Annotated in this window: 61 protein-coding genes, 1 other RNA gene and 1 pseudogene (2 of these 63 running past the window's edge); 35 read left to right on the top strand and 28 right to left on the bottom strand. The window is 62.9% G+C overall.

Going from position 1 to position 53,552, the window contains the following annotated elements; genetic code table 11:
• From NKJ80_RS12635 to NKJ80_RS12590, 10 genes are all read left to right on the top strand, one after another.
• A protein-coding gene (locus NKJ80_RS12635) for a branched-chain amino acid ABC transporter permease (RefSeq protein WP_023668715.1) crosses the window boundary here: on the top strand, positions 1–694 show its 3' portion. It extends 209 nt beyond the left edge of the window; 694 of the gene's 903 nt are visible here — the last part of the coding sequence; the start codon falls outside the window, past its left edge; it ends in the stop codon at positions 692–694.
• Positions 695–698: 4 nt separating this feature from the next.
• The gene (livM, locus tag NKJ80_RS12630) at positions 699–2,294 is read left to right on the top strand and encodes a high-affinity branched-chain amino acid ABC transporter permease LivM (RefSeq protein WP_023668716.1); all 1,596 of its coding nucleotides are present in this window, start codon (positions 699–701) and stop codon (positions 2,292–2,294) included.
• The gene (locus tag NKJ80_RS12625; protein ID WP_502902200.1) at positions 2,294–3,421 is read left to right on the top strand and encodes an ABC transporter ATP-binding protein; all 1,128 of its coding nucleotides are present in this window, start codon (positions 2,294–2,296) and stop codon (positions 3,419–3,421) included. Before livM ends, NKJ80_RS12625 begins: the two co-directional genes overlap by 1 nt.
• On the top strand, positions 3,421–4,149 hold the full coding sequence (locus tag NKJ80_RS12620; protein WP_023668718.1) for an ABC transporter ATP-binding protein: 729 nt from the start codon (positions 3,421–3,423) through the stop codon (positions 4,147–4,149). Before NKJ80_RS12625 ends, NKJ80_RS12620 begins: the two co-directional genes overlap by 1 nt.
• A gap of 112 nt (positions 4,150–4,261) precedes the next feature.
• Positions 4,262–4,609 (top strand): DUF6867 family protein, encoded by a 348-nt coding sequence (locus NKJ80_RS12615; protein WP_023668719.1) that lies wholly within the window; start codon positions 4,262–4,264, stop codon positions 4,607–4,609.
• A 137-nt stretch (positions 4,610–4,746) separates the two neighbouring features.
• Complete coding sequence (locus NKJ80_RS12610; RefSeq protein ID WP_023668720.1) at positions 4,747–5,868, top strand: branched-chain amino acid ABC transporter substrate-binding protein; 1,122 nt, start codon at positions 4,747–4,749, stop codon at positions 5,866–5,868.
• A 282-nt stretch (positions 5,869–6,150) separates the two neighbouring features.
• Positions 6,151–9,609, top strand: a complete 3,459-nt coding sequence (pyc, locus tag NKJ80_RS12605; protein WP_352497645.1) for a pyruvate carboxylase — start codon at positions 6,151–6,153, stop codon at positions 9,607–9,609.
• Between the two features lie 150 nt (positions 9,610–9,759).
• A complete protein-coding gene (locus NKJ80_RS12600; protein WP_023668722.1) occupies positions 9,760–10,020 on the top strand; it encodes a DUF2312 domain-containing protein in 261 nt (86 codons plus the stop codon).
• 93 nt (positions 10,021–10,113) lie between these two features.
• Entirely contained in the window at positions 10,114–10,554 is a 441-nt protein-coding gene (locus tag NKJ80_RS12595; protein WP_023688925.1) for a hypothetical protein, read from the top strand.
• A gap of 7 nt (positions 10,555–10,561) precedes the next feature.
• Positions 10,562–10,873 (top strand): hypothetical protein, encoded by a 312-nt coding sequence (locus NKJ80_RS12590; RefSeq protein WP_023688926.1) that lies wholly within the window; start codon positions 10,562–10,564, stop codon positions 10,871–10,873.
• A 62-nt stretch (positions 10,874–10,935) separates the two neighbouring features.
• On the opposite strand, the gene msrB is transcribed toward NKJ80_RS12590, so the two are convergent.
• The 6 genes from msrB to NKJ80_RS12560 all read right to left on the bottom strand — a co-directional run bounded on the left by msrB (position 10,936) and on the right by NKJ80_RS12560 (position 15,119).
• Entirely contained in the window at positions 10,936–11,340 is a 405-nt protein-coding gene (gene msrB / locus NKJ80_RS12585; protein WP_023688927.1) for a peptide-methionine (R)-S-oxide reductase MsrB, read from the bottom strand.
• 100 nt (positions 11,341–11,440) lie between these two features.
• Positions 11,441–12,238, bottom strand: coding sequence for an MBL fold metallo-hydrolase (locus tag NKJ80_RS12580; protein WP_023668726.1), 798 nt, complete (start codon positions 12,236–12,238; stop codon positions 11,441–11,443).
• Positions 12,239–12,254: 16 nt separating this feature from the next.
• A complete protein-coding gene (locus tag NKJ80_RS12575) occupies positions 12,255–13,445 on the bottom strand; it encodes a vWA domain-containing protein (protein WP_352444851.1) in 1,191 nt (396 codons plus the stop codon).
• A gap of 9 nt (positions 13,446–13,454) precedes the next feature.
• On the bottom strand, positions 13,455–13,715 hold the full coding sequence (locus NKJ80_RS12570; RefSeq protein ID WP_050485875.1) for a type II toxin-antitoxin system HicB family antitoxin: 261 nt from the start codon (positions 13,713–13,715) through the stop codon (positions 13,455–13,457).
• A gap of 35 nt (positions 13,716–13,750) precedes the next feature.
• On the bottom strand, positions 13,751–14,197 hold the full coding sequence (locus NKJ80_RS12565; RefSeq protein ID WP_023688930.1) for a GNAT family N-acetyltransferase: 447 nt from the start codon (positions 14,195–14,197) through the stop codon (positions 13,751–13,753).
• Between the two features lie 58 nt (positions 14,198–14,255).
• On the bottom strand, positions 14,256–15,119 hold the full coding sequence (locus tag NKJ80_RS12560) for a LysR family transcriptional regulator (RefSeq protein ID WP_023698426.1): 864 nt from the start codon (positions 15,117–15,119) through the stop codon (positions 14,256–14,258).
• 141 nt (positions 15,120–15,260) lie between these two features.
• Here NKJ80_RS12560 and NKJ80_RS12555 point away from each other — a divergent pair, with 141 nt between their 5' ends.
• On the top strand, positions 15,261–16,799 hold the full coding sequence (locus NKJ80_RS12555; protein WP_352497644.1) for an MFS transporter: 1,539 nt from the start codon (positions 15,261–15,263) through the stop codon (positions 16,797–16,799).
• A 43-nt stretch (positions 16,800–16,842) separates the two neighbouring features.
• Here NKJ80_RS12555 and NKJ80_RS12550 read toward each other — a convergent pair whose 3' ends face one another.
• Entirely contained in the window at positions 16,843–17,682 is an 840-nt protein-coding gene (locus NKJ80_RS12550) for an AAA family ATPase (RefSeq protein WP_352459894.1), read from the bottom strand.
• A 149-nt stretch (positions 17,683–17,831) separates the two neighbouring features.
• Here NKJ80_RS12550 and ssrS point away from each other — a divergent pair.
• The 5 genes from ssrS to NKJ80_RS12525 all read left to right on the top strand — a co-directional run bounded on the left by ssrS (position 17,832) and on the right by NKJ80_RS12525 (position 20,990).
• Positions 17,832–17,987, top strand: a non-coding RNA gene (gene ssrS / locus NKJ80_RS12545) — 6S RNA.
• A 92-nt stretch (positions 17,988–18,079) separates the two neighbouring features.
• Positions 18,080–18,664: a 5-formyltetrahydrofolate cyclo-ligase gene (locus tag NKJ80_RS12540; protein ID WP_352497643.1), complete on the top strand. Its 585-nt coding sequence runs from the start codon at positions 18,080–18,082 to the stop codon at positions 18,662–18,664.
• Between the two features lie 82 nt (positions 18,665–18,746).
• On the top strand, positions 18,747–19,274 hold the full coding sequence (locus tag NKJ80_RS12535) for a DUF3592 domain-containing protein (protein WP_196814896.1): 528 nt from the start codon (positions 18,747–18,749) through the stop codon (positions 19,272–19,274).
• 56 nt (positions 19,275–19,330) lie between these two features.
• Complete coding sequence (locus tag NKJ80_RS12530) at positions 19,331–20,155, top strand: TIGR00282 family metallophosphoesterase (protein WP_023668734.1); 825 nt, start codon at positions 19,331–19,333, stop codon at positions 20,153–20,155.
• Between the two features lie 73 nt (positions 20,156–20,228).
• A complete protein-coding gene (locus NKJ80_RS12525) occupies positions 20,229–20,990 on the top strand; it encodes a TerC family protein (RefSeq protein ID WP_023694576.1) in 762 nt (253 codons plus the stop codon).
• 21 nt (positions 20,991–21,011) lie between these two features.
• Here the strand turns inward: NKJ80_RS12525 and NKJ80_RS12520 are convergent, their stop codons facing one another.
• From NKJ80_RS12520 to NKJ80_RS12510, 3 genes are read right to left on the bottom strand one after another with little or no spacing between them, the layout of a single operon-like run.
• Entirely contained in the window at positions 21,012–21,494 is a 483-nt protein-coding gene (locus tag NKJ80_RS12520; RefSeq protein ID WP_352497642.1) for an SRPBCC family protein, read from the bottom strand.
• A 27-nt stretch (positions 21,495–21,521) separates the two neighbouring features.
• Positions 21,522–21,884: a VOC family protein gene (locus NKJ80_RS12515; RefSeq protein WP_352497641.1), complete on the bottom strand. Its 363-nt coding sequence runs from the start codon at positions 21,882–21,884 to the stop codon at positions 21,522–21,524.
• A 20-nt stretch (positions 21,885–21,904) separates the two neighbouring features.
• Complete coding sequence (locus NKJ80_RS12510; protein ID WP_352462245.1) at positions 21,905–22,387, bottom strand: SRPBCC domain-containing protein; 483 nt, start codon at positions 22,385–22,387, stop codon at positions 21,905–21,907.
• Between the two features lie 51 nt (positions 22,388–22,438).
• Between NKJ80_RS12510 and NKJ80_RS12505 the strand changes: the two genes are divergently transcribed.
• From NKJ80_RS12505 to NKJ80_RS12490, 4 genes are all read left to right on the top strand, one after another.
• Positions 22,439–22,762 carry an ArsR/SmtB family transcription factor gene (locus NKJ80_RS12505; protein WP_023744976.1) on the top strand — a complete coding sequence of 108 codons (324 nt, stop codon included), beginning with the start codon at positions 22,439–22,441 and terminating at the stop codon, positions 22,760–22,762.
• A 181-nt stretch (positions 22,763–22,943) separates the two neighbouring features.
• Complete coding sequence (locus NKJ80_RS12500; protein WP_023668740.1) at positions 22,944–23,693, top strand: YebC/PmpR family DNA-binding transcriptional regulator; 750 nt, start codon at positions 22,944–22,946, stop codon at positions 23,691–23,693.
• 81 nt (positions 23,694–23,774) lie between these two features.
• On the top strand, positions 23,775–24,563 hold the full coding sequence (locus tag NKJ80_RS12495; protein ID WP_352497640.1) for an RDD family protein: 789 nt from the start codon (positions 23,775–23,777) through the stop codon (positions 24,561–24,563).
• Positions 24,560–24,871, top strand: a complete 312-nt coding sequence (locus tag NKJ80_RS12490) for an Rdx family protein (RefSeq protein ID WP_023700268.1) — start codon at positions 24,560–24,562, stop codon at positions 24,869–24,871. Before NKJ80_RS12495 ends, NKJ80_RS12490 begins: the two co-directional genes overlap by 4 nt.
• 33 nt (positions 24,872–24,904) lie before the next feature.
• Here NKJ80_RS12490 and NKJ80_RS12485 read toward each other — a convergent pair whose 3' ends face one another.
• Positions 24,905–25,381 carry an anthrone oxygenase family protein gene (locus NKJ80_RS12485; RefSeq protein WP_023668743.1) on the bottom strand — a complete coding sequence of 159 codons (477 nt, stop codon included), beginning with the start codon at positions 25,379–25,381 and terminating at the stop codon, positions 24,905–24,907.
• A 1-nt stretch (position 25,382) separates the two neighbouring features.
• A pseudogene (locus NKJ80_RS12480) lies at positions 25,383–26,209 on the bottom strand (NAD(P)H-binding protein).
• Positions 26,210–26,327: 118 nt separating this feature from the next.
• On the opposite strand from NKJ80_RS12480, the gene NKJ80_RS12475 reads away from it, so the two are divergent.
• Entirely contained in the window at positions 26,328–26,969 is a 642-nt protein-coding gene (locus NKJ80_RS12475; protein ID WP_023818215.1) for a TetR/AcrR family transcriptional regulator, read from the top strand.
• Positions 26,970–26,985: 16 nt separating this feature from the next.
• Here the strand turns inward: NKJ80_RS12475 and NKJ80_RS12470 are convergent, their stop codons facing one another.
• Positions 26,986–28,053 carry a helix-turn-helix domain-containing protein gene (locus tag NKJ80_RS12470; RefSeq protein ID WP_352497639.1) on the bottom strand — a complete coding sequence of 356 codons (1,068 nt, stop codon included), beginning with the start codon at positions 28,051–28,053 and terminating at the stop codon, positions 26,986–26,988.
• A 173-nt stretch (positions 28,054–28,226) separates the two neighbouring features.
• On the opposite strand from NKJ80_RS12470, the gene NKJ80_RS12465 reads away from it, so the two are divergent.
• Positions 28,227–28,934, top strand: a complete 708-nt coding sequence (locus tag NKJ80_RS12465; protein WP_352497638.1) for a hypothetical protein — start codon at positions 28,227–28,229, stop codon at positions 28,932–28,934.
• 51 nt (positions 28,935–28,985) lie between these two features.
• Here NKJ80_RS12465 and rpmE read toward each other — a convergent pair whose 3' ends face one another.
• On the bottom strand, positions 28,986–29,207 hold the full coding sequence (gene rpmE / locus NKJ80_RS12460) for a 50S ribosomal protein L31 (RefSeq protein ID WP_023668748.1): 222 nt from the start codon (positions 29,205–29,207) through the stop codon (positions 28,986–28,988).
• Between the two features lie 205 nt (positions 29,208–29,412).
• Here rpmE and NKJ80_RS12455 point away from each other — a divergent pair, with 205 nt between their 5' ends.
• Entirely contained in the window at positions 29,413–31,215 is a 1,803-nt protein-coding gene (locus NKJ80_RS12455) for an ABC transporter transmembrane domain-containing protein (RefSeq protein WP_023668749.1), read from the top strand.
• A 10-nt stretch (positions 31,216–31,225) separates the two neighbouring features.
• On the opposite strand, the gene NKJ80_RS12450 is transcribed toward NKJ80_RS12455, so the two are convergent.
• Positions 31,226–32,713 carry a carboxypeptidase M32 gene (locus NKJ80_RS12450; protein WP_352497637.1) on the bottom strand — a complete coding sequence of 496 codons (1,488 nt, stop codon included), beginning with the start codon at positions 32,711–32,713 and terminating at the stop codon, positions 31,226–31,228.
• Between the two features lie 146 nt (positions 32,714–32,859).
• Here NKJ80_RS12450 and NKJ80_RS12445 point away from each other — a divergent pair, with 146 nt between their 5' ends.
• On the top strand, positions 32,860–33,213 hold the full coding sequence (locus NKJ80_RS12445; RefSeq protein WP_023668751.1) for a DUF1304 domain-containing protein: 354 nt from the start codon (positions 32,860–32,862) through the stop codon (positions 33,211–33,213).
• A 78-nt stretch (positions 33,214–33,291) separates the two neighbouring features.
• On the opposite strand, the gene NKJ80_RS12440 is transcribed toward NKJ80_RS12445, so the two are convergent.
• From NKJ80_RS12440 to NKJ80_RS12410, 7 genes are all read right to left on the bottom strand, one after another.
• Positions 33,292–33,717: a hypothetical protein gene (locus NKJ80_RS12440; protein WP_023737876.1), complete on the bottom strand. Its 426-nt coding sequence runs from the start codon at positions 33,715–33,717 to the stop codon at positions 33,292–33,294.
• Positions 33,718–33,956: 239 nt separating this feature from the next.
• Complete coding sequence (locus NKJ80_RS12435) at positions 33,957–34,988, bottom strand: peptidoglycan -binding protein (protein WP_023716065.1); 1,032 nt, start codon at positions 34,986–34,988, stop codon at positions 33,957–33,959.
• Position 34,989: 1 nt separating this feature from the next.
• Entirely contained in the window at positions 34,990–36,015 is a 1,026-nt protein-coding gene (locus NKJ80_RS12430; RefSeq protein WP_023668754.1) for a MotA/TolQ/ExbB proton channel family protein, read from the bottom strand.
• 179 nt (positions 36,016–36,194) lie between these two features.
• A complete protein-coding gene (trhA, locus tag NKJ80_RS12425; protein ID WP_023700276.1) occupies positions 36,195–36,911 on the bottom strand; it encodes a PAQR family membrane homeostasis protein TrhA in 717 nt (238 codons plus the stop codon).
• A 110-nt stretch (positions 36,912–37,021) separates the two neighbouring features.
• Positions 37,022–37,822, bottom strand: coding sequence for an inositol monophosphatase family protein (locus tag NKJ80_RS12420; RefSeq protein WP_352497636.1), 801 nt, complete (start codon positions 37,820–37,822; stop codon positions 37,022–37,024).
• 22 nt (positions 37,823–37,844) lie between these two features.
• Positions 37,845–38,411 carry an elongation factor P gene (gene efp, locus NKJ80_RS12415; protein WP_023668757.1) on the bottom strand — a complete coding sequence of 189 codons (567 nt, stop codon included), beginning with the start codon at positions 38,409–38,411 and terminating at the stop codon, positions 37,845–37,847.
• Positions 38,412–38,552: 141 nt separating this feature from the next.
• On the bottom strand, positions 38,553–39,416 hold the full coding sequence (locus NKJ80_RS12410; RefSeq protein ID WP_352497635.1) for a LysR family transcriptional regulator: 864 nt from the start codon (positions 39,414–39,416) through the stop codon (positions 38,553–38,555).
• 101 nt (positions 39,417–39,517) lie between these two features.
• On the opposite strand from NKJ80_RS12410, the gene NKJ80_RS12405 reads away from it, so the two are divergent.
• Positions 39,518–40,534, top strand: a complete 1,017-nt coding sequence (locus tag NKJ80_RS12405) for a zinc-dependent alcohol dehydrogenase family protein (protein WP_023711985.1) — start codon at positions 39,518–39,520, stop codon at positions 40,532–40,534.
• 9 nt (positions 40,535–40,543) lie between these two features.
• Here NKJ80_RS12405 and NKJ80_RS12400 read toward each other — a convergent pair whose 3' ends face one another.
• The 3 genes from NKJ80_RS12400 to NKJ80_RS12390 form a co-directional block, all read right to left on the bottom strand.
• Positions 40,544–41,608, bottom strand: coding sequence for a tetratricopeptide repeat protein (locus NKJ80_RS12400; protein WP_352497634.1), 1,065 nt, complete (start codon positions 41,606–41,608; stop codon positions 40,544–40,546).
• Between the two features lie 46 nt (positions 41,609–41,654).
• Positions 41,655–42,302 (bottom strand): thiamine phosphate synthase, encoded by a 648-nt coding sequence (locus tag NKJ80_RS12395; RefSeq protein WP_023694592.1) that lies wholly within the window; start codon positions 42,300–42,302, stop codon positions 41,655–41,657.
• A gap of 142 nt (positions 42,303–42,444) precedes the next feature.
• Positions 42,445–43,362 (bottom strand): DMT family transporter, encoded by a 918-nt coding sequence (locus NKJ80_RS12390; RefSeq protein ID WP_023684172.1) that lies wholly within the window; start codon positions 43,360–43,362, stop codon positions 42,445–42,447.
• Positions 43,363–43,491: 129 nt separating this feature from the next.
• Here NKJ80_RS12390 and NKJ80_RS12385 point away from each other — a divergent pair, with 129 nt between their 5' ends.
• Positions 43,492–43,929 (top strand): Lrp/AsnC family transcriptional regulator, encoded by a 438-nt coding sequence (locus tag NKJ80_RS12385; RefSeq protein WP_023704892.1) that lies wholly within the window; start codon positions 43,492–43,494, stop codon positions 43,927–43,929.
• Here NKJ80_RS12385 and NKJ80_RS12380 read toward each other — a convergent pair.
• Positions 43,886–44,383: a GNAT family N-acetyltransferase gene (locus NKJ80_RS12380; RefSeq protein WP_023728625.1), complete on the bottom strand. Its 498-nt coding sequence runs from the start codon at positions 44,381–44,383 to the stop codon at positions 43,886–43,888. The genes NKJ80_RS12385 and NKJ80_RS12380 overlap by 44 nt on opposite strands.
• 231 nt (positions 44,384–44,614) lie before the next feature.
• On the opposite strand from NKJ80_RS12380, the gene NKJ80_RS12375 reads away from it, so the two are divergent.
• The gene (locus NKJ80_RS12375) at positions 44,615–45,385 is read left to right on the top strand and encodes a sulfite exporter TauE/SafE family protein (protein WP_023668765.1); all 771 of its coding nucleotides are present in this window, start codon (positions 44,615–44,617) and stop codon (positions 45,383–45,385) included.
• 7 nt (positions 45,386–45,392) lie between these two features.
• Here the strand turns inward: NKJ80_RS12375 and NKJ80_RS12370 are convergent, their stop codons facing one another.
• A complete protein-coding gene (locus tag NKJ80_RS12370; protein ID WP_023747289.1) occupies positions 45,393–45,944 on the bottom strand; it encodes a DUF2269 family protein in 552 nt (183 codons plus the stop codon).
• 366 nt (positions 45,945–46,310) lie between these two features.
• Here NKJ80_RS12370 and NKJ80_RS12365 point away from each other — a divergent pair, with 366 nt between their 5' ends.
• The 6 genes from NKJ80_RS12365 (at position 46,311) to NKJ80_RS12340 (ending at position 50,876) form a co-directional block, all read left to right on the top strand.
• On the top strand, positions 46,311–46,634 hold the full coding sequence (locus NKJ80_RS12365; protein WP_023716072.1) for a hypothetical protein: 324 nt from the start codon (positions 46,311–46,313) through the stop codon (positions 46,632–46,634).
• 385 nt (positions 46,635–47,019) lie between these two features.
• Positions 47,020–47,550, top strand: a complete 531-nt coding sequence (gene rcdA / locus NKJ80_RS12360) for a protease adaptor protein RcdA (protein ID WP_023668768.1) — start codon at positions 47,020–47,022, stop codon at positions 47,548–47,550.
• Positions 47,551–47,617: 67 nt separating this feature from the next.
• Positions 47,618–48,124, top strand: coding sequence for a crossover junction endodeoxyribonuclease RuvC (ruvC, locus tag NKJ80_RS12355; protein WP_023668769.1), 507 nt, complete (start codon positions 47,618–47,620; stop codon positions 48,122–48,124).
• A 10-nt stretch (positions 48,125–48,134) separates the two neighbouring features.
• A complete protein-coding gene (gene ruvA, locus NKJ80_RS12350) occupies positions 48,135–48,755 on the top strand; it encodes a Holliday junction branch migration protein RuvA (protein ID WP_023668770.1) in 621 nt (206 codons plus the stop codon).
• Positions 48,756–48,798: 43 nt separating this feature from the next.
• Positions 48,799–49,836 carry a Holliday junction branch migration DNA helicase RuvB gene (gene ruvB, locus NKJ80_RS12345; RefSeq protein WP_352497633.1) on the top strand — a complete coding sequence of 346 codons (1,038 nt, stop codon included), beginning with the start codon at positions 48,799–48,801 and terminating at the stop codon, positions 49,834–49,836.
• A 134-nt stretch (positions 49,837–49,970) separates the two neighbouring features.
• Complete coding sequence (locus tag NKJ80_RS12340; RefSeq protein WP_352497632.1) at positions 49,971–50,876, top strand: metallophosphoesterase; 906 nt, start codon at positions 49,971–49,973, stop codon at positions 50,874–50,876.
• Between the two features lie 144 nt (positions 50,877–51,020).
• Here NKJ80_RS12340 and NKJ80_RS12335 read toward each other — a convergent pair whose 3' ends face one another.
• Positions 51,021–52,271, bottom strand: a complete 1,251-nt coding sequence (locus NKJ80_RS12335; RefSeq protein ID WP_352497631.1) for a glycoside hydrolase family 5 protein — start codon at positions 52,269–52,271, stop codon at positions 51,021–51,023.
• 65 nt (positions 52,272–52,336) lie between these two features.
• On the opposite strand from NKJ80_RS12335, the gene ybgC reads away from it, so the two are divergent.
• On the top strand, positions 52,337–52,807 hold the full coding sequence (ybgC, locus tag NKJ80_RS12330) for a tol-pal system-associated acyl-CoA thioesterase (RefSeq protein WP_023700290.1): 471 nt from the start codon (positions 52,337–52,339) through the stop codon (positions 52,805–52,807).
• 312 nt (positions 52,808–53,119) lie between these two features.
• On the top strand, positions 53,120–53,552 hold the 5' portion of the coding sequence (tolQ, locus tag NKJ80_RS12325; RefSeq protein WP_023673844.1) for a protein TolQ. The gene runs 278 nt beyond the window's last position; only the first 433 of its 711 coding nucleotides appear in the window; its start codon is at positions 53,120–53,122; its stop codon lies off the right edge, out of view.

The following is a 53,552-nucleotide window of genomic DNA, read 5'->3' as shown; positions in this document are numbered from 1 at the left end:
GCTGATCATGATGATTGTGGCGATGCTGCTCACCAGCCTCTACAACTGGACGATCGAGAAGGTGGCCTACCGGCCGCTGCGCGGTTCGTTCCGGCTGGCGCCGCTGATCACCGCCATCGGCATGTCGATCGCGCTGTCGAACTTCATCCAGGTGACGCAAGGTCCGCGCAACAAGCCGATCCCGCCGATGGTCAGCCAAGTCTACAACATCAACGGCATCAGCGTGTCGCTGAAGCAGATCATCATCGTCGTCGTCACCGCCCTGCTGCTGGCGCTGTTCTGGTACCTGGTCAACAGGACTTCCCTCGGCCGGGCGCAAAGGGCGTGCGAGCAGGACCGCAAGATGGCGGCGCTGCTCGGTGTCGATGTCGACCGTACGATCTCGATCACCTTTATCATGGGTGCAGCGCTTGCGGCCGTCGCGGGCACGTTGTTCCTGATGTATTACGGCGTCATCGCCTTTTCCGACGGCTTTGTGCCGGGGGTCAAGGCCTTCACCGCGGCCGTTCTCGGCGGCATCGGGTCTCTGCCGGGCGCGGTGCTTGGCGGGCTTTTGATCGGCTTCATCGAGAGCATGTGGTCGGCGTATTTCTCGATCGACTACAAGGACGTCGCGGCGTTCTCGATCCTGGCGATCGTGCTGATCTTCCTGCCTTCCGGCATTTTGGGCCGGCCAGAAGTCGAAAAGGTCTGAGACAATGGCGGTTTCCGTATCCTCGGAGCGCGACACCGTCGCCTCCCCCGTGCAGCGTGCATTGCGCGAAGCGTTCTATGCCGGCGCCATCTCGCTGGGGTTGTTCATTCTCTTCATCGGCCTGAAGACCGACCAGAACATAAGCAACCAGCTGATCCTGGTGCAGCGCTGGTTGCTGCTCATCACCGTGGTCGTGCTGACCATGCTTGGCCGCTTCTTCTACATTGCATATGGCCAGCCGTTCATGGCCAATCAGAAGATCACCAATGTCGCCACCGGCCTGTTGCCGGCGAGCGTCGCGTCGCGCTTCTTCCTGCTTCCGGCCTTCATCGTCGCCGTCGTGCTGGCGGTTGTCCTGGTTGCGTTCGGCAGCGCCCTGCCGGTGTTGGTGGGACCCGATCTGGCCGGCTACCTTCAGTTCCTGCGCGCATTGGCCGTCATTTACGCGCTCGCTTGCGTGATCTTCTATTTCCGCTCCTTCATCCACGCCAATTTCACCAAGCTCGGGATTGCGGCGCTGGTGCTATACCCGATCCTCGTCGTCGTGGTGCTGTCGATCTACGCGTGGTCGATAACCGGCGGCCTGCAGGGCTCGTTGAAGTGGGTCGACAATTTCGGCATCCAGATCCTGATCTATGTGATGCTGGCCTGGGGACTGAACATCGTCGTCGGCCTCGCCGGCCTGCTCGATCTCGGCTACGTCGCCTTTTACGCGGTCGGCGCCTATGCCTATGCGTTGCTCGGTTCGCAATACGGCCTGTCGTTCTGGATCCTGCTGCCCGCCGCCGGCGCCATGGCCGCCTTCTGGGGCGTTATGCTCGGCTTTCCGGTGCTCAGGCTTCGTGGCGATTACCTAGCGATCGTGACGCTGGCCTTCGGCGAGATCATCCGCCTGGTGCTGATCAACTGGCGTGAAGTCACCAACGGCTCGGCCGGCATCTCCGGCATCCCGAAGGTCACCTTCTTCGGCCTGATGACGTTTAATTCGACCGACCCGAACTACATCGGCAAGGTGCTGCACATTGCCCAGTCGAGCGCCTACTACAAGATCTTCCTCTACTATCTGATTCTCGGGCTGGCGCTGCTGACCGCCTTCGTCACCATCAGGCTCAGGCGCATGCCTGTCGGCCGCGCCTGGGAGGCGCTGCGCGAGGACGAGATTGCCTGCCGCTCGCTTGGCATCAACACCACCACCACCAAGCTCACCGCCTTTGCCACCGGCGCCATGTTCGGCGGTTTTGCCGGCGCCTTCTTCGCCGCACGGCAAGGCTTCGTGAGCCCTGAATCCTTCGTCTTCCTGGAATCGGCGATCATCCTGGCCATCGTGGTGCTCGGCGGCATGGGCTCGCTGGTCGGCATCGCGGTCGCCGCGCTGGTGATGATCGGCGGCACCGAGGCGCTGCGCGAACTCGATTTCCTGAAAAGTGTCTTCGGAAAAGATTTCACGCCGGAGCTTTACCGCATGCTTTTGTTCGGCATGGCGATGGTCATCGTCATGCTGTGGAAGCCGCGCGGCTTTGTCGGCAGCCGTGAACCGACGGCCTTCCTCAGTGAACGAAAAGCGGTCTCCTCCTCCTTCACCAAGGAAGGGCACGGCTGATGAGCGCGACCTCCATTCAGAAGACCAATCCGGGTATGAAAGACGCCATCCTCCAGGTCGAGCATCTTTCGATGAAGTTCGGCGGCCTGATCGCCATCGGCGATCTGTCGTTCCAGGCCAAGCGCGGCGAGATCACCGCTCTGATCGGACCCAATGGCGCCGGCAAGACCACCGTCTTCAATTGCATCACCGGCTTCTACAAGCCGTCGGAAGGCATGATTACGCTCAACCGGGCCGACGGCTCGAGCTTCCTGCTCGAACGGCTGCCCAATCATGAGATCCCGGCGCGCGCCAAGGTGGCGCGCACCTTCCAGAACATCCGCCTGTTCTCGGGCATGACGCTGCTGGAGAATCTGCTGGTTGCCCAGCACAACAAGCTGATGAAGGCATCCGGCTATACGATCCTGGGCCTGTTCGGGATCGGCGGCTACCGCAGAGCCTCGGCTGAATCGGTGGAGCTTGCCAAGCACTGGCTGGAGAAGGCTGATCTTGTCGATCGCGCCGACGATCCGGCCGGCGACCTGCCCTATGGCGCGCAGCGGCGCCTCGAGATTGCGCGCGCCATGTGCACAGGGCCCGAACTTCTGTGCCTCGACGAGCCTGCGGCCGGTCTCAATCCGAAGGAATCGGCAGCGCTGAATTCGCTGCTGATGGACATCAAGAGCAGTACCTCGATCCTGCTGATCGAACATGACATGTCGGTGGTCATGCAGATTTCCGACCATGTCGTGGTGCTTGAATATGGCCGCAAGATTTCCGACGGCAGCCCGCAATCGGTGCGTACCGACCCGCGCGTCATCGCCGCCTATCTCGGCGTCGACGACGAGGAGGTCGAGACGGTGCTGACCGAGGTCGGCGATGAAGACGTCATCGAGCAGCTGGACATCGGGCCGGATTCGGCTCACGGACCAGGCACATCGTCTTCCTATCTCGCCGGCCCGGTAAGCGACACGATCGGGCACAGCCAGGGCGAGCGGGTCACGGTGTCGAAGAGAGCTTCAAAGGCCACCCAATACGATACAAGAGCCAACTCCGCGCCAACAGCACCGTCCGAGCGTCTAACGGCCAAGTCCAAGCCGGCGCCCACCAAATCCCCGACAGGCAAGCCGCGCGGAGGGCGTAAGTGATGGCCGAGACAACGCTCCTCGACATCAAGGGCGTCGAGACCTACTACGGCAACATCAAGGCGCTGAACGGCGTCGATGTCCACGTCAACCAGGGCGAGATCGTCGCGCTGATCGGTGCCAACGGTGCCGGCAAGTCGACGCTGATGATGACCATCTTCGGTGCGCCGCGCGCTCGTGCCGGCTCAATCACTTTCGCCGGCACCGACATCACCCAGATGCCGACGCACGAGATCGCCCGCATGCGCATTGCGCAGTCGCCGGAAGGCAGGCGCATTTTCCCGCGCATGACGGTGATGGAAAACCTGCAGATGGGCGCCGGTCTCGACAATCTCAAGCACTATGACGAAGATGCTGAGAAGGTGTTCGCGCTGTTCCCGCGCCTCAAGGAGCGCATTGCCCAGCGCGGCGGCACGCTGTCGGGCGGCGAGCAGCAGATGCTGTCGATCGGACGTGCGCTGATGGCGCGGCCTAAGCTGCTGTTGCTCGACGAGCCGTCGCTGGGTCTGGCGCCGCTGATCGTCAAGCAGATCTTCGATGCCATCCGCGAGCTGAACCGCACGCAAGGGCTGACCGTGTTCCTGGTCGAGCAGAACGCCTTCGGCGCGCTCAAACTCGCCACGCGCGGCTATGTCATGGTCAACGGCAACGTGACCATGAGCGGCACAGGCAAGGAATTGCTCGCCAATCCGGAAGTGCGGGCGGCCTATCTCGAAGGCGGCCATCACTGATTTTGGAGCGGAATGTATGCATACGGTATTCCGCTCCAACTTGTTTGTTTGTCGCATGACCTTTGTCCGAAAAGTCTGCAACTTTTCGGGATCATGCTAGGGAGTCTTCATCATGCAAGGCATTCTTCACGAGGAACCTTCCATCTGGCAGTTCTTCTTCGTCACCTGTCTGCTCGGCGGCTGGGCGGCATGGATGACCGGCAAGGCCAGCGCCCAGACATGGCGCAGCCTGCCGGCGCTGTTCGCCTATCTGCTGGGTCTCGGCATAGGCATCAGGTTCATCCATCATGCCTTGTTCGGCGGCACGATGTTTTCGCTGCAATACTATGTCGTGGACACAATCGTGCTCATGATATTGGGATTTGTCGGCTATCAATACACGCGTACGAACCAGATGGTGACGCAGTATAATTGGCTTTACGAACGGGCTTCGATCTTAAGCTGGAAACCGAAAGGTTGACGTTCATCATTAACGCCGTTCCGGGGATGAATCGGCGTGACAAGGGCCTGAAAATCGGCAAAGTACGCTTTCTGCGATAAGGGTGGGCATCGCATGAAAGTTTCATCCACGCCCACCTCGTAAATGGGAGCGTTTAAATGAAGAAATCACTTTTGTCCGCCGTTGCCCTGACCGCGCTTGTCGCGTTCGGTGGCAATGCATGGGCTGACGTTATCGTCGGCGTCGCAGGTCCGATCACCGGTCCGAATGCGGCCTTCGGTGCGCAGCTGCAGAAGGGTGCGGAAGCGGCCGTTGCCGACATCAACGCAGCAGGCGGCATGAACGGCGAGCAGATCAAGCTCGAAGTCGGCGACGACGTCTCGGATCCGAAGCAGGGCATTTCGGTCGGCAACAAGTTCGTCGGCGACGGCGTGAAATTCGTGATCGGCCACTTCAACTCGGGCGTCTCGATCCCGGTTTCGCAGGAAGTCTACGTCGACAACAACATCGTCGAAGTGACGCCTGCGGCGACCAACCCGAAATTCACCGAGCGCGGCCTGTGGAACGTGTTCCGCACCTGCGGACGCGATGACCAGCAGGGCGGCATCGCCGGCGGCTATATCGCGACCAACTTCAAGGACGCCAAGGTTGCCGTCATCCACGACAAGACCCCCTATGGTCAGGGCCTTGCCGACGAGACCAAGAAGGCGATGAACGCAGCCGGCCTGACCGAAGTCATGTACGAAGGCGTCAATGTCGGCGACAAGGACTTCTCGGCGCTGATTGCCAAGATGAAGGATGCCGGTGTTACCCTGATCTATTGGGGCGGTCTGCATACCGAAGCCGGCCTGATCATCCGCCAGTCGGCGGACCAGGGCCTCAAGGCTACCCTGATGTCGGGCGACGGCATCGTCACCGACGAGCTGGCTGCGATCGCCGGCGATGCGGTTATCGGCACGCTCAACACCTTCGGTCCCGATCCGCGCCTGATCCCCGAGAACAAGGCACTGGTCGAGAAGTTCCGCGCTCAGGGCTTCGAGCCGGAAGCCTACACTCTCTACTCCTACGCCGCCATGCAGGTGATCGCCGAGGCTGCTGCCGTGGCCAAGTCGAACGACCCCGTGGAAGTGGCCAAGGCGCTGCACGAGAAGGGCCCGTTCAAGACCGTTCTGGGCGATCTCGCCTATGACGCGAAGGGCGATCCGAAGCTCCCGGGCTACATCATGTACGAATGGAAGAAGGGTCCGGACGGCAAGATCTCCTGGTTCCCGAAGTCGTAATTCGAAACGCAGCTCTATGGAATGCCCGGCGCTCGCGCCGGGCATTTTTGTTGGTGACAGGGCGGCAGCGAGGGTGGCTGGACAAGCCGTTAGCCGGGGTCGAATTTGTGCGGGCACGACAATTAGCGTCACCTCGCGGCGCCAATCGCACGCAGCTTTTCGAGCCGTGGTGCTAGAATCGCATTTAAATCGGTTTAATCTCTCCTCGATTTTGGTTGCACTGCAGCATTTTCGCGTTAATCATGCCTCCGCCCCATCCCTCCCTGTCCGGAGCCTCCTTCCTTGGCCATCACGAAGATCCTCGTCGCCAACAGGTCCGAAATTGCCATCCGCGTCTTTCGCGCGGCAAACGAGCTCGGCCTCAAAACCGTGGCGATCTGGGCCGAGGAGGACAAATATTCACTTCATCGGTTCAAGGCCGATGAAAGCTACCAGGTCGGGCGCGGGCCGCATCTGGCCAGGGACATGGGGCCGATCGAAAGCTATCTGTCGATCGAGGAAGTGATCCGGGTCGCCAGGCTGTCCGGCGCCGACGCCATCCACCCGGGCTATGGCCTCCTGTCGGAAAGCCCTGAATTCGCAGATGCCTGCGCCGAGGCCGGCATCACCTTCATCGGACCGAAGCCCGACACGATGCGCCGGCTCGGCAACAAGGTCGCCGCGCGCAATCTGGCCATCGAGGTTGGCGTGCCGGTGGTGCCGGCAACCGAACCGCTGCCGGACGACATGGAAGCAGTCAAGCAGCTCGCCAAGACAGTCGGCTATCCGGTGATGCTCAAGGCATCATGGGGCGGCGGCGGGCGCGGCATGCGCGCCATCCGCGCGGAAGCCGACCTCGCCCGCGAGGTGATGGAAGGCAAGCGCGAGGCCAAGGCCGCCTTCGGCAAGGACGAGGTCTATCTCGAAAAGCTGATCGAGCGCGCTCGCCATGTCGAGGTCCAGGTGCTCGGCGACACGCATGGCAACGCTGTACATCTGTTCGAGCGCGACTGCTCGATCCAGCGCCGCAACCAGAAGGTCGTCGAACGGGCGCCGGCGCCCTATCTCAGCGAGGCATTGCGCCAGGAGCTTTGCGGCTATGCGCTCAAGATCGCGCGCGAGACCAGCTATATCGGCGCCGGTACGGTGGAATTCCTGCAGGACGCCGACACCGGCAAATTCTACTTCATCGAGGTCAATCCGCGCATCCAGGTCGAGCACACCGTCACCGAGCAGGTGACCGGCATCGACATCGTCAAGGCGCAGATCCACATACTGGACGGCTTTGCCATCGGCACGAAAGAGTCGGGCGTGCCGGCGCAGGCCGATATCAGGTTGAACGGTCACGCGCTGCAGTGCCGCATAACGACCGAGGATCCGGAGCATAGTTTCATTCCGGACTACGGCCGCATCACCGCTTATCGCGAAGCCGCCGGTTTCGGCATCCGCCTCGACGGCGGCACCGCCTATTCGGGCGCGGTCATCACCCGCTTTTACGATCCGCTGCTGGAGAAGGTGACTGCCTGGGCCCCGACACCGGCCGAGGCGATCGCCCGCATGAACCGGGCCTTGCGCGAGTTCCGCATCCGCGGCGTGGCGACCAACCTCACCTTCCTCGAGGCAATCATCAACCACCCGCGCTTCGCCGACAATTCCTACACGACCAGGTTCATCGACACGACGCCGGAGCTGTTCGCGCAGGTGAAGCGGCAGGATCGAGCCACCAAGCTGCTCAACTATCTGGCCGACGTCAGCGTCAACGGCCATCCCGAAACCCGCGGCCGTCCGATGCCCAAGGCCGATGCGGCAGCGCCCGTCGTGCCCTATCTCAACGGCAATGTGCCTGATGGCAGCAAGCAGAAGCTCGACACGCTGGGGCCGGAGAAATTCGCTGCCTGGATGCGTGAGCAAAAAGAGGTGCTGGTCACCGACACGACGATGCGCGACGGCCACCAGTCGCTGCTCGCCACCCGCATGCGTACGCATGACATTGCCGGCATTGCCGGCACCTATGCGCGGGCGCTGCCGCGGCTGCTGTCGCTGGAATGCTGGGGCGGCGCCACTTTCGACGTCGCCATGCGCTTCCTGACCGAGGATCCGTGGGAGCGGCTGAGCAAAGTGCGCGAAGCGGCCCCCAACCTTTTGCTGCAGATGCTTCTGCGCGGCGCCAACGGCGTCGGCTACACCAACTATCCCGACAATGTGGTGCAACATTTCGTCAGCCAGGCGGCGGCCGGCGGCGTCGACCTGTTCCGCGTCTTCGACTGCCTGAACTGGGTCGAGAACATGCGTGTCGCCATGGACGCGGTGGGCGCCGAGGGCAAGCTGGTCGAAGCGGCGATCTGCTACACCGGCGACATCCTCGATCCGGCGCGCGCCAAATACGACCTTAAGTACTATGTCGGGCTGGCGAAGGAATTGCAGGCCGCCGGCGCCCATATCATCGCCGTCAAGGACATGGCCGGGCTTTTGAAGCCGGCTGCCGCCCGCGTGCTGTTCAAGGCGCTGCGCGAGGCGACCGACCTGCCGATCCATTTCCACACCCACGACACGTCAGGCCTGTCGGCGGCGACGGTGCTGGCCGGCGTGGAAAGTGGCGTCGACGCCATCGACGCGGCGATGGATTCCTTCTCCGGCAACACCTCGCAGCCTTGCCTGGGCTCGATCGTCGAGGCGCTGAAGGGAACCGAGCGCGATCCCGGCCTCGATCCGCAATGGATCCGCAACATCTCCTTCTACTGGGAAGCGGTGCGCAACCAGTATGCGGCCTTCGAAAGCGATCTCAAGGGGCCAGCCTCGGAAGTCTATCTGCACGAAATGCCGGGCGGCCAGTTCACCAACCTCAAGGAGCAGGCGCGTTCGCTCGGGCTGGAAACGCGTTGGCACGAGGTGGCACAAGCCTATCACGACGTCAATTTGATGTTCGGTGACATCGTCAAGGTGACGCCGTCGTCCAAGGTGGTCGGCGACATGGCGCTGATGATGGTGAGCCAGGATCTGACCGTTGCCGACGTCGAAAACCCGGCCAAGGACATCGCCTTCCCGGACTCGGTCGTCTCGATGCTGCGCGGCGATCTCGGCCAGTCGCCCGGCGGCTGGCCTGCGAAGCTGCAGAAGAAGGCACTGAAGGAAAGCAAGCCGATCACCGTGCGGCCGGGCTCGCTGCTCAAGCCAGCGGACCTCAAGGCCAGCCGCAAGGAGATCGAGCAGAAGCTGGAGCGCAAGCTCTCGGAGTACGAATTCGCCTCCTGGCTGATGTATCCGAAAGTGTTTACCGACTTCGCCGCCGCGCAGGAAACCTACGGGCCGGTCAGTGTGCTGCCGACGCCGATCTATTTCTACGGCATGAAGTCCGAAGACGAGATCTTCCTGGACATCGAAAAAGGCAAGACGCTTGTGGTGCGCTGCCTTGCGATCGGCGACGTCGATGAGAAGGGCATGGTCACCGTGTTCTTCGAGCTCAACGGCCAGCCGCGCCGTGTCCGGGTGCCGGACAGGGCGCATGGCGCCTCGGCGGCCAAGGCTCGGCGCAAGGCCGAGCCCGGCAACGAGGCGCATGTCGGCGCGCCGATGCCGGGCGTGGTCTCCGCCCTTTCAGTTGCCGCCGGCCAAGCGGTCAAGGCCGGCGACGTGCTGTTGTCGATCGAAGCCATGAAGATGGAGACGGCCCTGCATGCCGAGCGCGACGGCACAGTGGCCGAAGTGCTGGTCAAGGCCGGCGATCAGATCGATGCGAAGGATCTGTTGATCGCGTTTGGCTGACGCGCGGATCCATCACACTGGGGACGGCTGGCAGCAGCCGTTGATGGAGCATCGATAATGGCTTGACCCGCCGCGCCTGCTCGGGCATCGAACCCGCTCCCAATTTACCGCGCCAGAATCGCGGTGCTTAAAAAGTAGCGGAGAAAAAACATGGCCGACGACATCACAGATACCAGCCAGACTGTTGCCGCCGGCCAGTTGCGCGCCTTCATCGAGCGCATCGAGCGGCTCGAGGAAGAAAAGAAGACCATCGCCGACGACATCAAGGAAGTGTTCGCCGAGGCCAAGGGCACCGGCTTCGACACCAAGGCGATGCGGTCGATCATCCGGCTGCGCAAGAAGGACCAGGCCGAGCGCCAGGAAGAGGAAACCATCCTCGATCTCTACAAGGCCGCGCTCGGCATGGTGTAAGGCTGTCTGGAAATTCTACTCCGGCTGATATCGCCGGAGCGAATTTCGAAACAGTCTCGGGCCAAGGAATGATGCTGGAACGGGCATCGAACCATGAGCGAATTCGACTTCGGCGCCCGCCGCGCCTCTGAATTCCGCCAACGCAGCTTCTGGGCGCTGTTCGCCGAACGGCATCCGGAGGAACGCGCTTCCATGGCGCGGCGCGGACCCTGGTTCTGGCAGCGCGGGCTGCCTGACTTCGCTCTGGTCCTGTCGATGTATGTCGCGCCGGCGCAAAGCCAAGTTGGCGTCTTTTTCGGCCGTAACGGGAAGTTCGGCGCGACCGGGGTCTGGTCGCGGCTGAAGCCGTTCCAACCGGCAATCGAAGACAGGCTGAAGCTCAGGCCGGAGCAGAGCTGCGAGGGCCTCGGCATCAATTCGATGTGGCGGGTGAACTGCTATGCCGAGGACAACTGGCCGGCCATGGCCGACTGGCTGGTGACGGAATGCTCGCGCTTCGAGCGCGCCGTCACCGACGTGCTGGGAGAGGGATAGCTATCAGGTGTTGGTGCAAAGCATCGGATCCTTCTTCGGCTCGCGCTGGCAAGGCGCGGTGCCGGTCGAGCGGTTGTTCTGGCGCGATCTAGTCCTTGTCGGCACGGCGATCAACATCGCCTCGTCGGTGGCCGCGCTCATTCTGCTCGGCTTGAAGCTGCCGCTCGCCGTCGTCCTGGCGGTGCATTTCGCGCCCGTGCCCTACAACATCTTTCTGACCTTTGCCGTCTGGCGAACCACGGAAAAATCCAGTGGCGCCAAGGCTTCGTTGATGACGCTCGGGGCTACGCTTTGGCTGATCCTGGTGGTGGTTGTCTGAGAAGATTGACACGAAAAAGGGCGGCCGAAGCCGCCCTTTGAAGATGGTGGTCAAGCTGCGGTTTAAGCCGTCGGCTCGAATTTCAGCGCCACGCCGTTGATGCAATAGCGCAGGCCGGTCGGCGGCGGGCCGTCCTCGAAGACATGGCCGAGATGGCTGCCGCAGCGGGCGCAGTGGCATTCGGTGCGGACCATGCCGTAGCTGCGGTCGACGGTGTTTTCGACCGAACCGGGCACCGGATCATTGAAGCTCGGCCAGCCGGTGCCGCTCTCGAACTTGAGCTTGGATTCGAACAGCGGCTGGTCGCAGCCGACGCAGGAAAAGGTGCCGGCGCGCTTTTCGTAGAGCAGCGCGCAGCTTCCGGGCCGTTCGGTGCCATGACCGCGCATGACCGCATATTGCTCGGGCGTCAGGCGGGCGCGCCATTCGGCGTCGGTGCGGGTGACAGGGTAGGTGTGGGTGTCCATTTGATCTCCTCAGCCTTGGCGGCTTGTTGTTGGTTGCAAGCAATATTCGCTTAGAGATAGGCGTTTGTTACGTGTTTTGCTCGCATTTTCAGCCGAGTTCCTACCCAATCGCCTGAAGATAGCGGGCGATCGACGCATGAAATGCCGTTCTTGCGCCGCCGATGATGTTCTGCTGCCACCACGCGCCGTAGATGTCGTCGAATTCGAAAGGCTCAAGTGCCGCCGCGATGCGTCGCACGGCCGGCGCATTGAGCGGAATGTAGTTCGGATAGCTGTACATGAAGCTGACATGGCGACGCGTCGGCGTCACCTGCAATATGTCGCCGGACAGCAGGGCGTTACCGCCATCGCGTTTCCAATGCAGCACCTGGCCGCCGGCAAAATGGCCACCGCAACGCACGAGTGTCAGCGACGGGTTTATGGCCAGCGTCTCGCCCGCCCAGCTGACGATGGCGTTGTGCGGCCGCATGATCCACTGGCGGTCGTCGGCATGGAGATAGATCGGCACGCCGCCAAACGCCTCGCTCCACTCGACCATCACCGAATAATAGTGGCAGTGCGAAATGGCGATCGCGGCCAGGCCGCCGCGACGGTTGATTTCGGCTACCGCCTCGTCGCTCACCATCGAGATGCAATCCCACAGCACATTGCCGTGCGGCGTCTGCGCCAGCAGCGCCCGCTGGCCGATAGCAAAGCGCGGCTCGATGCCGAAAGCGAGAACGCCGGCATCGTCCTTCATCACAAGCCTATGCCCGGCAGAGAGTTCTTCCCCAGTGATCCAGGCCTGGCCTTCCCAGCGCACATATTGCCGCTCGTCCTCGCAGATCGGGCAATTTTCTGGAGGGGTCTGCGTTGCCGCGAACTGGACGCCGCATTGCGGGCAAAGAAAGCAGGTCATCGGTTTTCCTCTCATATCAATGCTTGCGTGAGAGCTGCTTCGTCGCGGCTTCCAACCCGGCCAGCGTCAGTGGGAACATGCGGCCGCCGAAGAGATCGCGGATCATCGCGATCGAATGGGTGAAGCCCCAGTTTTTCTGGTTTTCGGGGTTCAGCCAGACCGCATTCGGCCATTGCTGGATGAGGCGGCCAAGCCAGACACTGCCGGCTTCCGGATTCCAATGCTCGACCGAACCGCCGGGATGCGCGATCTCGTAAGGGCTCATCGAGGCATCGCCGACGACGATCACCTTGTAGTCGGGGCCGTATTTGTGAAGCAGATCGAAGGTCGGGATGGTCTCGGCATGCCTGCGCCGGTTGTCCTTCCAGACGCCCTCGTAAACGCAGTTGTGGAAGTAAAAATATTCGAGCTGGCGGAATTCGGCGCGGGCGGCCGAAAACAGCTCCTCGACGCTTTTGATGTGGTCGTCCATCGAGCCGCCGACATCGAAGAACATCAAGAGCTTCACGGCGTTGCGCCGTTCGGGGCGCGTCTGCACATCGAGATAGCCGTGCTCGGCGGTGGCATGGATGGTGCCGGGCAGGTCGAACACTTCCTCCGCACCCTCGCGCACCCAGCGGCGCAGGCGCTTCAGCGCCACCTTGATGTTGCGGGTGCCGAGCTCGACGGCGTCGTCGAAATTTTTGAACTCGCGCTCGTCCCAGACTTTCACCGCACGGCGATTTCGGCTTTCATGCTGGCCGATGCGCACGCCTTCGGGATTGTAGCCATAGGCGCCGAAAGGCGAGGTGCCGCCGGTACCGATCCATTTCGAGCCGCCCTGGTGGCGGCCTTTCTGCTCCTCCAGCCGCTGCTTCAGTGTCTCCATCAGCTTGTCGAAACCGCCGAGCGCCTCGATCAGTTTCTTCTCTTCCTCGGTCAGGTGCTTTTCGGCGAGCCGGCGCAGCCATTCCTCAGGGATGTTGGCGACACCGACGGCATCGGGGCCGGTGAGCGCCTCGATCCCCTTGAAGACATGCGTAAACACCTGGTCGAAGCGGTCGATATGGCGTTCGTCCTTCACAAGCGCGGCGCGGGCGAGGTAGTAAAAACCCTGGACGTCATAGTCGACCAGCCCGGCCTCCAGCCCTTCCAGCAGCGACAGATATTCCCTGAGCGAAACGGGAACCCGCGCGGCCTTTAGTTCGAGAAAGAAGGGGAGGAACATGGTTGGCCGTTATCTATGCCGAACGGTCACGGCGGAGTCGCCACGGGCACTGTCGATTTCGCCGGATTGCAGAAGATTTGCCACGGTACGTGGGTTGGGCATGGGCAAGTGCTTTGCGATGCGGGCTTCCGCCCATTCGCGCATAGCCGACGCGGCATCGGCTATCGCTTCAGCCGGGTTTGCGCCGGCCCCGTGGCAGCCGGCGAGATCGGGCATCCGCACTCCCCAAACGCCGTCACTGCCATCCAGGATTCCGACATAGCGGATCATTCGGCTCCTTCCGCGTTATTTCGATCGCGCTCGCATCATAGCAGATCATACTCGATAAACCCTGTCCGCCGCGCGACATGGTCGTAGAGCTTGCGCGCTGTGGTGTTGGTTTCGTGGGTCATCCAATAGACGTTCTTGACGCCGATCTTGCCGGCTGCCTGCTTGACCGCTTCAATGAGGGCCGCACCGATGCCCTTGCCGCGCACATCAGGGTCGGCGAACAGGTCCTGCAGGTAGCAGTTGTTTTTCTCCGACCAGCCGGAGCGGTGATAGAGATAATGGGTCAGGCCGACCGCCTTGCCGTCGAGCGTGGCGATAAACCCCTTCGGTTCGAATTCACCTTCCGTGAACAGTCGTTTCCAGGTGATGTCGTAGACCTCGTCCGGCAGCTTGGTCTCGTAGAAGGTGAGGTAGGCAGTCCACAGCCGCCGCCAGTCGGCATGGTCGGCCAGCGCCAGCGGGCGGACGGTGATCTCGGTCATTTCGGTTCCTCCAAAGCCTTATCGGATTCCGGCGGAATCAGATCGGAAACACCATCGCCTAATCCACCGGCGAATTGTACTCGCGAAATGCGGTCGCCAGCATCTGCAGCGCGTCACGCGCGCGCGGCGCCAGATTGTGCGAATGCAGCACCACTTCGGAAGGGTCAAGCGATGGAAGACCAAGTTTGCGGCCAACCTCGATCAGGCCGGGCGGAGCGACGCAGTGAGCCAGCGCCGAAACGGCAAAGCCCGCCGATATCGCAATGTTGACGGCCGCGCCGCCGCCGCCGACGAAGGCCTCCTCCCAGGCGATGCCTGCTTTGTCCAGCGCCTCGACCGCCCGCACACGATCCGGACAGTTGCACACGGTGCTTAAGAGCGCGAGGCGCAACGGCGTTCCGCGCTGCCACTCGAAGGAAGGTGCTGCGAACCAGCCATAGTGGTTGCGCGACAAGGTCCGGCCAGGACGGCTGTCGCCTTCGCGGTGCACGATGACTGCATCGAGCTCGCCGTGATCGAAAGCTTCCTTGAGCACCGTGCTGGTATCGATCCTCAAACTGAGCGTCAGCGATGGATCGTGCGCATGGAGCTGGGCAATCAGAATGGACAGCGCCGGACCGGCGGCATGATCGACAAAGCCGAGCGCAAGCCGGCACGGTGCTGACGCAAACTCCGCCATGGCGCGCTCGTGCGCGGCAAGGAAGTCACGCGCGGCGGGGAGGAAGACGGCGCCTCGTGCCGACAGGCTGACGCGGCGCGGCGTTCTTTCAATCAATCGCGCGCCGAGCTTCTCCTCAAGGCGGCGCAGCTTGACGCTGATCGTCGCCTGCGTGCTGCCCAGCGCCGATGCCGCCTGGGTGAAGCTCTGCAGATCGGCCACCATCACAAAGGTTCGTACGGCGTCCACATCAAGACTGGTCATCGCAGCACTCCATTGGCCAACCATTCGATTTTGTCATTTCTGATATAGCCGAGCATAGTCTTTTTTCATGGTCAAGTCTCCTCTATGTCAAACTGGTCGCGGTTTGAAGAGCGCCGCATGTTCCGATGGAAAGAGATCGATATGCCAATTCAACGAAACACCATCGCGCTCACCGGCGTGTGCTTGGCGTCGCTCTTGTTCGGGCTCGAAATCTCCAGCGTGCCGGTGATCCTGCCGAAACTGGAAAGCGTGCTCGCCGCCGATTTCAAAGACCTGCAATGGATCATGAACGCCTACACCATTGCCTGCACCACGGTGCTGATGGCGACAGGGACATTGGCCGACCGTTTCGGCCGCAAGAGCGTGATGGTGATCACCACCGTCGCCTTCGGCCTCGCCTCGCTGCTGTGCGGCCTGGCGCCGAGTGCGGCGCTGCTGATCGCCGCCCGCTTCCTGCAAGGTCTCGCCGGCGGCGCGATGCTGACCTGCAGCGTCGCCGTGCTGTCGCATCAGTTCCAGGATGGCCGCGAACGCGGCAAGGCTTTTGTTGCCTGGAGCGTCGTCTCAGGCATCGGGCTTGGTTTCGGTCCCGCCATTGGCGGCCTGATCGTGGCGCTGTCGAACTGGCAGTGGGTGTTCCTCATCCACGTGCCGCTGGCGCTCCTGGCGCTCGCCTTTATCGGCGCCGGCGTCACGCAATCGCGCGATCACAATGCCCAGAAACTCGACTGGGCCGGCATGCTGACGCTGTCGGCTTCTGTGTTCGGCTTCTCCTATCTGATCACGCAGGGTGCGGATCTCGGGACCAGCGCCCGCATCGGCGTGATATCAGCCTCCGTGGCTGCGTTCATCGCTTTCCTTGTCGCCGAGAGGGTCAATCCCTATCCGATGTTCGATTTCTCCGTGTTCCGCATCCGCCAGTTTTCCGGCGCGATCATGGGCGCCATCGGCATGAATTTCAGCTACTGGCCGTTCATCATCTATCTGCCGATCTATTATTCCGGCGTTCTCGGCTACGACAGCACGACGACCGGCCTGCTGTTGCTCGTCTACACGCTGCCGTTCATGGTGATGCCGCCGATCGCCGAGCGCATTCGCGCGCGCTATCAGGCGCGAATTGCCATCCCGCTCGGTCTGCTGACGCTAGCGATCGGTTTCATCGCCATGTGGATCGGCTCCAGGCTCGAGGGCGCCACCTGGCTGACCATGCTGCCGGGCACCCTGATTGCTGGCATCGGCATCGGTCTCACCAATTCGCCGACCACAAACACCACGACCGGCGCGGTATCGCCGGATCGCGCCGGCATGGCGTCCGGCATCGACATCAGCGCACGCCTGATCACGCTCGCTATCAACATCGCGGTGCTCGGCCTGCTGCTGACGCAAGGTATCGTTTCCTACCTGCGGACCACACTCGGCGCGGCTTTGGAGCCGGATGAGTTGCGGGCGCTGGCGGAAAGGATCGCCACCGGCAATCTGGACGGCCTTGCGCAGGGGACGCCGAAGCTCGCAGCCCTCGACCCGTCCGGCGCCATCGTGTATGCCGCCCTGGTCAACGGTTTCGGCTGGGTCATGCTCTATTGCGGGATAGGCGTTCTCGCCCTGTCGGTCATCGGCTTCGTCATCTTCGGGCCGAAGCGCGTCGCGCCGCAGGAGACAGGGCTTGCGGCGGCCGAGTGATCGGCCGAAGCCCGCTCATAGCGCTCAGCCCGCCCGCCGATCCTTATCCCTGCCGCCTGGCCATGAAAGCAAGGCGCTCAAACAGATGCACGTCCTGCTCGTTCTTCAGCAGCGCGCCGTGCAGTTTCGGCAGCGCGTTCCTGGGGTCGGCGCGCAGATCCTCGGGTGCGATGTCGTCGGCGACCAGCAGGCGGATCCAGTCGAGCACCTCGGAGGTCGACGGCTTCTTCTTCAACCCCTGCACGTCGCGGATTTCGTAGAACTGGGTCAGGGCAGCACGCACCAAATTCTGCTTTATGCCGGGATAGTGCACGTCGACGATTTTGTGCAGCGTGTCGACATCGGGAAAGCGGATGTAGTGGAAGAAGCACCGGCGCAGGAAGGCGTCGGGCAGTTCCTTCTCATTGTTGGAAGTGATGATGACGATGGGGCGCACAGCGGCGCGGATCGTTTCGCCGGTTTCGTAGACGAAGAACTCCATCCGATCGAGTTCCTGCAGCAGGTCGTTGGGGAATTCGATATCGGCCTTGTCGATCTCGTCGATCAACAGCACGACCTTCTTACCGGCCGCGAAGGCGTCCCAGAGCTTGCCGCGCTTGATGTAGTTTTTGATGTCGTTGAACCTGGCATCGCCGAGCTGGCTGTCGCGCAGCCGCGAGACAGCATCATATTCATACAGTCCCTGCTGCGCACGGGTGGTCGACTTGACGTGCCATTCGATCAGGTCGAGGCCGAGCGCCGATGCCACCTGGCGGGCAAGCTCGGTCTTGCCGGTGCCCGGCTCGCCCTTGACCAGCAATGGCCGCTCCAGCGCGATCGCGGCGTTCACCGCCACCATCAGATCCTTGTCGGCGACATAGGCCGCCGTGCCTTCGAAACGCATACTTGCTCCTCGGTTGGTGAGCGCGATCGTAAGGACGCTGCTTGACCTGTGCAAGGGCGAGCCGGCTGCGACGCAAGCGTGTGAGATTGAAATGGAAACATCGGCTCATGTCACTAGCGCTTGACCGACCAGCCGCCTATATTGGGCTTGGCGGTCTGCGCTTCCCGGCAGGAGAACATTTTCCCCGGGGCCTTAACGATCCTTAGGGAGCTGTCCCTGGGAAGACCCGTGGGTTTTCTCATACGGCGCCCACCTACTTTGTAGGTTCCCGGGATCGCTCTCTCCACCGGTTGTGTGGATCGTCACTTACCTGTATCCGCCCAGTTTGGCGGATGATGTGGTAGAAAACGTCGCTCATGAAACGTCACCCAGATCCGACCTTTTCTATCGTCCGCGCATGACATCTCCTAAAGACCTGAAAAAGCTGTTGCGCCTCGAGGCACTCGGCCGTCGCGATGCGCTCGATCCGCTGTGGCGGGTGGAGATCGCGCTTGAGATGGCCGAGACGGCGCGCGACCACCTCGCCATCGAGCCGGGTCAGATCGTTTCAGCTTTCTGGCCGATGCGATCGGAAGTCGACGTCAGGCCGCTGATGTTTGCCTTGCGCGAGAAGGGGGCCAGGCTTTGCCTGCCGGCCATCCTCGACAAGACCACCATCGTCTTTCGCGAACTGGTGCGCGGCGCGCCGATGGTCGAGATGGGTTTTGGCACGGTCGGTCCGCATGCGGAGGCCGAGGTTCTCGATCCCGCGGTGATGCTGGTGCCGCTCGCGGCCTTCGACAGCCGCGGTCATCGCATCGGGTATGGCGCCGGCTATTACGACCGCGCCATCGCCAGGCTGATCGACAAGGGCCAGCCGCCACGACTGATCGGCATCGCCTTCGATTGCCAGGAGGTGGGTCTGGTGCCGGATGAGGCGCACGACGTCATCATCCCGGAAATACTCACCGAGAGCGGTTTGCGCCGCTTCGACATCGCTTAAAAGACCGCGATCCCGCTTAACGCGTTTCCAAGACGTGCCGGATAGAATTCCGGCAACACAGTCCGAGCCGATGGCGGCCATCATGTTTGTCTTCGCACGCTTCCTGCTGATGCCGTTCGTCCTCATCGCGGTAACGCTGTTCGCGATGGCATTGCACATTTCCGGAACGGCCCTGCACCACCAGTTCGCCTGGCATCAGACGGTTGCCACAGTGACGGATATCAGTTCCTACAGCGAAGCCCAGGGTAATGGCCTCACCGCGAAAGGCATCAACGTCGCTGTCACCTATGTCGCGAACGATGCACCGATGACGTGGTCCGGCAAGGGAAAGGACATCGGCCTCTACACGGCGTCCAAAGGCGACGCGGTGGAGTTGTATTACAACCCTGCCAATCCATCGATCCTCGATACCGCGGCGATGAAGGGCTGGCGCGGCGGGCTGTTGCTCCTGGCCGCTACTGGTGGGTTCACTGTTTTCTACGTCTGGTTCTTCTGGCTGCGCGGACGCGCCGCACCGCCGGCGTCACCGATGATGCCTTCGGCAGTTCGCGTCGCGGGCGCGAGCGCAAAGCCGTCTCAACAGCAGCGTGGTACTTTCGGCCGGCGTTAGCGCCAATCGCCCGGGTAGCGCTTGCCTAGCGTCCGTGCCTCTGGATAGAAGTGGGCATGAGACTTCTCTTCCTCGGCGACATGGTGGGCAAATCGGGACGTACGGCGGTGTGGGAACAACTGCCCGGCCTGATCTCGGATTTCAAACTCGACTTCGTCATCGTCAATGGCGAGAACGCCGCCGGCGGCTTCGGCATCACCGAAGACATTTTTCGCGACACCATCGCCGCCGGTGCGGATGTCGTCACCACCGGCAACCATGTCTGGGACCAGCGCGACGCACTGGTCTTCGCGCCGCGCGAGGAGCGCTTCCTGCGTCCGTCCAACTTCCCCAAGGGCACGCCGGGGCGCGGCTCCGGCGTCTACATCGCCAAAAACGGCGCGCGCGTGCTGGTCGCCAACATTATGGGCCGGGTGTTCATGCATCCCGAGCTCGACGATCCGTTCCAGGCCGGCGAGCGGGAGCTGGCCGCCTGTCCGCTGGGCGAGCAGGCCGATGCCGTGGTCATCGACTTCCATGCCGAAGCGACCTCGGAGAAAATGTGCTTCGCGCATTTCGTCGACGGCCGCGCCAGCCTCGTCATCGGCACCCATACGCACCAGCCGACGGCCGACCACCAGATCCTCAACGGCGGCACCGGCTACATGTCCGATGCCGGCATGTGCGGCGACTATGATTCCTCGCTCGGCATGGACAAGGAAGAGCCGCTCAACCGCTTCCTGTCGAAAGTGCCGAAAGGCCGCTTCGAGGCGGCGACCGGACCGGCGACATTGTGCGGCGTCGGCGTCACTATTTCCGACCGCACCGGCCTGACCGAGAAGATCGCGCCTTTTCGTCGCGGGCCGCGGCTCGAAGAAACCGCGCCATCCTTCTGGTCTTGACATTGATATAGTCGAGTAAAGTACCTAACTGGCGACGAAACTGCTCTAGATCGTTAAAGAGGGGACGACCTCCATGCAGCTGATCGAGTTCTTTGCGCCGCATTTTCAATTTGTTTCCGATCCAACCGCGTGGGTCGCGTTGCTGACGCTGATCGTCCTCGAGGTCGTGCTCGGCATCGACAATCTGATCTTCATCTCGATCCTGACCAACAAATTGCCTGAGGCGCAGCGCGCCCGCGCCCGCCGTCTCGGCATCTCGGCGGCGCTGATCATGCGGCTGGTGCTGCTCGCAACCATCTCCATCATCGTGCAGCTGACGACGCCGGTGTTCACAGCGTTCGGCCATGGCTTTTCCTGGCGCGACCTGATCCTGATTGCCGGCGGCCTGTTCCTGGTCTGGAAGGCGACCAAGGAAATCCACCACACCGTCGATCCCGACGACCACAAGGATACGATGATGGGCGAGACGCTGCAGATCTCGCTTGCCGGCGCCATCTTCCAGATCCTGCTGCTCGATCTCGTCTTTTCGATCGATTCGATCATCACCGCCGTCGGCATGACCGACGAGATTGCCATCATGTACATCGCCGTGATCGTGGCGGTGAGCGTGATGATGCTGGCGGCCGGGCCGCTGGCCAATTTCATCGCCAAGAACCCGAGCATCGTCATGCTGGCGCTGGGCTTCCTGCTGATGATCGGCATGACGCTGATCGCCGACGGCATGGGCTATCATGTGCCGAAGGGCTACATCTACGCCGCGATGGGCTTTTCCGCCCTGGTCGAGGGCCTCAACATGCTGGCGCGGCGAAGGAAGAAATCCAGCGGTGGGCATTGAGGCTGGGCGATCGGGGCGATCCTAGCGCCCCGGCACGCCCTTCGGATAACGGTCGCCGATCAGGCCAAGCGACAGGCCCTGTTCCAGCCATGCCTTTGCGCCGGCAAGAACGAGTGCGAAGCCGTCGGTCGAGCCGACCGCCTGCTTGACCTGCTCGTCGGCGGTGCCGGCGAAGCCGAAATTGCTGACCTCAAGAAAGGTCGCACCGTCAGGCGTTTCGGCGCCGGGCATCTCCGTGAATGTCCAGACCACAGTGGTCGGCGGATCGCTCCATTGCATGACGATCTTCTTGTTCTCGACGATCTCGCTGACATTGACCATCGCCGAGGCGCCGTACATGCGCCACTCCCAGCGAACCTCTTTGCCGCTATCCAGCCGGCCGCTACTGTGGGTAAACCAGAATTTCGTGGTGATGGCCGGGTCGACGATCGCCTCGAAGACCTCGGCGACCGGCCGCTTAATCAGCATGCCGGCTTCGGCAGTCGGCGTTTTGTGAATTTCCATCGATGCTCCTTCTTGTCCGGTTTGCGCTCACCAGGCGTCAGGCTCGCGCACCATGTGAACGATGCTGGCCGGGTTGGCGATCCAGAAGCCGCGAAAGCCTTCGCCCAGGGGCTCGACCGCGTCGCAACGGACGACGCCGGCCTTGGCGAGATGATCCGCAATGGCTGCAGAATCGTCGGTGAAAAGCTCAAGCCAGACTTCGGCCTGGCTCAGCATCGGCGCCTCGTCGATCCACAGACGGTTGGGGCCGAGCTCGAAGCCGATGGCCGGCGCCTTGGCGGTGAATGGATTCAAGCCGACGACATCGCGATAGAAGGCGATCGTCGCCTCGTATTGGTGCGGCGGCACCTTCATGGCGATGTTGATGCCGCCGGTCATTTTCGCGGTCATTGCGGGCTCCGTTGCGCTGTTCATCTGTTTGTCTCGTTGGCCGGCTCGCCCCTCATCTCGCCGCGGTAGTAGCCGTCGCGCAGATTGATGCCGTATTCGACATAGGCCTTCATGCAGGCCAGCATCTGCGACCAGCCCTCGCAATTGAGGTAGGATTTCTGCAGGCCGACCACGCCTTCCGGCCAGCCGGATTCAGCAATGGTCACAAGGGTGCCGCCATCGTCCAGCGGCTCGAAGTTCATCTCGATGCGTGTCTTGTAGGCGGGCTTGCCTTCGGCATCGGTGGCATCCCAGCGCAGCACGATATGGCGGTCCTTGATCACCTCATCGACTTCGACGGGCACCTTGCCCCACCAGACCACCCCGGTGCCGGCCTTCAGCGGCGCGCTGGCGCCGCCGATGATGGTGAAATAGCCACTCAGCTTTTTGGGATTGACGACGGCGTCGAAGACTTCGGCGACCGGTTTGCCGATGCGCCCGGAAACTCTGAATCCAAGAGACATATCCACAGCTCCTTCCTTGATTGGCTCGACGATATGTTATAGAAACATAACATGTCAAGCCAAACCGCAGACGATCACGTTTTCAAGGCGTTGGCGCATCCGCGCCGTCGCGAATTGCTGGATCGGCTGAAGGATGCGCCGCAGACGACCGGCATGTTGTGCGAGGCGTTTCCCGACATCGATCGCTGCACCGTCATGCTGCATCTCAAGGTGCTGGAAGAAGCTGAACTGGTGGTGGCAAAGCGCGAAGGGCGCGAGCGCTGGAACCATCTCAACGCGCTGCCGATCAAGCACATCCACGACCGCTGGATCAGCCAGTATGCCGGCCATGCGCTCAGCATTATCGACCGGCTGAAGTCCGATCTGGAGGGGTGAACCGGCGCGGCTGGACGAATTGAGCCGATTTATCTATAAGCCGGCCATTCCGACAGAGAACGCCGTGCATCCATCGCGTTGCACCTTGGACGGCTCTGAAAATTTGAGTTCGAGTATCGCGGAAGACGAGGTGAGATCACCTCGTTTCGGGATGCTCTTAGCCTAAGACGACAGAGGTGCCATGGCTGGCCATTCACAGTTCAAGAACATCATGCACCGCAAGGGCCGCCAGGATGCGGTGCGGTCGAAAATGTTTTCCAAGCTGGCGCGCGAAATCACCGTCGCCGCCAAGAGCGGAACACCGGATCCGTCGATGAACCCGCGTTTGCGCCTGGCCATCCAGAACGCCAAGGCGGTGTCGATGCCGAAGGACAACATCCAGCGCGCCATCAACAAGGCATCGATGGGCGATGCCGAGAATTACGAAGCGGTGCGCTATGAAGGCTATGGGCCAGGCGGCGTGGCGCTGATCGTCGAGGCGCTGACCGACAACCGCAACCGCTCGGCCTCGAATGTGCGCGCCGCCTTCACCAAAGCCGGCGGTGCGCTTGGTGAAACCGGCTCGGTGTCGTTCATGTGGAACCGCGCCGGCGAGATTTACTATCCGGCCTCCGCCGGCAGCGCCGACAAGGTGATGGACGCGGCGATCGAGGCCGGCGCCGATGACGTCGAGTCCGACGAGGAAGGCCACACCATCTACTGTGCGTTCGAGAGTATGGGCGAAGTGTCTAAGGCGCTGGAAGCCTCGCTTGGCGAGGCCGAATCGGTGAAGCCGATCTGGCAGCCGCAGAACAATGTCCCGGTCGACGAAGAGCGGGCGCAATCGCTGATGAAACTGGTGGCAACGCTCGAGGACGACGACGACGTGCAGAGCGTCTACGCCAATTTCGAGGTCGACGACGAGACCATGGCCAAGCTCAGCGCGGCGTAGGTCCGTGCAATACAGTCGGATGCGAATATTGCTGTATGACGGCGGCCTGCCTATAGATTAGTCAGTTATCAGGGGGGGCCGATGACCGACTATAAAGAGGCAAGTTTTGCCGATGCGGTGGCCTGGCCTCGCCGGCCCGGCATATGGCGACGGTTTCTCGCTGCACTCATCGACTACTTTGTAATCCTGATCGCTCTCTATTTGCTCGTAGGGGCTCTATTTCTGCTGACCAACGGTGGCGTAAAAGGCAGCTTTTGGCTGAACTGGAAATTATGCCAGGAGGGTACGGTTCACGGTGCCCCGACACTTGCCCGTTATGACTGGCAGGTGTGTAGAACATCAGTACTCGGTTTGCCGGTCGCCATATGGAGCGTGGGTACGGCGCCGGGCTCAAAGCCTGGAGAAACCTCCTCCATCTCGATCGGTCTGGATTCGCAAGGAAATTTCAGGCCTGCAGCATTGGACCTGGGTTTCCTCGAGCTGATCGCTCTGGCGTCTTATCTCCTCATTATGGAGTTGAAGTCCGGCCAATCAATCGGCAAGCGGCTCACGGAGCTCATTGTGCATGATGAGGACGACAGACATAGGGTCGGCCTGCCGGCGAGAAAGGCTGTTCGGCGGCAACTTATCAAGTTTCTCGGCGCATTACCGATCGTCCTGACGGGAAGCTGGTATGCTTTTCAGGCTTGGGGCACCGCTCCCGGTGGCGTGCAGGATTACTCCAGCCTGGAAATAGTGGTTGCATCCGCTGCCCTCGTTTTGGTGCTGATCTGGCCGGTCTGGATTGCGATATCCATAGCTCTGGGCGACGACCCGATACACGATCGATTCGCAAATACCACGGTGCGCATACAGGAGGCCCAGACATGAGTGTGCCGGAGAGGCCCCGCGTGGTCATCACCTATTGCACGCAGTGCCAGTGGCTGTTGCGGGCCGGCTGGATGGCGCAGGAACTGCTCTCCACCTTCGGCACGGATCTTGGTGAAGTGACGCTGGTGCCGGGCACAGGCGGCATCTTCACCGTTTCCTGCAACGATGTGCTGGTCTGGGACCGCAAGCGCGACGGCGGCTTTCCCGATGCCGCCAAGCTCAAGCAGCTGGTGCGCGACGTCATCGATCCGGGCCGCGATCTCGGTCATTCCGACCGCAAGGGTCACTCGCAAAAGGACCCCGCTTGAGGCGAGGTCCTTGCGTTTGCGAAGTGTCATTTTTCAGAGCAATGCGAACATGAAGCAGGCCATCGACACGATGGCGGTGATGGTGCGGACGTGGTTCCACATCACCCATTGATTCAGATGGTTCGCCCACACGGCTGCGCCATTGGCGCTGGCCGGGTCGACGGCGGCGAGCGCATCGTTGAGCGGCACATTGAAGACCATGGTCACGATCGGGTTGCCGATCAAATAGATCACGGCGCCGGCAAGCAGCCAGTATGAGCCGGACTGGCTCCACCCCATGAGAACGGCGGCGATAAGCACCAGACAGAGCAGGCCGGTGCCGAACAGCGCCGTCATGAAGGTGGGCGTGATCACCGTGATGTTGATCGAATTCATCGCTGCGATGCCTTGGGGGACCGGCAGCCGGGCAAGCGCCGCCATGATAAAGTTGGAAAAGGCGAAGAACACGCCGCCGACGACGCCCGAGCCGATGGCGGCGATGATGGTGAGGGTGGGAAGAAGCTTGATCATCTCAGTTGCTCCAGATGCCGGTTGCAGCGGTTTCATTTGCGTAGGCGGAAAAGTCTTTCGGCGCGCGGCCGAGCACACGCTGGACGCCGTCGGTCAGCGTCTCGTTGCGGCCGTCAAGCACTTCGGTGAACAGCTCGTTGAGCAGCCAGGCGATTTCGGGCGGCAGTTCGTATGCCGCCGTCGCGGCGGTGAATTCGTCATGCGAGATCTTGATATAGCGGATGTCGCGGCCGGTCGCCTTGGCGATCTCGGCAACCGCGTCGGCGAAGCTTAGCAGCCGCGGCCCGGTCAACTCATAGAGCTGGCCCACATGACCCGGTTCGGTCAGCGCAACGAAGGCAGCATCGGCGATGTCGTCGACATCGACGAAGGGCTCGCCAACAGGGCCGACAGGCAAAGCCACTTCGCCTTGCCGCAAGGACTCGACGAGAAAACCTTCGCTGAAATTCTGCGAAAACCAAGCGCAACGCAGGATCGTCCAGTCAGCGCCCGAGGCTTTGACCATCTCTTCGGCGCGCTGGGCTTCGGTCTCGCCGCGGCCGGAGAGCAGCACCATGCGGGTGACGCCATTTGCTACCGCAAGCCTGGCGAAGGCGCCGACGGTCTCGGCGGCGCCCGGCACGGCGATGTCGGGATAGTAACTGATGTAGACGGCGCCCACGCCCTGCATCGCAGGCTCCCAGGCCGCCGGACCTCCCAGTCGAAGCGGGGGCTGCCGGAACGCGAGCCGATGCGCACGGGAATGCCCTGTGAGGTCAGCCGCTCGGCGAGGCGACGGCCGGTCTTGCCAGTGCCACCGAGGATCAGGACTGGTTTGGTGTTAGTCATTGGGGTTTTCCTTTGTTTGCAAATGTGAGTAATCCTCACATTTGCAAAACGTGATAAACCCTCGTATTTTGCGAGTCAAGCCGTTTGTTGGCAGATTTTGTCGAGACCGGAGGCCGTCATGGAAGACACAGCAACGCCCGCATCTGCCCAGGAGCAGGTCGCATCGCCGCGACGGGCGCCCACCCAGCAGCGCAGCCGCGAGCGGGTCGAGCGCATGCTGGCCGCAGCCTCGGCGCTGATTGCCGAGCAAGGCAGCGACGCCATACGCATGGGCGAGGTGGCGGAACGGGCCGCGGTGTCGATCGGCTCGCTCTACCAGTTCTTTCCCGACAAGCGGGCGATCGTCTGGGCGCTGGCCGAGCGCTACACCGCCGAAAGCCAGGCCTGCATCTCCTCGGCGCTCAAGGATGTCGTCGACGCCGAGGGCCTGCGGCAGGCGTTTTCGGAGCTGGTGGATATCTACTATCAGCTGTTCCTGGCCGAGCCGGTGATGCGCGACATCTGGTCGGGCACGCAGGCCGACAAGGCGCTGCGCCAGCTCGAACTCGCCGACAGCCGGGCGAATGCCGAATTCCTGACCATGGTGCTGAAGCGGCTGCATCCCGGCGCCGATCCGGTGGCGCTGGAGACGACGGCCTTCCTCGTCTGGCAGATGGGCGAGGCTGCCGTGCGGCTGGCGATCTCGGTCGACCGGCAGGAGGGCGACAGGCTGGTCGCCGCCTACAAGCGCATGGCGCTGCGGGAACTAGTCGGCGCCTGACCGGTGTCGCCCGCCTTCATTTTGTCTCGCCTGGCAACGGCAGGGCCGCGAGCTTTCGGTTTGACAGCCGATGCTCCAGCCGCCAGGCCTTCGGGGTGAAGCCTGTCACGCGCAGGAACTCGCGGTTGAAGTTCGATTTGCTGAGAAACCCGGCGTCGAACATGATGCGGGTGATGGGCTCGTCGCTGGCCGCCAGCAGGCGGCAGGCTTCGCCGATGCGCTGGTTGTTGACATATTGCGACACGCTCGATCCGTGGATGCGGTTGACCGCCGACGACACTTGCCGCGCCGACAGGCCGAGGCGCCTGGCGATACGGCCGAGGTTGAGGTCAACGTCCCTGTAGAGTTCTTTTGACCGCATCAGCGCGTCGACGGCCGCCGCGGCCGCGGAATCCTCGCTCGTCGCCCGTGGCGCGGCTTGCGGCCCATCGTCTTCATCGTCATCCAGAGGCGCGGTTTCGCTGGCCACCGCGGCTGCACCGCCAAGCAGCAGCAGCGCCAGCACATTGCCGGCGGCAATCACCGCGCCGGAATGGGCACCGCCGGTCCATTCGAGGTCGAGGCTGATGATGATGTCGGTGACCGGCGACGCCAGGATCGCCAGCGTCGTCACCAGCAGCGCCCGGTAGGAGCGCAAGACACCGTCCAGACGCGACTCGGCAAGGCCGTCCGGCCCGACCCGCGCAAGCCAAAGAAGGGTGACGCCATAACACAGGAAGACCAGCATGATCACGGGGCCTACCGGCTCGCGCCAGAAGATCAGCAGCAGGGCCACAAGACAGGCCGGCAACAGATGCGGCCACAGCGAAGCCAGGCGATGCCGCGAGCGTTCCCTCGCCAGACCGCTAAAAGCTATCCAGGCAAGCGGCGCGATCAATGTCGCCAACACCGCCTGGAAAGGCATGATTGCCCTGACTTCGTAGCCCCAGCGGATGCCGATCAGCACCGACTGCAAGGCGTAGGCAGCCATCAGCAGCATGAAAAACATGTTTTCGCGCAGATCGGCCTCGTTTCGGCGGATCATCTGCGCAAGCAGGATGACGAGCAGCAGGGCAACGACGAATGGCAAGGGAATGAAGATCATGATCGCAAGCGTGGTTCCAAGGCGGCCGACGATGGACCGGGCGGCCGACAATGACCTGGATTGCGTTCACGGTCGTCCCGGATCGTGATCGAGGTCGCGAAAATCGACGTCTCGGATCATCTGGGCAACGCTGCGGTCCTTTCGCGACCGCCCACCCATGATCGGAGACAATGATGAAATCCGCAATTCTCGTCTTGCTGCCCTTTGCCGCAGTTGCCCTGGCACCGCCGGTGGCCGGTGATGCCGCAAAGACGCTCGATCTCGCCGGTGTGACCGCCATCATCATCACCGGCGAGGCAAGCTCGGTCAAGCTGACCACTTCAGGTGCAGAACCCTACCAGGCGACGATCGGCAGCCGCCGCGAGGGCTGGTTTGCCAGCTGGTATTCGTCCTGGTTCGCCAATGACTGCCGCACCGCCAGCGACATGAAGCGGGAGGCCTCGACGTTGCGCATCAATGTCGCTCCGTCGTCCTGGCTGGATCCTTCGGATTGCAGGGTCGAGATCAACGCCAACATTGCGCCCGAGAGTTCTGCGTCGATCGAGCAGGCGGCCTTGCTGGCCAGTATGACGGGGAATTTCTCCAGCATCGCCATTACCGGCAAGGCGGCCGATGTTTCGCTCGAAGGGCATGCTTCACGCATCGATCTCAAGGGCGAGGCGCTGAGGGCCAATCTCGCCTATGGCAGCGTCCGGAAGGACGAGACTGTCGCCATTGCCGGCAAGGCGCTGGATGCCACGCTGACCTTCGGCCGGCAGGTTCAAATCAGCTACTCGGTGACCGCGTCGGCGTCCTTCGTCGACAGTTCGCTTGCCAACACTGCCGGCGCCAAACCCTCGATCGTGATCAAAGGCGATTTCGTCCGCGCCACGATCCGCTGAACAAAAAACCCGCCACAAGGGCGGGTTCCTGATCTGCGAAAGCCGATAGGCTTAAAGGCCGAACCCTTCGAAGCGCTTCTTGAACTTCGACAGGCGGCCGCCGCGGTCGAGCAGGGTTTGCTGGCCGCCGGTCCAGGCCGGGTGCGTGGTCGGGTCGATATCGAGGTTCATCGTATCGCCTTCCTTGCCCCAGGTCGAACGGGTCGAGTATTCTGTGCCATCGGTCATGACGACCTTGATGGTGTGGTAGTCGGGATGGATATCGGCCTTCATTGTCGTGCTTCCTGGCTTGTGGCGCTACAGACGGGCCCGTGGCCTGCGTCGATGCGCCCCTTTTTAAAACTCGAAGCCGCAGCTATTGAAAAGCCACGGCTTCTAAAACGGTCGGCGAGCCTATACATCAGCCGGAATTGAATCACAAGGCCACGGCAGGCGCATATTGAACGCGCCCACCTGGAAGCGGCCAGAGGAAACGGTCATGGCGGACATCAGCGGCGAGCAAGACGGGCGCAGGCGCTCGCTCGGGCCGCTCAGGCGCCTGTATCCCTATATATTCCGCTACCGCAAACTGGTCATAGGCGCCCTCATTTCGCTCGCCATCGCCGCGGCGACGACGCTGGCGCTGCCGCTGGCCGTGCGGCGCATGATCGACCACGGTTTCAGTGCTTCCGGCACCGTCTTCATCGCCGAATATTTCGCCGCTTTGGTTGCGATGGCAGCCATTCTGGCGGCGGCGTCGGCCGGACGCTACTACTTCGTCATCACGCTCGGCGAGCGGGTCGTCGCCGACATCCGCAGCGACGTGTTTTCGCATGTCACGACGCTTTCGCCGTCCTTCTTCGACACCGCGCAATCGGGCGAGATCGTCTCGCGGCTTGCCGCCGACACGACGCAGGTGAAATCCGCCGTCGGCGCCACCGCCTCGGTGGCGCTGCGCAACGTCATCCTCGGCCTTGGCGCGGTGGCGATGATGGTCGTCACCAGCCCGAAACTGTCGGGCCTGGTGATCGCGGCCATTCCGCTCATCGTGCTGCCGCTGGTCGCGTTCGGCCGTTCGGTGAGGCGCCGGTCACGGCAGGCGCAGGACACGCTGGCGCAAGCGACCGCCTATGCCAGCGAGCAGATCGGCGCGGTGCGTACGTTGCAGGCGTTCACCAACGAGACGCTGGTCACCGGGCGGTTCTCGGCCGCGGTGGAAGCCGCCTTCCAGGCGGCGCGCTCGTCGATCTTCTCCCGCTCGCTGCTCACCTTCTTTGCCATCTTCATGATCTTTTCCTCGGTCGTGGCGGTGTTGTGGTTCGGCTCGCGTGACGTGCTTGCCGGCACGATGTCGCCCGGCACGCTCGGCCAGTTCCTGCTTTACTCCGTGTTTGCCGCAGGCGCGCTGGGCGCACTGTCGGAAGTCTGGGGCGAGCTTGCCCAGGCGGCGGGTGCGGCCGAAAGGCTGACCGAGATACTCGACGAGACGCCGGCGATTCAACCGCCGGCCAATCCGCTGCCGCTGCCCGCCAAGGCGACAGGCGCGATCAGTTTCGACGACGTCTCCTTCTCCTACCCGGCAAGGCCGGACCGTGCCGCCGTCCACGGCTTGAGTTTTCAGGTCAAGCCCGGCGAGACGGTGGCGATCGTCGGCCCGTCGGGCGCCGGAAAGAGCACCGTCTTTTCGCTGATCCTGCGCTTCTACGATCCCGAAACTGGCCGCATCGCCATTGACGGCGTCGACGTGCGCGAAGCCGATCCGGCTGAAGTGCGGGAGCGCATTGCGATCGTGCCGCAGGATGTCACCATCTTTGCGGCAAGCGCGCGCGACAATATCGGCTTTGGCCGGCCGGGCGCGACGAATGCCGAGATCGAGGCCGCCGCCAGGGACGCGCTGGCCGACGAGTTCATCCTCAGGCTCGACAAGGGCTACGACAGCCAGGTCGGCGAGCGCGGTGTGACCTTGTCCGGCGGCCAGCGCCAGCGCGTGGCGATCGCCCGCGCCATCCTGCGCGACGCGCCGATCCTGCTGCTCGACGAGGCCACGTCGGCGCTCGACGCCGAAAGCGAAACGCTGGTGCAGACGGCGCTGGAACGGCTGATGCAGGGCCGCACCACCATCGTCATCGCCCACCGGCTGGCGACCGTGCTGAAGGCCGACCGCATCCTGGTCATGGATGGCGGCCGCATCGTCGAGGAAGGCACGCACCAGAGCCTGGTCGCCAAGGGCGGAATCTATGCAAGGCTGGCCAAGCTGCAGTTCGAAACCGGAGCAAGCGCCTTCAGGGGTGCCGCGGAGTAGCAACCCGCAATCAGGCGGGACCATACCGCTTGCGGAGATGCTCGGTGAAATACGCGGCGTTGAGCTTTTCCCCGGTGGCGCGCTCAAGCAGTTCGGGCGTCGACCAGCGGGATCCCTGCGACCAGATATTGTCGCGGCGCCAGTCATTGATGGCGGCGAAATTGCCCTTGGCGAGGTCGCTGTCGGCTGAAGGATGGTCGCGCGTCAGCGCAGCCCATTGCTGCGCCGCCATCATAGCGCCCAGCGTATAGGACGGGAAATAGCCGAAGGCGGCGCCTGGCCAATGCACGTCCTGCATCGGTCCGTCGGCTGGGTTGTCGATGGTCGAAAGGCCAAGATACTCCCGCATCTTGGCGTCCCAGGCTTCGGGCAGGTCGGCCGCCTGCAGCCGCCCCGAGACCACCTCCTGCTCCAACTCGTAGCGCAGGATGACATGCAGCGGGTAGGTGACCTCGTCGGCGTCGACGCGGATCAGGCCGCGCTCGACCCGGTGCACATGCGGCAGGATGTCGTCGAGCGACCAGGCTTCGCCGAGATGCTTTTCGACCACGGGCAGCGCCCAGCGCCAGAATTCGGGGTTGCGGCCGACCTGTTTCTCGACGAACAGACTCTGGCTTTCATGCACCGCCATGCCGCGCGCCTTGCCGAGCGGCCAGTGCGGCCAGGCCTTCGGCAGGTTCTGCTCGTAGAGCGCGTGGCCGGTCTCGTGCAGCACGCCCATCAAAGCCGACAGGAAATCGGACGTTTTGTAGCGGGTGGTGATGCGAACGTCGCTCGGCACCCCGCCGCAGAAGGGATGGTGCGATACCGACAGAGAACCATGGGTGAGGTCGAAGCCGACCGAAGCCATCATGGCGAGACCAAGCTCGCGCTGTTTGTCGATCGCATAGCTGCCGGAGAGCGGCTTCAGCGGGCGCTTGGCCAGTCGCGCTTCCTGTACGGCCAGCGCTTCCGGCACGAAGCCCTTCAGGAATGTCTTCAGCTCGGTGAAGACCGGCGTGATGTCGGCGGCGCGGTTGCCAGGATCGTATTGCTCCATCAGTGCGTCGTAGGGATCGAGGCCGAGCGCGTCGGCGCGCAGGGCGGCTTCCTCGCGCACCAGCGCGATGACACCTTCGAGCGCCGGCAGGAATCCGGCCCAGTCATTCTTGCCGCGCAGGTCGCGCCAGAGCTGCTCGGAGCGCATACGCGCCACCGTCTGGCGCTCGACGAATTCGACCGGCAGGCAGGTCAGGTTGGTGTATTGGCGACGCAGTTCGCGGACCGCCGCCTGCTGCTCCTCGTTCAGCGCCTCCTGTTCGGCGGCGGCGAGCCAGTCGGCGATCTCCGGCGCCGTTGCCCTGATATGCAGCATCCCGGCCAGGGACGACATGGCTTCGGCGCGCTTCTCGCCGCCGCCGACGGCCATGTGGGTCGCCTCGTCGGCGCCGAGGATAGCGAGCGCATGTTCCAGCGCTTCGAGCTTGTGGCCGAGATCATCGAGCTTCTGAAAAGACATGACAGGTTCCGCGTTTTGGACCGCGGGAAAAGATACCAACGCGCCAGGATTGGCAACCCTCAAAGGTGGCTATGCAGCTTGCGCCGGTGAGCTGGTGCGTGGAATGCTGGCTGACGGTGGAACACCGCCATGGAGGGGAGACTAAGATGATCGGCAATATCCTGGTCGGGCTGGTGGCCCTGATCCACCTCTTTATCGTCTATCTGGAGATGGTGGCGTGGGACACACCGCGCGGGCACAGGGCGTTCAACCTCAAGCCGGACTTCGCCAGCGCATCGAAGGTGCTCGCCGCCAATCAGGGGCTCTACAACGGCTTCCTTGCCGCCGGGCTGATCTGGGGCCTCTATCTCGGCGCGGCGGGATTCCAGATCAAGGTGTTCTTCCTGCTTTGCATCGCCGTCGCCGGCCTCTATGGCGCGGCGACTGCCAGCCGGAAGATCCTCTATATTCAGACCGTGCCGGCGGTGCTGGCCCTCGCTGCGCTGTGGCTGGGCTGGTGACAAAAAAGACGCCCTCGGAGCCAGATCCGGGGGCGTCAGACAGTCCCTTCCTCATTCCTGGAGATATCAGAGCGGATCTCAGCCGTTCGGATAATTCCCGCCGTCGGAGCCATCACCGATCATGAAGCCGCTGCCGGTGTCGGACATCAGCCTCTGATCGACATTGTCGAGGCGGCGCAGCAGATCGTGATATTGCGCGGCCGGGATCCGGCCATGGTCCGAAGCGGCGACCCGTTCGGCGGCCTGGCCGATATGCGCCGCACGCAGATGCAGCCACTGCGCTTCCGAGGTCGAGATGCCCTTGGTTTCGCGCGCATCCGCGATGCCCTGTTCGACGCCCCGCACCTGCTCGATCAGGCCGGTCACACGCGGACCGGTCATGTCGGTCGGGTCGCTGGCGTCGAGGGCGCCCTTGTGATGTCCGGCGGCATAGGCGCCGGCGAGTGGAACAGTGATCAGAAGTGTCGTGAGGGTTGCGGTCCTGAGAGTCTTCAAAGAGCGCATGATGTGCGTCTCCTCCTGCTATGGAAGGGGCAAGCGCTTTCGCTCCGCCTTCCGGAAGCGGGCCGTCCGGTTCCGTCGCGTCGCGATGGGAGGCATCGCCGGCGGTTCTCGGCCCTGCGCGTCAAAGTAGGAGCCCGGAAACGCGAAGTGTAATTAAAGAAAGATAATGTTTTCAGGCCTTGCCGGCCTGGCGTTTCGCCCTAGAGTTGAGCTGGCAAACAATTTCGCGTGACTGAAAATCACCGTTCGGTGAGTTTCAGTTCAATGCGTCGGTTCTTGTTGCGGGCGTCTTCGGTGTCGGCGGGGTCGAGCGGCTGGAATTCGCCGAAGCCGGCCGCAACCAGCCGGTTGGCGGGCACGCCGTTCTCGATCAGGAACTTGACCACCGAGGTCGAACGCGCCGTCGACAATTCCCAATTGTCGCGATAGCGGCCGGCGCCGGACAGCGGCTTGTTGTCGGTGTGGCCGTCGACGCGCAGCACCCAGTTGATCTCGGGCGGGATTTCCTTTTGCAACTCGATGATGGCGTCGGCGAGCTTCTTCATCTCGACCTTGCCGGCATCGTTGATCACTTCGGAGCCGGTCGGGAACAGAACTTCCGACTGGAAGACGAAGCGGTCGCCGACGATGCGGATGTTCTCGCGATCGGCGAGGATTTCGCGCAGGCGGCCGAAGAAGTCGGAGCGGTACCGGTTCAGTTCCTGCACGCGCTGCGCCAGCGCGACGTTGAGCCGACGGCCGAGATCGGCGATCTTGGTGTTGGAATCGCGGTCGCGCGTTTCGGACACGTTGAGGGCGTCCTCGAGCGCGCCGATCTGCTTGCGCAGTGCCGCGATCTGCTGGTTCAGGATCTCGACCTGGCTCAGCGCCTGCTGGCTGATCTGGCGCTGGCTGTCGAGTTCGCCGCCGAGCTCCGCGGCGCGCTGGTTGGCGGCGTCGCCGGCGCCGGCGCCTTGCGCCAGCAACTGCTCGAGCCGGCTCCTTTCTGCTTCCGCCGCCGACAGCGACGCCTGCAGATTGGCCAGCGAATCGTCCTTGTCCTGCGCGGTCGAACGCTCCAGCGCCAGCAGCTGCGTCAGTTCGTTGATCTGCGAGTTGAGGCGCGTGAGCGCCGTATCCTTGCCGGAGAGTTCGCGGCCGAGCAGGAACTGCGCCAGCACGAAAACGGTAAGCAGGAACATGATGGCGAGCAGCAGCGTCGACAGCGCGTCGACGAAGCCCGGCCAATAGTCGATCCGGCGATCGGTGCGCCGGCCCCTGGCGAGAGCCATGCTAGTGGACCCCGGGTTTCTTCAGCGCGTCGGCGATCTTTTCCAGCGTGTTGCGCATCGCCTTCTGCTCGTCCGACTGGGCCTCGACCCAGTCGCGCATGATCTGCTGCTCGGAGCGCATGTTCTTGACCAGGCCGGAAATGCCGTCGGCGAGATTGGCCATGGCGGTGGCGACGCGCGGATTGGAGCCGCCGCCGCTTTCCTGCATGCTGCGCAGCCGTTCCGACAGGACCCGGATCTCGTCGGAGGATTCAGTCTTGGCCGGGTCGGCGACGGCGATGTCGGAGGAGAGATCGGTGACCGAGGACAGCCAGTTTTCAAGCTCGGTATAGAATCGGGTCTGGGCGCGGCCGGCCTGCAGGTCGAGGAAGCCTAGCACCAGCGACCCGGAAAGACCGAACAGCGAGGACGAAAAGGCCGTGCCCATGCCGGCCAGCGGCGCCGACAGCCCCTGCTTCAGCGAATCGAGCACGGCGGCGGCGTCGCCGGTGCCGGGATCGAGCGATTCGATGGTTTCGCGGATCGAGCCGATGGTGTTGAGCAGGCCCCAGAAGGTGCCGAGCAGACCGAGGAACACCAGCAACCCGACGAGATAGCGCGAGGTGTCGCGGCTTTCGTCGAGGCGGGTGGCGATCGAATCCAGCATGGTGCGCATCGAAGACGTCGAGAAGGCGACCGTCGAGGAGCGGCCGATCATCGCCTTCATCGGCGCCAGCAGCACCGGCTCGGTGGTTTCGGAACCGGCGCGGAAGGAATTGACCCAGCGCACTTCGCGAAACAGTCGTCCGACCTGGGCGAAGGCGAGCAGGATGCCGACCACAAGGACGCCGACGATGAGGCCATTGAGGCCGGGATTGCTCCCGAAAGCGGTCGAGATCTGGCGGGTGAGGATGGCGGCGATGAAGGCGACGATGACCAGGAAGATGACCATGGTCAGGAGGAAGACCTGCGGGCTCGACAGTTTGTGCGGATCGTACATCAGGACATCAGAACGCCTGCCCACGCCGAAGGATCTGAGAAAAGCCATCCGTGCCCCGTTTCCGATGCTCTATTTGCCTTGACGCAATTCCGAACGGGAAGCCGCTCATACTTCCCTGGAACTGCTCCAGTGCCGCCGATCACGTAATTCGCGACTCTAAACGGAATTGTGACCAAATTGAATGGCGCTTGGCAATATTGCCCGACTGTCGGGCCGCACCACGCCGTTCAGAGGCGGTTGACGACCAGGCAGTCGACCATGGCGGCAAGATGCAGCCCGGCGCCGGTGACGACAAAGCCGTGCCAGAGGGCATTGTGAAAGCGCAGGCGTTTCCAGGCGAAGAAGATGACGCCGCAGGAGTACACGATGCCGCCGGCGACAATCAGCGCGATCGAGGTCGTCGGCAACGTCGCCACCAGCGGCTTGACCAGGACGACGCCGCTCCAGCCGATGGCGAGATAGAAGACAATGGCCAGACGATCGAAGCGGCCGGGCAGGAACACTTTCATGGCAATGCCGGTCAAAGCAGCGGTCCAGACAAGGACAATCATCGGCAGCGCCAGCGGCGAGCCGTCGAGCTGGGCCAGAAAGGGCGTGTAGGTCGCGGCGATCAGGAGATAGATCGCCGCATGATCGAAGCGCCGCAAGATCCACTTCGCCGGCGACGTCACCGGCCACAGATTGTAGGTCAGCGAAATCGACAGCACAGTCAGCAGCGACACCACGAAGAAGGCGGCGGCGATGTATTCGCCGGGACCGGCATGGAAGGCGGCCAGCGCCAGCAACGCCGAGCCGGCGGCTATCGCCAGCACGATGCCGACCGCGTGGACGATGCCATCGGCGATCATCTCCGCACGCGAATAGTGCCAACGCCCGACAAAAGGGATTTCAATTGGCTGGTCTGGCTGCGCTTCTCGCGAGGATAGTGAAGGTATGCTCGTCATAAAAGATCCTGCGTCACCCTTATCTGGGCGGCCGCCGGGCAGTATTTCAAGCTTTGATTGCGGTTTTGCGACTGCGGCGCTTCAGCGCGCCGCGCCGGCATGCCAAGTGATCAGCGCGCCGAAAGCGGCTTCTTCACGGCCTTGAGCAGCGCGCGCTGGATGACCTCGTTGCCAGCGACGAGCGAACCCGCCTCGAGCATATCCTGGCCGCCATCCATGTCGGAGACGAAGCCACCGGCCTCGCGGATCAGCAGCAGGCCGGCGGCAATGTCCCAGGCCGACAGGCCGGTTTCCCAAAAGCCGTCCATGCGGCCTGCGGCGACATAAGCGAGATCGAGCGCGGCGGAACCCAGGCGGCGCACGCCCGAGACCTCGGCCATCACATTGCGCAACTCGACGAGGAAATTGCCGTGCTGGCCGCGGCCGAGATGCGGCACGCCGCAGCCGATGACGCAGTCGGTGAGCTTGCTGCGGCCGGCAACGCGCAGCCGGCGATCGTTCATGAAGGCGCCGCCGCCGCGCTCGGCGGTGTAGAGCTCATCCATTGCCGGATTGTAGATGACGGCGGCGACCAACTGGCCCTGTCGCTCCAGCGCGATCGAGATGGAAAAGATCGGAATGCCGTGCAGGAAATTGGTGGTGCCGTCGAGCGGGTCGACGATCCAACGGTGCTGGTCGTCGTCGCCTTCGACCATGCCGCGCTCTTCCATCAGGAAGGCATAGCCCGGGCGCGCCTTCGACAGTTCGGCAAACAGGATGTCCTCGGCCTTGCGGTCGGCTTGGCTGACATAGTCGCCCGGTCCCTTCATCGACACCTGCAGGTTCTGCACCTCGCCGAAGTCGCGCGACAGCGAACGGCCGGCCTTCATGGCGGCCTGGACCATGACATTGAGAAGTGCGGAGCGTGCCATCGTATCTGTTCCTGCCTACGCGTCAGTCTGCGCGGCGCATGTAGGTGAGTTCGTTGGTGTCGACGACGATGCGTTCGCCGGCGCCGATGAATGGCGGCACCAGCACGCGGATGCCGTTTTCCAGCACCGCCGGCTTGTACGAGGACGCGGCCGTCTGGCCCTTCACCACCGGGTCGGCCTCGGTGATGGTCAGCGTCACCTGGTCGGGCAGCGAAATGCCGATCGGCCTGTCCTCATAGAGCTGGACCGTCACCATCATGCCGTCCTGCAGGAAGGCGGCGCGGTCGCCGACGAAATCTTTCGCCAGCTCGAGCTGCTCGTAGCTCTGCGTGTCCATGAACACCAGTGCGTCGTCCTGGGCGTAGAGGAAGGAAAAATCCTTCAGGTCGAGCCGGATCTGCTCGACGGTCTCGGCCGAGCGGAAGCGCTCGTTGAGCTTGGTGCCGTTGATCAGGTTCTTGAGTTCGACCTGGTTGTAGGCGCCGCCCTTGCCGGGCTTGACGGTGTTGGTCCTGACGGCCACCCAAAGGCCGCCATCGTGCTCGATGACATAGCCGGGACGGATTTCGTTGCCATTGATCTTGGCCATGATGAGATTGATCCGGGATGCTAGCAACGGCTTGGCCGTTGATATGAGGATGGTCGCTGGATAAGCGATTTCGGGCTCCCAAGACCACAAATCGGCAGGAGAGGCAAGGGATGCCAGATCGCCCGACAAGGGCTGGTAGCCTCAAACCTGGGCCGCAATGACTTTGCCGACGGCCTCGACGATGGCGTCCGCAGCCTCAGTCAGCCGGTTGAGATGAGGCGAACGAAGTGCGGCGACCTGCAAGGAAAGGTCGACATCTTCCGTGTTGACCAGCATGAGGCCGTCGGGAAGTCCGCGCCTTGCAAGACGCAACGGCACTAGCCCAAGGCCGTGCCCCCGACGGACCCATTCCATCTGCAAGGCCGGATCCTGTATCTCCGCCGCGATCTCGAAATAACGCCTTCCGCCGACCAGAACGGACGTGAGCTTCTGGCGCGCGTCGCAAGGTGCCGGACTAAGCACCCACGGCATGGGTGTCCGGCCACCGTCTTCCGGATCGGCGACGGTGGACGCAGCTATGACGCCAAGACGTTCAGTGCCAAGCGCTTCCGGTCCTGGCTTGTCCGACGATCGCAGAACAATCGTCACATCGAGCTCGCAGCGTTCGAATTGATCGATCAGTTCGGCGCTCCAGCCGGTCTTGAGCCGTAGCGACACTTTCGGGAACGCCGCCGCGGCGTTGGCGATGGCCCCGGCGATGTCGCGGTCCGAGAGGCCATGAGCGAGGCCAAGGCGGAACAGACCTTCCGGCTCGGTCTTTCCGGCGAAGGATTTTAGCGCTTCTACGGAAGCGATGATATCGCGTCCGCGCGCCAGCACTTCCAGCCCCGTCGGCGTCAGTCGCGGCGGCTTTTGCCGGCGGTCGAGCAGCGTCGTGCCAAGCATGTCCTCCAGCCGCTGGATTTGCCGGGTCACAGCCGGCTGCGTCAGCGGCAGGCGCCGGGCGACCTTCTGGATCGAGCCCTCCTCGGCAAACAGGGCGAGCGTGCGCAATTCCTCAAGCATAGCTAGAACTATGTCTCGTAAGCATAATCATTGTAAACATTATGAATTTGAAATCCATCGCCTGGCAAGCAATTTTCCTTTCAAACGAAAGGACGACGACAATGAAGGCAATCGAACTGCAGAAGCCGGGCGGCATCGACAATCTCAAGATGGTCGAACGACCAATGCCGGAGCCCGGCCGTCAGGAGATGATCGTCCGCGTCAAGGCGACGGCGCTCAACTATCGCGATGTCGAGATCGCGCGCGGCAGCTATCACACGACATTCCCCTTGCCGCTGGTGCCGCTTTCCGACGGCGTCGGCGAGGTCGTCGCGCTTGGCCCCGAGGTCAGCCGCTTCAAGGTTGGCGACCGGGTCTGCGGCACGTTCTGGCAGCGATGGGTCGGCGGCAGCTTCGCCATGGCCGAACCTTCCTACCAGCGCGGCGGCCCGATCGACGGTTTGCTGAGCGAATTCGCCCGGCTGGACGAACAGGCGGCTGTCATCGCGCCGGCGCATCTCAGCGACGTAGAGGCGGCGACATTGCCTTGCGCCGCCGTCACTGCCTGGCATGCGTTGTTCACCGAGGGCAAGCTCAAGCCAGGCGAAACCGTGCTCAGCCTCGGCACCGGCGGCGTGTCGCTGTTTGCCGTGCAGTTCGCAAGGGCGGCCGGAGCGCGCGTCATTGTTACGTCGAGCAGCGATGAGAAGCTTGCCTGGGCGAAGGGGCTTGGCGCGCATGATGGCGTCAACTACCGCGACGATCCGGATTGGTCGTCGGCCGTGCTGGCGCTGACCGATGGCCGCGGCGCCGATCACATCATCGAAGTCGGTGGTCCCCAAAGTTTCGCGCAGTCGCTCAAGGCGTCGGCGCGCGGCGCCCAGATCAACGTCATCGGTTATCTCGGCGGCAGCGAAGGGGTGATCAATCCGCTCGACATCTTCCGCCGCCAGGTGAAAGCACGCGGCATACCGGTCGGCTCGCGCGAGTCCTTCGAAGCGATGAACCGGGCGCTCGCCGTCCATCGGCTGCGGCCGGTGATCGACCGGGTCTTCCCCTGGGCAGAGGCAGCACAGGCCCTTCGCCATCTCGAACACGGCTCTCCCTTCGGCAAGGTCGTGCTGGATCATACACAGTGACGTTGCGTGTCAGGGCAGGCGGTTGGCCTTCTGCAAGGCTTGCTTTGTCTGGTCGTCGGTCAGCCCTTGCAGGAAATCGTCCATCTCCGGATCGATAAGGCCGGCGCGCCGGGCGACCACATACCAGGCCCCGGCCAGGATCAGGTCGGGGTCGGTGCCGATGCCGCCCATATAGAGCTTTGCCAACCGGTTCTGGGCAGCGACATTGCCGCCTTCAGCTGCCTGCTTCATCCAGTTGAAGCCGGATTTCAGGTCGCGAACACCGCCCCGGCCCTCGATCATCCAGGCGGCAAGATCGATCTGCGCGGTGTCGTAGTTCTGCCTGGCAGCCTGTGCCAGCAAGCTGCGCGCCTTTGCATCGTCCCGCGTCTTGCCGCCGACGCCATTGGCATAGACCTGCGCCATCGCATACTGGGCGTCGGCAAGCCCTGTCGCCGCGGCACGCTCATAATAGGGCACAGCCCGGGCGATGCCGGCATCGCCCGGATCCTGCTGCACGAGCAATTGCGCGAAGTTGAACTGCGCCAGCCGGTTGCCGGCCTCGGCGGCGGCCTGCATCAGCGCATAGGCTCCCTTCTCGTCCTTCTTGACGTAGCGGCCGTCGAGCAGCATCAGCGCATACTGGAACTGCGATTCAGGAATCCCCTGCTCGGCGGCCTGCGCATACCATTTGGCGGCCTCAGCCGGGTTGAGCGGCACGCCCAGCCCGCGCGACAGAATCTCGGCCACCAGCGTTTGCGCCGCCGGGTCGCCATTCTTGGCCCGCACCAACGCCAGATTGTAGGCGGTCTTGTAAAGACCGCGCTGGAAAGCGCCATAGGCGGGGTCCGCCGGCTTGGCGCCGAAACGTTCGGGGTTGATCGCGTCGGCCGACGGCAGCGGCGCGGTTGTCGCCGGCTGCGGCAGCGGGATGTTGATCGGCTTGTCGATATGGACGCCGGAATCCGTGGCACCGGCTTTTGGGGCACCCGCATCGGGGGCGACCGCATCCGGCACGCTGAGGGCGGGCGCGCTGGTGTCCGGCCTCGGCTGCGGCAGCGGAACGGTCTCCGCCGCGATCGCTGCCCCGCTCATCAAGGCCGCAACGAGAACCGCGAGAGGAAGTCCAGGTCGGCCCACGTCAGCCCTCGAAGCGCGGCGCGGTTTGGTCGAGCAGCGCATTGGCGGCAGCAATCGCCGCCTTCGGATCGGCGCCTTCGGCAAAGACGGCGCTGGACAGCGCCACGAACTCGGCGCCAGTGGCGGCCACCGCTTCTACCGAAGCGATGGCGGAACCGGCCATGACGATGCAAGGGATCTCAATCACGTCCGCCCACCATTGCCCGAGCGACAGGTTGCGCGGATGCGGTTCCGGCTTGTTGTCGTAGTCGAAGCGGCCGAAGAAGATGTAGTCGGGCCTGGTTTCGCCGAGTTCCAGCGCGTCGTCGCGCGTCTTGGCGCCACCGGCGCCGACCATCATCTTGCCCTGGAAGTGTTCGATGGTCTCGGCGAGCGCGTCCTTGGAAACCTCGACATGAATGCCGTCGGCCTGGACACGGCCGGCAATGCGGGTATCGCCGGCGATGATGACGGCGATGCCGGCCGCTTGCGCGGCCGGTACGATCTGTTCTGCGAAGGCCTGGAAGGCAGCCTCGTCCATGCCGTTCTCAGGCAGGATCAGGGAAGCGATATCACCGCCGTCGAAGGCAGCCGCAATGCGCTGCGCCGGAGCGTCCTTGGGTGCGATCAGCACGATGCGGCAGCGGTTGGGGGGTGTTGCGTCGTTCATGGCTTTCGATCCCGGGTTTCGCCTATGCCGGGCGAAGATGGTTGCATTGCGGCATAGAACAAAGCGCCCGCCTTGAACAGGCGGGCGGGGATCGATGAGATGGCTTTGGTTTACGATAGCCCGCAAGAAGACGGTCTGCCGCTCATTTGACGGCTTGCGGGCTTTCGACCGTTGGTTTGGCTTTCCACAAAGTCCAGCCGAGGTTCATGCCGGCGGCGGCGACCAGGATCGCGGCGGCGCCGACGAGCTGGGCCGGATGCAGCCGGTGGCCGAAAGCCATGACATCGACCAGGATCGCCACGACAGGATAGATGAAGGACAGCGACCCCTGCAGATGCGTCGGCAGTTTCTGGATGGCGGCGTACATCAATATGTACACCAGGCCGGTGTGAACGACGCCAAGCGTGGCCAGCATGGCCCAGCTCCAGGCATCGGCGGGCAAATGCGAGAGGTTGGCGAAGGGCGCCAGCATGACGACGCCGACGCAGACCTGGATCAGCGCGATCAGATGCGGCGGGGTGCCCTTGAGCTTCTTGGCGACGATTGCCGCGACAGCCCAGAAGAAGGCCGCTCCGAGCGCCATGACGATGCCGATGACATAATCTGTGCCGGTTATGCCGGAACCGACACCCGCATCGGGCCCTGTCTGCACGATCAGCAGCATGCCGGCGAAGGCGATGCCGAGCCAGGTCAGCTTGGCCAGGGTCAGCCGCTCGCCGAAGAACAGCGCGCCGAAGCCGACCAGCATGAAGGGCTGCGTGTTGTAGACCGCCGTGGCAATCGAGATCGAGGCGCGGGAGAAGGCGCTGAACAGCAACAGCCAGTTGATGACAATGGCCGCGCCGCCAAGAGCGGCGATGGCAACAATGCGCAGCGTCAGCCTGCCGCGCAGCAACCCGAGTGCCGCGCAGGTGATCAGCAGCGCCACCGCGCCGAAGGCGCAGCGCCAGAACACCACGTCCATAACGGGCTGGCCCGACATGACGACAAACCAGCCGATCGTGCCGACGATCGTCATCGCCGCCGTCATCTCGATCGTGCCGCGTACCGTGTTGTCCATGACAATACCTCTATCTGTTGAGGCCATAATCTCATGCCGCCTTGAGGGTTTATATGCCCTATGAAAGGTGATAAGGGCACAACACCTTATTTAATAAGGCGCGCGCTGCCCTTTTGCGAGGAGATGAAAATGCTGGACGAGTTGGACAGAAAGCTTCTCGACATCCTGATCCTGGATTCGCGGACTTCGTTGAAGGATCTGGCGCAGCAGGTCGGGCTGTCGTCGCCGAGCGTCTCGGAACGGCTGCGGCGGCTCGAGGAACGCGGCGTCATCCGCGCCTTCACCATCGAGATCGACCCGGAGGCGCTGGGGTTTCCGCTGCAGGCGATCGTGCGGGTGCGGCCACTGCCGGGCAAGCTGCACATCGTGCAGAAGCTGATTGAGGAGATCCCGGAATTCGGCGAATGCGACAAGGTCACCGGCGACGACTGTTTCGTGGCCCGGCTCTACGTGCGCTCCATCGGCGAGCTCGACAAGCTTCTCGACCGCATCGCCGACAAGGCGGAGACCAGCACCGCCATCATCAAGGCGCAGCCGATCCGGCGCCGTCCGCCGCCACTGAATTAAGCTCCAGCTTGTAGCCGATGTGGCTGGCCTTGAAGCCGAGCCGGTCATAGAAGCGATGCGCGTCCTGGCGGCTCTTGTTGGTGGTCAGCTGGACAATCTTGCAGCCGCGTTCACGGCACTGTTCGACCGCCCATTCCAGCAGACGCTGTCCCAGCCGTTCGCCGCGGCGGTCCGCGGCGACGCGCACAGCCTCGATCTGGCCGCGCAAGGCGCCCTGCAGCGACAGCCCGGCGAGATAGCTGATCTGCAACGTGCCGATGACGCGGCCGCTATCCGTCATCACGGCAAGAAACTGGTTGGGGTCGGCGTCGATGGCGGCAAAGGCGTCGCGATAGGCCTTGGCGAGTGGCTCGGTCGCATCCTCGCGGCTGCGGCCAAGCGGATCGTCGGCGAGCATGGCTACGATGGCAGGCAGGTCGGCCGCTTCGGCGCGGCGGATGTGGGGTTCGCTCATTGTCAAAAACCTGGGGTCAAAAACCTGGGGTCAAAACCTGGGGCCAAAACCTGGGGTCAAAACCTGATGTGCATCGGACGGCGCCCTTATGCATCGGCGGCGATCTTGCCGTAAATCCGGAACCGTCGCTTTACGCACAGTTGATCGACACGGCCGGCATTTTCCCGGTCGCGGCGCAAGGGTTTCTGGGCTATTGCAGGGCAACCGTCTTCCCTCCAGCATTTCCAGTTCATGTCAGGTCTGCTCGCCGATCCGTGGTTTTATGCCGCCGCCATTCCGGCGGTGATACTTGTCGGGCTGTCGAAAGGCGGCTTCGGCGGCGCTGTCGGCTTCGTTGGCGTGCCTTTGATGGCGCTGGCCATGCCGCCGGTGCAGGCGGCGGCCATCCTGCTGCCGATCCTGTGCCTGATGGACATCGTTTCGGTGTGGACGTGGTGGGGCGTCTACGACAGAAAGATGCTGGTCGACATGATGCCGGGCGCGGTGATCGGCATTGGGCTCGGCTGGCTGACGGCAGCGCTCGTAACCGAAGAGATGGTGCGGCTGATCGTCGGCGCTGTCGCGCTGATCTTCGTGCTGCGCTGGCTCTATCTCCAGTTCCGCCACGGTTCCGACCATGCGGCGGCGCCCAACCGCATCGCCGCCGCCTTCTGGGGCACCGTCGCCGGCTTCACCAGCTTCGTCGCCCATGTCGGCGGGCCCCCCTTCCAGGTCTATGCGCTGCCGATACGGCTTGATCCGAAGGTGCTGTCGGGGACATCGGCGATCTTCTTTGCCGCCACCAACGCGCTGAAGCTGATCCCCTACTTCGCGCTTGGCCAGTTCGACACCGCCAACCTGACGGCGTCGGCCGTGCTGATGCCGCTGGCGCCGCTGGCCACCATCGCCGGCGCCTGGCTGGTGCGGCGCATGCGGCCGGAGATTTTTTATCCCTTCACCTACGCGACCGTGGCCGTGGTCGCGGTCAAGCTGCTTTGGGACGGGATCGCCGGCCTGCTCTAAATCCCGCTCAGGCGGCTGCCGGTTTGGTTCGCGGGGCGCTCGCAAAGGTCAGCGATGCACCACCAACGACCACGACCGCCATGGCGCCGAGAGTGGCGATGTCGTGCGCGGTCGGCTTCAGCACCATGTCGGCGACGACGGCGATCATGATGACGAAATCGAACTTGACGATCCGTATCATGCGGCGCCCAAACGCTATGGCAGCCGGGGTCATGCCGTCCGCGGCAAGCATTGTGGCAAGCTTTTCGAACGAAGGCTTCAGCACGAGGATACCGGTCAGAAACGCGGCGGCGTAGCCGCAAAGGCCGATGACGACCCAAAGGTCGGAGAAGCCGGTCCATAGCGAAGTCAGCACCAGACCAGAAGCCAGGGTCGCGATAGACGCCGGCACGAACAGACGCAAGCCGAGTTTGTCCGTCGTTCTCAGCATGACCATCAGCGTCTCGTCGTCGCCGGCGCGATCGGCGAGTATCGAAACCAGCAGCATGGCGAAACCGCCGCCGAGCCAGAGGATCGCTGCCATGACATGCAGGAATTTGAAGAGAGAATACCAGTCCATTGCCGCTCCTTGTGCATCGTTCCGGGGTAAACGCTGCTTTCGCGCGTCTGCTTCCGAAGGAGGGCGGATTATCTCCGTACATGTATCCAGAAGATGCCGCGTGGGTGCCGGCTTGTTGCGGTGGCGCCGTCGCCGGATTTTACCGCCAGCCCGCACAATACCCGGCATTTGCCGGATAGACGCCGTGTCGGCATTGGCTGGTTTCGCGGCATGATCCTGAAACCTGCGGGGACTAAGCCGCTCGCGACCGACGCTCCATTTTGGCCGCGCGCGGTCGGACCAAGTCTGCAACAACCAACGAGGGTATCCCATGTAAGGCGTAGCACGAATTTCTTCACCCTGGCCGTCATCTATTCCCTCTGCGGCATGGCGCTCGGCCTGGATATGGCGATCTCCAATGACCATGGGCAGATGCCGACCCACGCGCACACCATGGTGGCGGGCTGGCTGATGTCGGCGGTGTTTGCTTTCTTCTACCACCTGTTTCCAGCGGTCGGGCAAAAGACGATTGCGGTCGTGCATTTCTGGCTGACGGCAATCTGCGGCATCGCACTGATGATCGGGCTTTACTTTGAACTTGCCGGCCATCCGGAGATCGAGCCGGTGCTGGGTTCCTCCTCGATGGGCTTTTATGCGGCAATGCTGCTGTTCGCCTTCATTTCCTTGCCGGCTGTATGGAAGAAGGCATGAACAAGCTGACGATCAGGCTTCGGGGGTCGTTGTGCTGATACGGCACAGAAGGGCAGCGGTCGATCAAGAAATATCCGCGCCGTTAAGGGTTCATTAAGCTTTACAGGTGTTTACTATGTCCATCCAGTGATCTGGATTCTTACCGAGTGGTTGGAGCCACTTCGTTTGACGCCTCCCTGTTAAACTCCTGAGAGCCGCCTTATCCGCGGCTCTTTTTTTGTCTGCTTTTGGTCCGCTTGGCGCCCCTGCGCAGGCGTTAACCGTTTGTTAAACATGTGCTTGCCTTCGCCGGCGGCGAAGCGCATTTTCAAGCTTCAGTCATCTAGGGTGCCGGCGTGACGGCGAGAAGCCGAATCAGCCGACGGGGCAGTGCAGGGGCGTATCGATGAACGAGCCTTCGAAGGGCATCGCGAAAACCATCAAGCTGGCGGAACGCCGGGTTTTCTCCCAATCCTTCAAACCGCTCTACCAGGAAGGCATGGGCCTGGTCGAACAGGCAGCCGAGTATCTTGACGGCAAGGGCCGGGCCGAGGCCAAGAAGCTGTCCAGGCTGGCGGCGACGCTCTATGCGGCCGAATCGATGCGGCTGACCACAAGGTTGATGCAAGTCGCCTCCTGGCTGCTTTTGCAGCGGGCGGCAAATTCCGGCGAGATGACCCGCGACCAGGTCGCTTCGGAAAAATCCAAGGTGCGTCTCGACACCGCCTCGGCGCATGACGAAGCGGTCGGCTGGGGCGAACTGCCGAAGGATTTCCTCGACCTCGTCACCCGCTCGCTGCGCCTGCAGGCGCTGGTGCGCCGCATGGACGAAGAGATCTATGGCGGCGCGTTTGCCGAGACGCCTGCCGCCGCCCGCCGCGCCAATCCGGTTTCCGACCAGATCACGCTGCTGAACACGGCTTTCGCTCGAGGTTAAACGCTTCCCGTTTCCGGTTTGTTCACATTTCGCTGACATCGCTGTGCGCCGGAGGTAGACTTCGCGCATGAGGGAAGCGATTCGCATTATCGGTATCGATCCGGGGCTGAGGCGCACCGGCTGGGGCATCGTCGAGAGCCTCGGCAACTCGCTGCGCTTTATCAGCTCCGGCACTGTACGCTCCGACGACAAGGCGGCGCTGGCGACACGGCTCTGCCAATTGCATGACGGGCTGGCCGAGATCCTGCATGCGGCCATGCCCCAGGAAGCGGCCGTCGAGCAAACCTTCGTCAACAAGGATGCGGTGGCGACACTGAAGCTCGGCCAGGCGCGCGGCATAGCCATGCTGGTGCCGGCGCGCGCCGGCCTTGTTGTGGCCGAATATGCCCCCAATGCCGTCAAGAAGGCGGTGATCGGCGTTGGCCATGGCGACAAGAAGCAGATCCACATGATGGTAAAGGTGCTGTTGCCGAAAGCCGTTTTCGACACCGAACATGCCGCAGACGCGTTGGCTATCGCCATCTGCCACGCGCATCACCGGCAAAGCGTCGCCTACAGGATGGCGCTGGCATGAGGGATCACGCATGATCGGCAAATTGAAAGGCACGCTGGACGAGATCGAGGAGGATTTCTGCCTCGTCGATGTGCACGGCGTCGGCTATGTCGCCTATTGCTCGGCGCGCACGCTGGCCGCGCTGCCTTCGCCCGGCGAGGCGGTGGTGCTGTTCATCGAGACCTATGTGCGCGAGGACATGATCCGGCTCTACGGTTTCCAGTCGGTGCTTGAGCGCGAATGGTTCCGGCTGTTGATGAGCAATGTGCAAGGCGTCGGCGCCAAGGTGGCGCTGGCCATCCTGTCGACGCTGGCGCCGGCAGACCTCGCCAATGCGATCGCGCTGCGCGACATCGCCATGGTCAGCCGCGCGCCCGGCGTCGGCAAGAAGGTGGCCGAGCGCATCGTCACCGAGTTGAAGAACAAGGCGCCGGCCTATGCCGGAACCGCCTCCGGCACCATCGGCCTTAAGCAGGAGCTCGGCGAAGGCGTGGCGCCGGCGCCCATTACCGACGCCGTCTCGGCGCTGGTCAATCTCGGCTATTCGCGCGACACAGCAGCCAATGCTGTCGCGGCGGCGCTGAAGACGGCCGGCGAGGACGCCGATGCCTCGAAGCTCATTCGTTTCGGGCTGAAGGAACTGGCGCGGTGAGTGATTGCTTGTCCGGTCCTTTGCCCTGTGCGAGGAAGGCCGCATGAGCCTTTCACCCCGCCTCATTGCCCCGGAAAAGCGCGGCGAGGATGCTGAGCAGACCTTGCGGCCGCAGACGCTCGCCGATTTCGTCGGCCAGGCCGCGGTGCGGGCCAACCTCAAAGTCTTCATCGAGGCCGCCAAGGGCCGCAGCGAGGCGCTTGACCATGTGCTGTTCGTCGGGCCGCCGGGGCTTGGCAAGACAACGCTGGCGCAGATCATGGCGCGCGAGCTCGGCGTCAATTTCCGCTCGACCTCCGGTCCGGTGATCGCCAAGGCCGGCGATCTCGCCGCACTTCTCACCAATCTGGAAGACTGCGATGTACTGTTCATCGACGAGATCCACCGGCTCAATCCGGCAGTCGAGGAAATCCTCTATCCGGCGATGGAGGATTTCCAGCTCGACCTGATCATCGGCGAAGGTCCGGCGGCACGCTCGGTCAAGATCGATCTTGCCCGCTTCACGCTCGTCGCCGCCACCACCAGGCTCGGCCTTTTGACCAACCCGCTGCGCGACCGTTTCGGCATTCCGGTGCGGCTCAATTTCTATTCGGTCGAGGAACTGGAGCAGATCGTGCGCCGCGGCGCCCGCATCCTGCAAATGCCGCTCGGCGACGACGGCGCGCTTGAGATTGCGCGCCGCGCCCGCGGCACGCCCCGCATCGCCGGCCGGCTGTTGCGCCGCGTGCGCGATTTCGCCTCCGTCGCCGGCGACGGCCACGTCGACAAGCAGATTGCCGACGAAGCTCTCACCCGGCTCGAGGTCGACGCGCTCGGCCTCGACGCGCTCGACCGCCGCTATCTCTCGATGATCGCGCGCAATTTCGGCGGCGGGCCGGTCGGCATCGAGACCATTGCCGCCGGCCTGTCCGAGCCGCGCGACGCCATCGAGGACATTATCGAGCCCTATCTGATCCAGCAGGGTTTCATCCAACGCACGCCACGCGGCCGCGTGCTGACCGCCAACGCCTGGCGCCATCTCGGCCTCGACGCGCCAAAGGATCTGGCACAGCAGCAGATCAACCTGTTCCAGGAAGAGTAACGGAGATTTGTTCTTCGGAACGGATTTCTGTGCAGAATCTCCTCAAACCTGCCAGCGTGAAGGCGCATTCCTCGATTGTATCGGGCGTCGCAATGTCGGCGCGAACTGCTCCGATCAAGGTCGGAGCCAGAAAAGTGATCACCAGACGCGGGTTCCTGAAATTCGCCGGAGGTTCGTTCCTCTCGCTGGCTTCGCTCAGTGCCTATGCGGTCGGCATCGAGCCGATGCTGTTGACGCATGTGAAGCGCTACCGGCTGACGCCGCCGCATTGGCCTGCAGATCTCAAGCTGCGCGTTGTAGCACTTGCCGATATTCACGCCTGCCGTCCCTGGATGACGCCTGAGCGGATCGCTTCGCTCGTCGAGGGTGCGAACGTGCTGCAGCCCGACCTGATCGTACTGCTCGGCGACTATTTCTCAGGCATGTCCCTGGTGACGAACCGGGTGGAGGCCCATGAATGGGTGCCGGCCTTGTCAGGACTGAAGGCGCCGCTTGGTGTCCTGTCGATCCTCGGCAATCACGACTGGTGGCACGATCCTTTCGCGCAGCAGGCCGGAGCGGGGCCGACTGTGGCGCGCAAGGCATTGGAGGAAGCCGGCATCTCGGTTCTGGAGAACGACGCTGTGCGTCTGGAAAAGAATGGATACGGCTTCTGGATCGCCGGACTCGCCGACCAGCTGGCCCTGTTACCGAACAAGGCCGCAGGCCGCGACAAATTTGAAGGCCTCGACGATCTCGACGGCACGCTGGCCAAGATCACCGACCAGGCACCGATCATCCTGCTTGCGCATGAGCCTGACATCTTTCCGAAAGTGCCGTGGCGGGTTTCGCTGACGCTGTCGGGACACACCCATGGCGGGCAGGTCAGGCTGTTCGGCTATTCGCCGGTGGTGCCGTCCAGCTTCGGCAACCGTTTCGCCTATGGCCATGTCGTCGAGAATGAAGACCGTAACCTGATTGTATCAGGCGGGCTCGGCTTCAGCATCGCGCCGGTGCGCTTTGGCATGCGGCCGGAAATACTACAGATCGACCTAGGCTAGGGCATGCCGGTATTCAGGTGATGCCGGCCTGCAAATGAGGTGTTCCTGCGCTTCCGGTAGTCACGGACCAAAGTCCGCTCCGTTCCGGTTCTCGGACCCCTCATTTCCGACTCGGCCTGATCTGGATCTCGACATGCCCTAGGGCTAATGGAGCGAGCGGATTGCATCCATCACGGCGGGTTCGGCCTTTTCGCCGTTGAAGGCATCGACGATGCCGAAGGCGCCGCCAAAACTCCACACCGACCATGAGAAGCCATGCGCCTCGGCGCGCGCGATCATGTCCTTGACATAGGCGGCGCGGTATTTGGGCGGCATCACATAGGGGTTGCCATACTCCTGGCGGATCATGCCGAACTCGCCCAGCGTGATGTTTTCCGGCTTGATGGCGTTGGCCTTCGCCCAGGCCTCGACCTTTTCGAACGGCGCATCCATGACGCCGAGCAGCTTTTCGTCCGTGTCCATGCTGGCGGCTTGTTCATCGAGATAGGCGAGCAGGCCGTTCCGTCTGGTCCATGGCGCCTCGGCTTTTATCTTGGCGCGGATCGCATCCAGCGTCGCATCGAGCTCGGCGCGCGGCACCGCGGTCAGCGGATAGGGCAGCCCGGTAACATAAAGAATGAAATCGCCGGCCCAGGTCGCGCCCTGATGCGTCAGCAGGAACGGGTCGTAGGAGTGGAAGGTCCAGATGAGATTGTCGTCGGGGATCGACTTTGGGTCGATCTTGACCAGCGAAGCCGCATTGGAATAACAGGCGCCGGTCAGGATCAGCGTCAGCCTGGTGGCCGAGGCGCGCGCGGCCGCGAACAGCTTTTGCTGACGCTCCGGCCACAGGCTGGTGCCATCGCTGTCGCAGTCGACGATAGGCTCGTTCATCGGCTCGAAAGCGACCTGCGCCGGGTCCTCAGTGGCAAGCGTGTGCGCCATTTTGCGGACGACCTCGACATAGGCGTCGAAGGTTGCGGGATCGTCCATCACCTGGCCCATGCCGATCTCGCGGCCGCCGCCGGCCGGGATCAGGTGCATGTCGACGATCACTTTCAGACCGGCCCGGTTGATCATGCGCGCCGAGTCCCGCACGCTGGCATAAAGGTCGTCACGCAGCGCCAGTGTCTGATCCGACATAAACGGCGAGGGATCGACCGGCATGCGCAGAAAGTCGAAACCGGCGGCCTTCAGCGCCTTGAGGTCACCCTCGTCGAGGAACTTGCGCCATTCCGGATAGGGCAGGATGGCTTGTCGGTCGTTCCATCTGTCTTCCCCGACCCAGGTCGTCCACTGGTCGAGGTTGAGGCCGCGCTTCATCGAAAAGCTCGCGGCCTGACCGGGAAGCGCAGACGCCGCCAGCACCAGCAGCGCTGCCATCAAGGTCTTGATCCTCGCCGTCAACAGTGCCATCCGGTTTGCTGCGCTGGTGATTTTGGCAAGACAGGTGCCCCGCCGGGGGCAAAAAGGAAAGCGCGATGGACGATCATGGTGAATCGGCGGCGCTTGCTGCCGGGCTTTCCGGAGCCTTGACGGAATTCGGCCATCGGCTGATGGCGCGAGTCTATTATGCCGACACCGACTTCTCCGGCGTCGTCTACCACGCGCGCTATCTCGAATTCTTCGAGCGCGGCCGCTCGGACTATCTCAGGCTGGCGGGCGTCCACCACACAGAACTTCACGAAGGCAAGCACGGCGAACGGATCGTCTGGGTGGTGCGGCGGATGGAGATAGATTTCCGCTCGCCTGCCCGCATGGACGACATCCTGACCATCGACACATCGACGCAGGATATTTCCGGCGCTCGCATCGTCATGGCGCAGCAATTGAAACGCGGGACAGAGGTACTGGTCGAAGCAAAGGTCGAGGCGGCGATCATCGGCGAGAACGGCCGGCCGAAGCGCTTTCCGAAAGAATGGATCGCGGCCTTTCTACCAGGAGCAAGCTGATATCCAGGCCTGCCGGCCGGCAACGAGCGGCCAATCGGCAGCGCATTCGATTGTGGATGGATGGCCCGCGTCGTGCCTTGGCGCGGCAATGCGCCGCGCCATATTTCCTAACCCATCCTTAACCATAACGGTTCATGAAGAGATCGGTGAAGATTGGAAGAATCCGCGCGCCTTCCTTTCACCAATATTTGCCCTGAAAAGGCCGCCAACGGTGCATTTTGGGGTTAATCCGGAAGCCAAGCGCGAACGGACCACAAGGGATGCCCATGGGCCAGCCGCCAGCGATGCCCGGAAAATCTTAAGGACTGAAGCATGGAAACTACCGCACTCGCCGATCCGGCAGCGCAATTGTCGATTTGGGCGCTGTTCACACAGGCCAGCTGGGTGGTCAAGCTGGTCATGATCGGTCTGCTCTGCGCCTCGGTCTGGACCTGGGCGATCATCGTCGACAAGCTGGTCAGCTATGCCCGCATGCGTCTGTCGCTCAATCGCTTCGAACAGGTGTTCTGGTCGGGGCAGTCGCTGGAAGAGCTCTATCGCACGCTTGCCGACCGCAAGACCACGGGCATGGGTGCGATCTTCGTTGCGGCCATGCGCGAATGGAAGAAGAGCTTCGAGAAGGGGGCCAAATCGCCGCTCGGCCTGCAGACCCGCATCGACAAGGCGATGGACCTGGCGTTGACGCGCGAGATGGAGAAGCTGGAGGGCCGTCTCGGCTTTCTCGCCACCACTGGTTCGGCCGCAC

It is taken from the genome of Mesorhizobium sp. M0030, from assembly GCF_040323695.1.
Taxonomy (GTDB): domain Bacteria; phylum Pseudomonadota; class Alphaproteobacteria; order Rhizobiales; family Rhizobiaceae; genus Mesorhizobium.
Note: the sequence above shows the minus strand (reverse complement) of the source record. Positions and strands in the feature narration are given on the sequence as shown.

What these genes read in the sequence shown, in the direction of transcription:
- livM (WP_023668716.1), top strand. Translation starts at nt 699, where the DNA reads ATGGCGGTTTCCGTATCCTCGGAGCGCGACACCGTCGCCTCCCCCGTG.
- NKJ80_RS12625 (WP_502902200.1), top strand. Translation starts at nt 2,294, where the DNA reads ATGAGCGCGACCTCCATTCAGAAGACCAATCCGGGTATGAAAGACGCC.
- NKJ80_RS12620 (WP_023668718.1), top strand. Translation starts at nt 3,421, where the DNA reads ATGGCCGAGACAACGCTCCTCGACATCAAGGGCGTCGAGACCTACTAC.
- NKJ80_RS12615 (WP_023668719.1), top strand. Translation starts at nt 4,262, where the DNA reads ATGCAAGGCATTCTTCACGAGGAACCTTCCATCTGGCAGTTCTTCTTC.
- NKJ80_RS12610 (WP_023668720.1), top strand. Translation starts at nt 4,747, where the DNA reads ATGAAGAAATCACTTTTGTCCGCCGTTGCCCTGACCGCGCTTGTCGCG.
- NKJ80_RS12600 (WP_023668722.1), top strand. Translation starts at nt 9,760, where the DNA reads ATGGCCGACGACATCACAGATACCAGCCAGACTGTTGCCGCCGGCCAG.
- NKJ80_RS12595 (WP_023688925.1), top strand. Translation starts at nt 10,114, where the DNA reads ATGAGCGAATTCGACTTCGGCGCCCGCCGCGCCTCTGAATTCCGCCAA.
- msrB (WP_023688927.1), bottom strand. Translation starts at nt 11,340, where the DNA reads ATGGACACCCACACCTACCCTGTCACCCGCACCGACGCCGAATGGCGC.
- NKJ80_RS12580 (WP_023668726.1), bottom strand. Translation starts at nt 12,238, where the DNA reads ATGACCTGCTTTCTTTGCCCGCAATGCGGCGTCCAGTTCGCGGCAACG.
- NKJ80_RS12575 (WP_352444851.1), bottom strand. Translation starts at nt 13,445, where the DNA reads ATGTTCCTCCCCTTCTTTCTCGAACTAAAGGCCGCGCGGGTTCCCGTT.
- NKJ80_RS12570 (WP_050485875.1), bottom strand. Translation starts at nt 13,715, where the DNA reads ATGATCCGCTATGTCGGAATCCTGGATGGCAGTGACGGCGTTTGGGGA.
- NKJ80_RS12565 (WP_023688930.1), bottom strand. Translation starts at nt 14,197, where the DNA reads ATGACCGAGATCACCGTCCGCCCGCTGGCGCTGGCCGACCATGCCGAC.
- NKJ80_RS12560 (WP_023698426.1), bottom strand. Translation starts at nt 15,119, where the DNA reads ATGACCAGTCTTGATGTGGACGCCGTACGAACCTTTGTGATGGTGGCC.
- NKJ80_RS12555 (WP_352497644.1), top strand. Translation starts at nt 15,261, where the DNA reads ATGCCAATTCAACGAAACACCATCGCGCTCACCGGCGTGTGCTTGGCG.
- NKJ80_RS12550 (WP_352459894.1), bottom strand. Translation starts at nt 17,682, where the DNA reads ATGCGTTTCGAAGGCACGGCGGCCTATGTCGCCGACAAGGATCTGATG.
- NKJ80_RS12540 (WP_352497643.1), top strand. Translation starts at nt 18,080, where the DNA reads ATGACATCTCCTAAAGACCTGAAAAAGCTGTTGCGCCTCGAGGCACTC.
- NKJ80_RS12535 (WP_196814896.1), top strand. Translation starts at nt 18,747, where the DNA reads ATGTTTGTCTTCGCACGCTTCCTGCTGATGCCGTTCGTCCTCATCGCG.
- NKJ80_RS12530 (WP_023668734.1), top strand. Translation starts at nt 19,331, where the DNA reads ATGAGACTTCTCTTCCTCGGCGACATGGTGGGCAAATCGGGACGTACG.
- NKJ80_RS12525 (WP_023694576.1), top strand. Translation starts at nt 20,229, where the DNA reads ATGCAGCTGATCGAGTTCTTTGCGCCGCATTTTCAATTTGTTTCCGAT.
- NKJ80_RS12520 (WP_352497642.1), bottom strand. Translation starts at nt 21,494, where the DNA reads ATGGAAATTCACAAAACGCCGACTGCCGAAGCCGGCATGCTGATTAAG.
- NKJ80_RS12515 (WP_352497641.1), bottom strand. Translation starts at nt 21,884, where the DNA reads ATGACCGCGAAAATGACCGGCGGCATCAACATCGCCATGAAGGTGCCG.
- NKJ80_RS12510 (WP_352462245.1), bottom strand. Translation starts at nt 22,387, where the DNA reads ATGTCTCTTGGATTCAGAGTTTCCGGGCGCATCGGCAAACCGGTCGCC.
- NKJ80_RS12505 (WP_023744976.1), top strand. Translation starts at nt 22,439, where the DNA reads ATGTCAAGCCAAACCGCAGACGATCACGTTTTCAAGGCGTTGGCGCAT.
- NKJ80_RS12500 (WP_023668740.1), top strand. Translation starts at nt 22,944, where the DNA reads ATGGCTGGCCATTCACAGTTCAAGAACATCATGCACCGCAAGGGCCGC.
- NKJ80_RS12495 (WP_352497640.1), top strand. Translation starts at nt 23,775, where the DNA reads ATGACCGACTATAAAGAGGCAAGTTTTGCCGATGCGGTGGCCTGGCCT.
- NKJ80_RS12490 (WP_023700268.1), top strand. Translation starts at nt 24,560, where the DNA reads ATGAGTGTGCCGGAGAGGCCCCGCGTGGTCATCACCTATTGCACGCAG.
- NKJ80_RS12485 (WP_023668743.1), bottom strand. Translation starts at nt 25,381, where the DNA reads ATGATCAAGCTTCTTCCCACCCTCACCATCATCGCCGCCATCGGCTCG.
- NKJ80_RS12475 (WP_023818215.1), top strand. Translation starts at nt 26,328, where the DNA reads ATGGAAGACACAGCAACGCCCGCATCTGCCCAGGAGCAGGTCGCATCG.
- NKJ80_RS12470 (WP_352497639.1), bottom strand. Translation starts at nt 28,053, where the DNA reads ATGATCTTCATTCCCTTGCCATTCGTCGTTGCCCTGCTGCTCGTCATC.
- NKJ80_RS12465 (WP_352497638.1), top strand. Translation starts at nt 28,227, where the DNA reads ATGAAATCCGCAATTCTCGTCTTGCTGCCCTTTGCCGCAGTTGCCCTG.
- rpmE (WP_023668748.1), bottom strand. Translation starts at nt 29,207, where the DNA reads ATGAAGGCCGATATCCATCCCGACTACCACACCATCAAGGTCGTCATG.
- NKJ80_RS12455 (WP_023668749.1), top strand. Translation starts at nt 29,413, where the DNA reads ATGGCGGACATCAGCGGCGAGCAAGACGGGCGCAGGCGCTCGCTCGGG.
- NKJ80_RS12450 (WP_352497637.1), bottom strand. Translation starts at nt 32,713, where the DNA reads ATGTCTTTTCAGAAGCTCGATGATCTCGGCCACAAGCTCGAAGCGCTG.
- NKJ80_RS12445 (WP_023668751.1), top strand. Translation starts at nt 32,860, where the DNA reads ATGATCGGCAATATCCTGGTCGGGCTGGTGGCCCTGATCCACCTCTTT.
- NKJ80_RS12440 (WP_023737876.1), bottom strand. Translation starts at nt 33,717, where the DNA reads ATGCGCTCTTTGAAGACTCTCAGGACCGCAACCCTCACGACACTTCTG.
- NKJ80_RS12435 (WP_023716065.1), bottom strand. Translation starts at nt 34,988, where the DNA reads ATGGCTCTCGCCAGGGGCCGGCGCACCGATCGCCGGATCGACTATTGG.
- NKJ80_RS12430 (WP_023668754.1), bottom strand. Translation starts at nt 36,015, where the DNA reads ATGGCTTTTCTCAGATCCTTCGGCGTGGGCAGGCGTTCTGATGTCCTG.
- trhA (WP_023700276.1), bottom strand. Translation starts at nt 36,911, where the DNA reads ATGACGAGCATACCTTCACTATCCTCGCGAGAAGCGCAGCCAGACCAG.
- NKJ80_RS12420 (WP_352497636.1), bottom strand. Translation starts at nt 37,822, where the DNA reads ATGGCACGCTCCGCACTTCTCAATGTCATGGTCCAGGCCGCCATGAAG.
- efp (WP_023668757.1), bottom strand. Translation starts at nt 38,411, where the DNA reads ATGGCCAAGATCAATGGCAACGAAATCCGTCCCGGCTATGTCATCGAG.
- NKJ80_RS12410 (WP_352497635.1), bottom strand. Translation starts at nt 39,416, where the DNA reads ATGCTTGAGGAATTGCGCACGCTCGCCCTGTTTGCCGAGGAGGGCTCG.
- NKJ80_RS12405 (WP_023711985.1), top strand. Translation starts at nt 39,518, where the DNA reads ATGAAGGCAATCGAACTGCAGAAGCCGGGCGGCATCGACAATCTCAAG.
- NKJ80_RS12400 (WP_352497634.1), bottom strand. Translation starts at nt 41,608, where the DNA reads ATGAGCGGGGCAGCGATCGCGGCGGAGACCGTTCCGCTGCCGCAGCCG.
- NKJ80_RS12395 (WP_023694592.1), bottom strand. Translation starts at nt 42,302, where the DNA reads ATGAACGACGCAACACCCCCCAACCGCTGCCGCATCGTGCTGATCGCA.
- NKJ80_RS12390 (WP_023684172.1), bottom strand. Translation starts at nt 43,362, where the DNA reads ATGGACAACACGGTACGCGGCACGATCGAGATGACGGCGGCGATGACG.
- NKJ80_RS12385 (WP_023704892.1), top strand. Translation starts at nt 43,492, where the DNA reads ATGCTGGACGAGTTGGACAGAAAGCTTCTCGACATCCTGATCCTGGAT.
- NKJ80_RS12380 (WP_023728625.1), bottom strand. Translation starts at nt 44,383, where the DNA reads ATGAGCGAACCCCACATCCGCCGCGCCGAAGCGGCCGACCTGCCTGCC.
- NKJ80_RS12375 (WP_023668765.1), top strand. Translation starts at nt 44,615, where the DNA reads ATGTCAGGTCTGCTCGCCGATCCGTGGTTTTATGCCGCCGCCATTCCG.
- NKJ80_RS12370 (WP_023747289.1), bottom strand. Translation starts at nt 45,944, where the DNA reads ATGGACTGGTATTCTCTCTTCAAATTCCTGCATGTCATGGCAGCGATC.
- NKJ80_RS12365 (WP_023716072.1), top strand. Translation starts at nt 46,311, where the DNA reads ATGGCGCTCGGCCTGGATATGGCGATCTCCAATGACCATGGGCAGATG.
- rcdA (WP_023668768.1), top strand. Translation starts at nt 47,020, where the DNA reads ATGAACGAGCCTTCGAAGGGCATCGCGAAAACCATCAAGCTGGCGGAA.
- ruvC (WP_023668769.1), top strand. Translation starts at nt 47,618, where the DNA reads ATGAGGGAAGCGATTCGCATTATCGGTATCGATCCGGGGCTGAGGCGC.
- ruvA (WP_023668770.1), top strand. Translation starts at nt 48,135, where the DNA reads ATGATCGGCAAATTGAAAGGCACGCTGGACGAGATCGAGGAGGATTTC.
- ruvB (WP_352497633.1), top strand. Translation starts at nt 48,799, where the DNA reads ATGAGCCTTTCACCCCGCCTCATTGCCCCGGAAAAGCGCGGCGAGGAT.
- NKJ80_RS12335 (WP_352497631.1), bottom strand. Translation starts at nt 52,271, where the DNA reads ATGGCACTGTTGACGGCGAGGATCAAGACCTTGATGGCAGCGCTGCTG.
- ybgC (WP_023700290.1), top strand. Translation starts at nt 52,337, where the DNA reads ATGGACGATCATGGTGAATCGGCGGCGCTTGCTGCCGGGCTTTCCGGA.